Origin of the sequence: Umezawaea endophytica (assembly GCF_025061645.1) — a bacterium.
Taxonomy (GTDB): domain Bacteria; phylum Actinomycetota; class Actinomycetes; order Mycobacteriales; family Pseudonocardiaceae; genus Umezawaea; species Umezawaea endophytica.
On sequence record NZ_JANYMP010000029.1, the window covers coordinates 26654 to 70272 of the forward strand.

The following is a 43619-nucleotide window of genomic DNA, read 5'->3' on the forward strand; positions in this document are numbered from 1 at the left end:
GTGCCGGGTCGGGGCCCCCCCCCCCACCCCCCTTCCCGTCGTGTCAGCGGGCGCGGGCCGCCGCGCCGGTACCGATCCTCGTCAGCCAGTCCTCCATCACCCGCGCGGTGACCGAGGAGTCCTCCTGCGCCAGCGAGAAGTGGTTGGCGTCGATGGTGACGACGTCGTCCGCGGGCACCAGCTCCTCCTGCTGCTCGTGCGTCGACGCGGCGTCGGCGGAGTCGAACAGCGGTTTGCCGCACCGGACCAGCAGCTTGGGGGCCGTGGTCGGCTCGGCGTGCAAGCCGGACATCCGGTTGAGGTAGTGCGCCATCGCGGACAGCCTGGTGCTGTCCACGGTGGACGTGGACGCCGACTCGTCGCCGATGTAGGTCTTGGCCAGCATCCGGTAGTCGGTGCTCTCCTCACGGCCGTGCCGCACGCTCAGGGTGTCCAGCATGATGACGCCCTCGGCGCGCACCCCCCACATGCTCTCCAGCAGGCCCGCCGCCGCGAGCGCGATCGAGCCGCCCGAGGAGTGCCCGACCAGGACGAACGGTTCGCCGTCACTGGCGTGCAGCACGCTCTCGGCCACCACCCGCGCGATGGCCTGGGCCGACGCGGGCAGGCTCTCCCCGGCGCCGAACCCCGGCAGCGGCAGCGCCATGATCCGCCGGGTGCCGCCGAAGTGCGCCGCGATGCGCGCGTACTGGTGCACGCCACCGGTCATCACCGGCGCGCTGACGCAGATGAGCAGCGGCTCGGCGGCTCCCCTGGCGAGCGTCACGGGTGCGGGCAGCTCGTCGAGCTCGGCGGGCATGTCGAACATCGGCCGGACGCCCGCGAGCGCCTTGAGCAGGGTCCAGCCCTCCTCCAGCTTGCCGCCGTTGACGGCGTCGAAGAAGGTCTTGCCGATGGTGTCCTCCGGCGCGCCGGAGGAGGTCCCGACGGCCGAACCGCCGCTCGCGGCGAACTGCTCGCGCAGCCACCGGGCCAGCAGGCCGGGTGTCTTGTGGTCGAAGGCCACGGTGGCGGGCAACCGCATCCCGGTCGTGTCGGCGAGCTTGTTGCGCAGCTCCACCGAGATCAGCGAGTCGAAACCCGCCTCGAGGAAGTCCCGCTCCGGGTCGATCTCACTGGAGTCCGGGTGGCCGAGGACGACGGCCGAGTAGTCGACGACCAGGTCCAGGAACACCTGCTCCCGCTCGGTGGTGTCGAGGCCTCGCAGGCGGTCGCGGAGGGTGGCCGACGAGACCTCGCCCGCCGCGGCGGCAGCGCGTCGGGGAGCGCGCACCAGGTTGCGCAGCAACGGGTGTGGCGCCACCCCGCTGCGCGCGCCGGACTTCACCGCCAGTGGGATGAGCACCGGGTCAGGGCAGGCCGTCGCCTCGTCGAACAGCGCCATTCCCTGCGCGCCCGTCAACGGCACCGAGCCGGAGCTCGCCATGCGGCGGATGTCGGCCTCGCTCAACGACTCCGTCATCCCGCCGCCCTGCGCCCAGGCTCCCCAGGCCAGCGACAGCGCGGGCAGCCCCGCGGCCTGGCGGTGCACGGCCAGTGCGTCCAGTGCCGCGTTGGCCGCCGCGTAGTTGGCCTGCCCAGGGCTGCCCATCACACCGGAGAGCGAGGAGAACAGGACGAAGTCCGCGAGGTCGGCGTCCCGCGTGAGGTCGTGCAGGTGCCAAGCCGCGTCGACCTTCGGTCGCAGCACGGTGGCCAGCCTCTCGGGAGTGAGCGCGCCGATCACCCCGTCGTCCAGCACGCCCGCCGTGTGCACGACGGCGGTCAGCCGGTGCTCGGCGGGGACGGTCGCGAGCAGCTCGGCGACCGCGGCCCGGTCGGACACGTCGCAGGCCGCGATCGTGACGTCCGCCCCGTGCGCAATCAGCTCGGCCTGAAGCTCCAGGGCACCCGGCGCGTCCGGGCCGCGCGTGCCCACCAGGAGCAGCCGCCGCACGCCGCGCTCGGCGACCACGTGCCGGGCGAGCTGGGCGCCCAGCGCGCCGGTACCGCCGGTGATCAGCACGGTGCCGTCCGCCGCCCACTCGCGGGGCGTGACGTCCGGACCCGCGGAGAACCTGGCCAGCCGACCCGCGCGCACGTCGCCGCCGGTCACCACGACCTGGGTCTCGCCTGCGGCGAGCAGGGCGGGCGCGCTCGCCACCCGCGGCCTGGACGCACCGGCGTCGTCGATGTCCATGAGCAGCAGGCGACCGGGATTCTCCGACTGGGCCCCGCGCACCAGCCCCCACACGGCGGCCGCGGCCGGGTTGCCGCCATCGGTGGCGCCCCTGGTGAGCAGCACCAGCCGGGCGTCGGCGCAGTCCTCGCGGGTCAGCCAGTCCTGGAGGAGCGCCAGCACGGACGCGGTCGCGTCGTGGACGGACTCCGGGCCACCGCCGGGCGCACCGCTCACCGGGACCAGCACCAGCTCGGGGTCGTCGCCGCGGCCGAACACGTCACCCAGCGAGGTGCCGTAGCCGACCACCGCGCAGCCCGCCCGGACGAGGTCGGAGCTGACCCCGAACTCGTCGGTGCCCACCACGGCCCACCGGGTCTCCGGGACCACCGCCGCGTCGACCGGGGCCCATTCGAGCCGGAACAGCGACGCCTGCCCGCCACGGGGACCGGCCGCGGCACCGGCCGCCAGCGGGCGCAGGCCCAGTGCCTCGACCGAGACGACGGGCTGACCGGCGGAGTCCACGGCCGTGATCGACACGACGTCGCCGCCCGCGGAGGAGAGCCTGGCCCGCAGTGCCGCGGCACCACCCGCGTGCAGGCTCACCCCCTCCCACGAGAAGGGTGCGAGCGGCCGGTCCTGTTGGCTGGAGTCCAGGAACGCCACCGACTGCACCACGGCGTCCATCAGCGCCGGGTGCAGGCCGAACATGCCCGCGTCCCGGACGTCGCCGGGCAGCGCCACCTCGACGAACACCTCACCCGGCGCCCGCCACACGCGCCGCATCCCCTGGAACACGGGGCCGTACTCGGACCGCTCGTAGAAGCCGCCCAGCTCGGCCTCGACCGCGCCTTCCGGTGGCCACACGCCGATGTCGCGGCCCGCGGACGCCCCGACCGCGAGCACACCCGTCGCGAGACGGGTCCACTCGCCGTCCCCGTCCTGGGGCGTGGCCGAGATCCGGACCTGCCTGCGGCCGTCCTCGTCGCCGTCGACCTGGACCTGCACGCGCATCGCGCCCTGCCGCGGCAGCACGAGCGGCGCGGACAGGGTCAGCTCCTCGATCCGGTCGCACCCGACCTCGTCACCCGCCCGCAGGGCCAGCTCCATGAAGCCGGTGGCGGGCAGCGCCGCCTCCCCCATGATCGTGTGGTCGGCCAGCCACGGGTGGGTTTGCAGGGACAGGCTGCCGGTGAGCACCGTGCCCTCCCCCGCGGCCAGCGTCATGCTGGCGCCCAGCAGCGGGTGTCCCACCGACGCCAGGCCCGCGCCCGTCACGTCACCGGCGCCCGCGAGGCTCTGCGGCCAGTAGCGCTGGTGCTGGAAGGCGTAGGTCGGCAGGTCGACGAGCTCCGCGCCCGTGTCGGCGAAGAACCCCTCCCAGTCGACCCGCACCCCGCGGGTGTGCAGCGACGCCAACGCCGTCATGGCCGCCTGCTCCTCGTCCCGGTCCTTGCGCAGGATCGGCACCACGGCCAAACCGGGCACGACCTCGGCGACCATCGCCGAGAGGACACCGTCCGGCCCCAACTCCAGCACCACGTCCACGTCCATCGCCGCGACACCGTCGGCGAACCGCACCGGCTCACGCACGTGCTCAACCCAGTAGGCGGCCGTGCACAGCACCTCCGCCGTCGCGACCTCACCGGTCACGTTCGACACCACCGGGATCAACGGCTCGTGGAACGACAACGGCGCCAGAGCCGCCTCGAAATCGGCCAGCATCGGGTCCATCAACGGCGAGTGGAACGCGTGCGACACCGCCAACCGCCGGTGCTTCCAACCCCGATCCGCCACCTCGTCGGCGATTCGCTCCACCGCGGCGAGGGCCCCGGAGACCACCACCGACGACGGCCCGTTCACCGCGGCCACCGACACCTCGCCCTCGAACCCCACCAGCAACGGCAGCACGTCGTCCTCGGACGCCGCCACCGCCAGCATCGCCCCACCCGGCGGCAGGGCCTCCATCAACCGGGCGCGAGCCGACACCAGCGCGCACGCGTCCGTCAACGACAACACCCCAGCCACATGCGCGGCCGAGATCTCCCCCAGCGAATGCCCGGCCACCACCGTGGGACGCACACCCCACGACTCCACCAACCGGAACAACGCCACCTCGACCGCGAACAACGCGGGCTGAGCCCACCCGGTCCGGTTCAAGACCTCGGCGTCCTCACCCCACACCACGTCCCGCAGCCCATCGAACCCCTCCACCACCGCGTCGAAAGCGGCCGCGAACACCGGGAACCGGTCGTACAACCCACGACCCATCCCGAGCCGCTGAGACCCCTGACCGGAGAACACCACACCCACACGACCACGACCGACGACACCCTCGACCACCGCGTCACCCACCAGACCCGCACGGTGGTCGAAGTGCGACCGCGCCACGGCCAGCGACAGACCCACGTCCACCGCGCTCAGCCCAGGCCGTTCAGCGACCCACGACCGCAACCGCGTGACCTGCTCGCCGACCGCGGCGGCGGACTTGCCCGACACCATCCACGGCACCATGACGTCCGGGACCACCGCCCGGTCCCCGGACTCCACCACGGGAGCCTGCTCCAGGACCACGTGCGCGTTCGTGCCGCTCACGCCGAACGACGACACCGCCGAACGACGCGGACGGTCGACCTCCGGCCACCCGGTGCGCTCGGTCAGCAGCTCCGCGGCACCGGCCGTCCAGTCCACGTGGGACGACGGCTCGGTCACGTGCAACGTCTCCGGCAGCACACCGTGCCGCATCGCCATGACCATCTTGATCACACCGGCCGCTCCGGCCGCGGCCTGGGTGTGCCCGATGTTCGATTTGATCGATCCCAGGCGGATCGGGAGGTCGCGGTCCTGCCCGTAGGTCGCGAGCAGGCTCTGCGCCTCGATCGGGTCACCCAGCACCGTGCCGGTGCCGTGCGCCTCGACCACGTCGACGTCGGCGGCGGACAGGCCCGCGTTCGCCAGCGCCTGGCGGATGACCCGCTGCTGCGACGGGCCGTTCGGCGCGGTGAAGCCGTTCGACGCGCCGTCCTGGTTCACCGCGGACCCGCGGATCACCGCCCACACCGGGTGGCCGTTGCGCTGTGCGTCCGCCAGCCGCTCGACGACGAACATCCCGACGCCCTCGGACCAGCCCGTGCCGTCCGCGGAGTCGGAGAAGGCCTTGCAGCGCCCGTCCGACGCGAGCGCGCCCTGCCGGGTGAAGCCGGCGAACCGGAGCGACGTGGTCATCACCGTCACGCCACCGGCCAGCGCCAGCGAGCACTCGCCCGCCCGCAACGCCTGTCCCGCGAGGTGCAGCGACACCAAGGACGAGGAGCACGCGGTGTCCACGGTGACCGCGGGCCCTTCGAGCCCGAACGTGTAGGACAGCCTGCCCGCGATCGCGCTGGCCGCGATACCGGTGCCCGCGTGGCCCTCCACGTCCTCACCGGAGGTGAGCACCAGGTTGGCGTAGTCCTGGCCGTCGGTGCCCGCGAACACCGCGGTCCGGCTGCCTCGCAACCGGGTGGGGTCGATCCCGGCCCGTTCGAACGCCTCCCACGAGGTCTCCAGCAGGAGTCGCTGCTGCGGGTCCATCGCCATCGCCTCGCGGGGCGAGATCCCGAAGAACGCGGGGTCGAAGTTCGCGACGTCGCGCAGGAACCCGCCCTGGAGCGTCGCGCTGCGGCCCGGTCCTTCCCCGGCCAGCAGGGAGAAGTCCCAGCCGCGGTCGGTCGGGAACCCCGAGATCGCCTCACCGCCGGAGGCGACGAGTTCCCACAGTTCCTCCGGTGAGGCGACCCCGCCGGGGAACCGGCAGGCCATCCCCACGATGGCGACCGGCTCGTGCCTGCCGGACTCCAGTTCCTCCAGGCGACGGCGGGTCTGGTGCAGATCCGCGGTGACCCACTTCAGGTAGTCGACGAGCTTCTTGTCGTCCGGCATCGTGCGTACACCTTCCTTCTCAAGGGACAAGTCGCCGGGTCACCGCCGGCCGGAACGGCCTAGTTCGTTGTCGATGAAGGCGAAGATCTCGTCCTCGCTCGCCGAGGAGATCCGTTCGGAGACCTCCACCTCGCCGGGTTCGTCGCCCGGCCCGCTCCACTGGGCGAGCAGCCGCCGAAGCCTCGTGACCACGCCGGTCCTGGTGACGTCGTCGAGCGCGGCCACGGCCGTCGACCTCTCCAGCCGGTCGAGGTCCGCCAGCGGGTCGGGCTTGCCTCCACCATCCACATCGGACATCAGCTCGGCGAGCAGGTGCTCGGCCAGCGCCGTGGGGGTCGGGTAGTCGAACACGAGGGTGGCCGACATGCGCAGCCCGGTGGCGTCCGCGACGCGGTTGCGCAGCTCGACCGCGGTGAGCGAGTCGAAGCCCAGTTCCCGGAACTCCCGGTCCACGCCGATCGAGTCCGGTGACGGGTGCGCGAGGACCGCCGCGACCTCCGTGCGGACGAGGTCCACGAGCCGGGTGTGCCGCGCGTGCGCGTCCAGACCGGCCAACTGCGCGCTGATCGGGACGACCGGCACCACCGCGTCGGCGGCCGTGCGCCGGGCGCCGCGGACGAGGCCGCGCAGCACCGGGTGGGCGACGGCGCCGGTGCGCGCGCCGGACGTGTTGACGGCCAACGGGACCAGCACCGGTTCGGTCGACGACGTGGCCGCGTCGAACAGCGCCATGCCCTGGTCGACGGTCAGCGGAGCGGATCCGGACCGGCTCATCCGGCGGATGTCGGCGTCGCTGAGCGTGCCGGTCATCCCGCCCTCCTGCGCCCAGGCGCCCCAGGCCAGCGACAGCGCGGGCGTGCCCGACCGCCGCCGGTGCCGCGCCAGTGCGTCCATGGCGGAGTTGGCCGCGGCGTAGTTGCCCTGCCCGGCACTCCCGGTCAAACCGGCCGTGGAGGAGAACAGCACGAACGCGGCGAGGTCACCGGTCAGCTCGTGCAGGTGCCACGCGGCGTCGATCTTGGGGCGCAGCACGGCCGTCAGGCGGTCCGGTGTCAGCGAGTCGACGACACCGTCGTCGAGCACACCCGCGGTGTGGACGACCGCCGTCAACGGGTGCTCGGCCGGTACTCCGGCCAGCAGCCGGGCCACCGCGTCGCGGTCGGCGACGTCGCAGGCGGTGATGGTGACCTCAGCCCCGAGTGCGGTCAGCTCGGCCTTGAGCGCGGTCGCACCGGGCGCGTCGGGGCCCCGCCTGCTGACGAGCAGCAGGTTGCGCGCGCCGCGGTCGGCGACCAGGTGGCGGGCCAGGTGCGCGCCGAGGCCGCCGGTGCCGCCGGTGACGAGCACGGTGCCGTGCGGGTCCCACTCCGGTGCGGTCGTGGCGTCCGCGGTGAACCGCTCCAGCCTGCCGACCCGGATCGTCCCGTCGGTCACCAGTGCCTGGTTCTCCCCCGCCGCGAACAGCGCGGGCACGGCCGCCAGCGCGGCCTTCCAGTCGTCGGCGTCGTCCACGTCCAGCAGCAGGAACCGGCCGGGGTGCTCCACCTGGGCCGACCGCACCAGGCCCCACACGGCCGCGGCGGCCACGTCCTGCCCGCCCACCGCGCCACTGGTCACGAAGACCAGCCGCAGGTCCGTGCACGGCTCGGCGAGCGACTGCCGCAGCACGTCGAGTGCCCACGAGGTCTGCTCGTGCACCGCGCCCAGACCGGTCCGCTCAGCGGTCGGCAGGCAGACGAGCACCAGCTCCGGGTCGACCCTGGAGTCGACCACGCCCTCCAGCGTGTCGCCCTTGCCCACCAGCGAACGCAGGCTCCCGGTCAGGCCGAGGGCGTCCTCGCCGAGGACGGCCCAGCGGATCTCCGGCGTCGGGACGGGCGCGAACGGGGTCCAGTCCAGCCGGAAGAGCCAGTCCGACTCCCGGCCCGGCCGTGCCGCCCCCTCACCGGACGAGGCCCTGAGCACGAGGTTGTCCACCGACACCACCGGCTGACCCGCGCCGTCGACGGCCGTGATCGACACCGCGTCGGTGCCGGTCCGGGTGAGCCGGACCCGCAGCGCGGTGGCACCGGTCGCGTGCAGGGACACGCCTTCCCACACGAACGGCAGCACCCCGTGGCCCGGCTCGTCGGAGTCGAGGTAGCCGACCGAGTGCAGCACCGCGTCCAGCAGCGCCGGGTGCACGCCGAAGTGCTCCGCGTCGCGCGCCTGCGCGGGCAGGGCCACCTCGACGTGGATCCCGTCGTCGTCGCGCCACACGCCGTGCAGGCCCTGGAACAGCGGCCCGTAGTCGGAACGCCCGTAGAACCCGGCCACGTCCACCTCGGTGGCGTTCGCGGGCGGCCACGCGCCGGTGGGAGCGGCGACCGCGGCGGGGGCACCGGGAACGAGGTACCCGGACGCGTGGCGGGTCCACCGGTCGCCGACCCGTTCGGGATCGCCCGCGTAGACACCCAGCTCACGGCGTCCGGAGTCGTCCGGGACACCGACCCTGACCTGGACCACCACCGCGGCGCGGTCGGGCAGTTCCAGGGGCGCCGAGATGGTGAGCTCCTCCACCCGGTCGCAGCCGACCTCGTCGCCCGCGCGCAGGGCGAGCTCGACGAACCCGGTGCCGGGGAACAGCACGCGGCCGCCGACGGTGTGGTCGGCCAGCCAGGGGTGGGTCCGCAACGACCACCGGCCGGTCAGCACCGTCCCCTCGCCGTCGGCGAGCTCGACCGCCGCGCCCAGCAGCGGGTGGCGCACCGCCCCCAGCCCCGCGCCCGTGACGTCACCGGAGGCCGCGCCCGCGGCGTCCGGCCAGTACCGCTCGTGCTGGAACGCGTAGGTCGGCAGGTCGACCGTCCGGGCGCCGGTCCCGGCGTAGAAGCCCGCCCAGTCCAGCGGTACGCCCAGCGAGTGGAGCACGCCCAGCGCGGTGACCGCGGTGATGTGCTCCTCGCGCCCCTTGCGCAGCAACGGAACAGCGGTGACGGACTGGCCGCGGACCTCCTGCGCCATGGCGGACAGGACGCCGTCCGGCCCCAGTTCCAGCAGGACGTCCACGTCCATGGCGGCGACACCGTCGGCGAACCGCACGGGTCGGCGCACGTGCTCCACCCAGTACCCGGCGGAGAACGTGTCGGGTCCGGCGAGCGCGCCGGTCACGTTGGACACCACCGGGATCGCCGGGGCGTGCGAGGCGATCCCGGTGGTGGCCTCGGCGAGGCCCGCCAGCACGGGATCCATGAGGGGCGAGTGGAAGGCGTGCGACACGGGCAGTCGCTTGGTCCGCACGCCGCGGTCCGCCAGCCGACCGGCGATCCGCTCGACGACGTCCCGCACACCGGCGACCACGACCGCCGACGGGCCGTTCACCGCGGCGAGGGACACCTCGTCCTCGTGTCCTTCCAGCAGCGGCAGCACGTCAGACTCGGCCGCCGCGACGGCGAGCATCGCCCCTCCGGGCGGCAAGGCCTGCATCGACCGGGCGCGGATCGTCACCAGGGCGCACGCGTCCCGCAGCGACAGCACCCCGGCGACGTGGGCGGCGGTGATCTCGCCCAGCGAGTGCCCGGCCACCACCTCCGGGCGCACGCCCCAGGACTCCACCAACCGGTACATCGCGACCCCGACGGCGAACAGCGCGGGCTGGGCCCACCCGGTCCGGTCCAGTTCCTCGGCGTCCTCGCCCCACATCACGTCCAGCAGCGGGCTGTCCAGCCACCGGTCGAGCTCGGGGACGACCTCGTCGAGCGCTTTCGCGAACACCGGGAACCGGTCGTGCAGGTCCCGGCCCATCCCCAACCGCTGGGAACCCTGGCCGGTGAACACGACCCCGACCCGGCCGCGGCCCGCGACGCCCTCGACCACCGCGTCGCCGATCATCGCCAGGCGGTGCTCGAAGTGCGACCGCGTGGAGGCCAGGGACCACCCCACGTCCACGCGGTCCGCGTCCGGCCGCTCGTCGGCCCAGGACCGCAGCCGGTCGGCCTGGTCTCGAACCGCGGCGGCGGACCGGCCCGACAGCACCCACGGCACCGCGTGGCGGCACCCGTCCCCCGTCTCGGGCGCGGGGGCGTCCGGGGCCTGTTCGAGGATGACGTGGGCGTTCGTGCCGCTGATGCCGAACGACGACACGGCCGACCGGCGCGGCCGATCCACCTCGGGCCACGGCGCCTGCTCCGTCAGCAACTCCACCGCACCCGCCGACCAGTCCACATGAGACGACCGCTCGGTCACGTGCAACGTCCTGGGCACCACACCCCGACGCATCGCCATCACCATCTTGATCACACCCGCCACACCAGCCGCCGCCTGCGCATGACCGATGTTCGACTTCACCGACCCCAACAACACCGGACGCTCCCGACCCTGCCCATACGTCGCCAACAACGCCTGCGCCTCGATCGGATCACCCAGCCTCGTACCCGTGCCGTGCGCCTCCACGACGTCCACATCGGACGGTTCGAGACGGGCGTTGGCCAGTGCCTGGCGGATCACCCGCTGCTGCGACGGCCCGCTCGGCGCGGTGAAGCCGTTGGACGCGCCGTCCTGGTTCACCGCGGAGCCCCGCAGCACCCCGAGCACGCGGTGGCCGTTGCGCTCGGCGTCCGACAGTCGCTCCAGCAGCAGCATCCCGACGCCCTCGGACCAGCCCGTGCCGTCCGCGGTGTCGGAGAACGCCTTGCACCGGCCGTCCGGTGCGAGGCCGCCCTGGCGGGAGAACTCGACCAGCGCGCCGGGGGTGGACATCACGTTGACGCCGCCCACCAGCGCCAGCGAGCACTCGTCGGCCCGCAGCGCCTGCGCCGCGAGGTGCATCGACACCAACGACGACGAGCACGCGGTGTCCACGGTGACCGCCGGGCCTTCGAGCCCGAACGTGTAGGACAGCCTGCCGCTGGCCGCGCTGGCCGCGATGCCGGTGCCCACCTCGGCCGCGGCCTCGGAGGCCGCCTTGACCACCAGGTAGGCGTAGTCCTGGCCGTTGGTGCCGACGAACACACCGGTCCGGCTGCCCCGCAACGAGGCGGGGTCAACGCCCGCCCGCTCGAACGCCTCCCACGACACCTCCAGCAGCAGGCGCTGCTGGGGGTCCATGCCGACGGCCTCCCGCGGCGAGATGCCGAAGAAACCGGCGTCGAAGTGATCGGCGCCCGCCAGGAACCCACCGCGCAGCGTGGCACTGCTGCCGCCGCCGTCACCCGCGAGCGAGTCGATGTCCCAGCCGCGGTCGTCCGGGAAGGGCACGATGCCCTCCCCGCCCGCGGCGACCAGGTCCCACAGGTCCTCCGGTGAGGCGACCCCGCCGGGGAAGCGGCACGCCATGCCGATGATCGCGACCGGCTCGGTGGCGGCGGCCACGAGCCGACGGTTCTGCCGTCGCAGCCGGTCCGTCTCCTTCACGGCCGTGCGCAGTGCTTGGACAACCTGGTCGTCCGGCGTCGTCATGGTCTGCTCCATCAGTCGGACTGTCCGTTGAGAGCGGCTTTCACGAGGTCGGCGACGTCCATCGAGTCGATGGTCTCGCCCTCCTCGGCCCGCGGCGCTGCCGAGGCGCGGCCCGCGAGTTGCAGCAGTGGTTCGAGCACGCCGATCTCCCGCAGTTGGCCCAGCGACACCGAGACCAGCAGCTTGCGGACCGCGGCCTCCTCGCTGTCGTCGTCGCCCGCACCGCTGTCGGGCATCAGCCGGTCGAGCACGTGCGCGGCGAGCGCGGTGGGTGCCGGGTGGTCGAACACCAGCGTCGACGGCAGGGTGAGGCCCGTGGCCGCGTGCAGCGCGTTGCGCAGCTCCACTGCGGTCAGCGAGTCGAACCCGAGGTCGCGGAACGCCTTGTCCGGCGAGACGACATCCGGGTCCGGGAGTCCGAGCACCTCGGCCGCGAGGCCGCGCACGAGCTCCAGCACCGCCTCCGTGCGCTGGGCGGGCGACTTGCCCGCCAACCGGTCCCGCAGGGCGAGGCCCGCCGCCTCCTCGTCGATCGTGGCGGTGATCCTCGGGGCCTCCGCGTACCCCGGCAGGTCGCGGAGCAGGGCACCGGACCGGGCGGCCAGCGTGCCGCGGGCGAACCGGTCCGCGGACACGTCGACGACCACGGCGGTCGGCTCGCTCTCCATGACCAACTGGCGCAGCGCCAGGACGGCGAGGTCCGGGTCCATCGCGCCGATGCCCGCGCGCTGGGAGCTGTCGGACGCGGACGCCGTGCCCGCCATCCCCGCTCCCCGCCAAGCGCCCCAAGCGATGGCGGTGGCCGCCTTGCCGTTCGCGCGGCGCCGCTCGGCGAGGGCGTCGAGCATCGCGTTGGCTGCCGCGTAGTTGCCCTGGCCGGGGTTGCCCATCGTGCCGGAGGCCGAGGAGAACAGCACGAACGCCGACAGGTCGGCCTCCGCCGTCAGCTCGTCGAGCAGCAGCGCCGAGGTGACCTTCGACCGGAACACGGCGTCGAACCGGTCCGGCGTCATGCCTTCGAGGATCCCGTCGTCGAGCACACCGGCCGTGTGCACGACACCGGTGAGCGGCCTGGTCTCCGGGATGTCCGCGAGCAGGCCCGCCAGCGCGGCGCGGTCGGCCACGTCGCACGCGACCACCGTGACATCAGTGCCCAGACCCATGAGCTCGTCCCGCAGTTCGGCGGCTCCCGGCGCGTCGGCGCCGCTCCGGCTGGCCAGCACCAGGTGCTCGGCACCCTGCTGGGCCAGCCGCCGGGCGACGTGCGCGCCGAGCGCGCCCGTGCCGCCGGTGACCAGCACGGTCCCGCTCGGGGCCCAGAGCCGGTCCGGAGCCGGTGCGGGAGCGGGCGTCAGGCGCCTGCCGAACGTCGCGGCCGAGCGCACGGCCACCTCGTTCTCGCCGTTCGCGGCGGCCAGCACGCCGGGCAGCCGGGACGCGGAGTCCCCGTCCAACGTCCTGGGCAGGTCGACCAGGCCGCCCCAGCGGTCCGGGTACTCCGCCGCGGCCACCCGGCCGAGGCCCCAGACCGCCGCCTGCGCCGGGTCGGGCACGGTGTCGTCGGCGGCGCCGACGGTGACCGCCTCCCTGGTCACGCACCACAGCGGGGCACCGATCCCGGCGTCGCCCATCGCCTGGAGCAGCGCGACGGTGAGCAGGACGCCCGCCGGGGTGCCCGCCGACGCCGTGTCGTCCAGCGCGAGCAGCGAGACCACACCGCCGAAGCGGCCGTCCACCGAGCGCAGTCGGTCGGCGATGGCCTCCCGGTCCGGTCCGGAGACCTCGATCGGGACCACGTCGGCGCCGAGTGCGGCGAGCACGCCGGACACCCATCCGTCGGTCAGGCCGCCGCTCGGGACGACGGCCAGCCACGGACCGGACGGACCCGCCGCGGAACGACCCGCCAACGGCCGCCAGACGATCCGGTGGCGCCATCCGTCCACGACGGACCGGGAGTGGTGCGCGGCGCGCCAGTCGAGCAGCGCGGGCATGACCTCCGACAGCGCCTCGGGCCGGACGTCGAGGATGCTCCCGAGGGACTCGACGTCCTCGTCGCGCACCGCGGCCCAGAACCGCTCGTCCTCGGGCGCGGGGGTGCCGAGGACCGGCGTGGGTTCGGCCGAGGACCAGAACCTCTGGTGCTGGAACGGGTAGGTCGGCAGGTCGACCCGACGGGGTGCGGCGTCCGCGTGGAACGCGGACCAGTCCACGCCCACCCCCCGCACGTGGAGCCGGGCGACCGCGGCGACCAGCGTGGGCTCCTCGTCGCGGTCCCGGCGCAGCGCGGGGACGGCCAGTTGCGGTCGGGTCGACGGCGGGATGCTGTCGTGCGCCATCGCGGTCAGCACGCCGTCGGGACCGAGTTCGAGGAACTCGGTGACACCGAGGTCGAGCATCGTGCGCAGGGCGTCGCCGAAGCGCACCGCCTCCCGCACGTGCCGGACCCAGTAGTCCGCGGTGCCGATCTCGTCGGCCGTGACCAGCGCGCCGGTCAGGGTCGACACGATCCGGAAGGACGGGGCCTGGTAGGTCACCCGGCGGGCGACCTCGGCGAAGTCCGCCAGCATCGGGTCCATCAGCGGCGAGTGGAACGCGTGGCTGACCCGCAGCGTCCTCGTCCTGCGTCCCAGTGCCGCGAACCACTCCCGGACCTGCTCGACGGCGGTCGCCCCACCGGCGACCACGACGGCGTTCGGTCCGTTCACCGCGGCGATCGACACGCCCTCGCCGAGCCGCGGCACCACCTCGTCCTCCGCCGCCTCCAGCGAAGCCATCGCGCCACCGGCGGGCAGTGCCTGCATCAGCCTGCCGCGGGCGGCGACCAGCTCGCAGGCGTCGGCCAGCGAGAGGACGCCCGCGACGTGCGCCGCCGCCAGCTCGCCGATCGAGTGGCCCGCGAGGTAGTCCGGGCGCAGGCCCCACGACCGCACCAGCCGGAACAGCGCCACCTCGACGGCGAAGAGCGCGGGCTGGGTGTAGCCGGTCTGGTCCAGCCACTCCGCCTCCGGCGTGCCGGGCTCGGCGAAGACGACCTCCCGCAGCGGGCGGTCCAGCCGGGCGTCCAGCTCGGTGAGCACCGCGTCGAAGGCCTCCGCGAACACCGGGAAGCGCTCGTGCAACCGCTTGCCCATCCCGGCGCGCTGCGCGCCCTGTCCGGTGAACAGGAACGCCGTCTTCCCGCCGCCCACGACCCGGTCGGCCACCGCGAACGGACTCGGCCGCCCCTTGGCCACGGCGTCGAGCCCGGCCGCCAGGTCGTCGGGCCCGGTGACCAGGACGGCGGCGCGGTACTCGAACGCCGCGCGCGTCGTCGCCAGCGAGAACGCCAGGTCGGACGGGTCGACGCCGGTGTCGGCGGACTGCCGCAGCCGCACCGCCTGTGCGCGCAGCGCGGCGGGCGTCGCCCCGGACAACGGCACCAGCACCACTCCGGGCCGCCGTTCGGCGGTGGGAACGGTCTCCTCGGCCGGAGCCTGCTCGATGATCATGTGCGCGTTCGTGCCGCTCGCCCCGAACGCGGAGACCGCGGCCCGCCGCGGCCGTTCCACCTCGGGCCACGGCGTCTGCTCCGTCAGCAACTCCACCGCACCCGCCGACCAGTCCACATGAGACGACCGCTCGGTCACGTGCAACGTCCTGGGCACCACACCCCGACGCATCGCCATCACCATCTTGATCACACCCGCCACACCAGCCGCCGCCTGCGCGTGACCGATGTTCGACTTCACCGACCCCAACAACACCGGACGCTCCCGACCCTGCCCATACGTCGCCAGCAGCGCCTGCGCCTCGATCGGATCACCCAGCTTCGTACCCGTGCCGTGCGCCTCCACGACGTCCACATCGGACGCCGTCAGCCCGGACACGGCCAGCGCCTTGCGGATCACCCGCTGCTGCGACGGTCCGCTGGGCGCGGTGAGGCCGTTGGACGCGCCGTCCTGGTTGATCGCCGACCCGCGGATCACCGCGAGGACCTGGTGCCCTTCGCGGCGGGCGTCGGACAGCCGTTGCAGCACGACCACGCCGACGCCCTCGGACCAGCCCGTGCCGTCCGCGGTGTCGGAGAACGCCTTGCACCGGCCGTCAGCCGACAGCGCCCCCAGTTCGCCGAACTCGACGAAGTTGGTCGGCGAGGACATGACGGTCACGCCGCCCGCGACGGCCAGCCCGCACTCGCCGTTGCGCAGTGCCTGCGCGGCGAGGTGCATCGCGACCAGCGAGGACGAGCACGCGGTGTCGACGGTGACCGTCGGTCCCTCGATGCCGAACGTGTAGGCGAGCCGCCCGGACAGCAGGCTCGCCGACTGCACGTTCTGCCACTCGCCGCCGTCGGCGGCCGGGCGGTAGTCACCGCTGCCGCCGCCGACGAACACGCCCGCGTCGCTGCCGCGCAGCCCGACCGGGTCGATCCCGGCCCGTTCGAAGGCCTCCCACGTCGCTTCCAGCAGGATCCGCTGCTGCGGGTCCATGATCATGGCCTCGCGCGGCGAGATCCCGAAGAAGGCGGGGTCGAAGTCCGCGGCGCCGGAGAGGAAACCGCCCGAGCGGGCCACCGTGCGCGGGGTCGTGCCGGGCTCGGTACCCAGCAGGCCTGCCAGGTCCCAGCCCCGGTCGGCGGGTAGCTGGCCGACCAGGTCGACCTCACCGTCGACCACGTCCCAGAGGTCCTCCGGCGAGCCGATGCCGCCGGGGTAGCGGCAGCTCATGCCGACGATCACGATCGGGTCGTCGGTGTGCGCCACCACGTCCGCCCCGACGGCGGTGTCCGGCTGCTCGTCGAGCAGCTCGGCCAGCAGGTGCCGGGCGAGGACGGCGGGTGTCGGGTAGTCGAACACCAGCGTGGCGGGCAACGTGAGCCCGGTCGCGGTGACCAGTTCATTGCGCAGGTCCACGGCGGTCAGCGAGTCGAACCCGAGGTCCCGGAACGCCAGGTCGACGTCGACCGCGCCAGCACCCGCGTGGCCGAGCACGACGGCCACCCTCTCCCGCACCAGGTCGAGCACCTCCGCCGACCGCTCGTCCGCGGGCTTGCCGAGCAGCCTGAGCCGCAGCTCCTGCTCGCCCGGTCGTGCGGCTCCCCCGGTGGTGGGCGGCGCGACGGCCGCCTCCGGCAGCGCGGCCAGCAGCGGGCTCGGCCGTGCCTCGGTGAAGACGGGCGCGAACTGCTCCCACACCACGTCGACGACGGCAAGGTGCGTGCCCTCCGCGACCGCGCGGCTCAGCTCGCCGAGGGCGAGATCCGGTGCCATGGCGGGAAGTCCGGAGAGTCGCAGGTGCCGGACCAGGCTGCCGTCGTCCGGTGCGCCGAGGTCCAGCGCGCCCCACGAGATGGCCGTGGTCTTCCGCCGCCGGGTGGTCAGGGCGTCCAGGTAGGCGTCCGCCGCGGCCTGCACGCCGCGGCCTCGGAGGCCGAGGACGCCCGCCACCGACGTGAACAGCACGAGGGCGACGTCCGGCCGGTCGCGCAGCGCTTCCTCGAGGTGCGCCGCGTCGGCCACGGCCGCGGTCAGGTCGTCGGTGATCTCCTGCCCGGCAAGGGTTTCCGGACGCCCGCCGACCCGGTCGCCGAGGACGACGGCCGCGGTGAGCGGTGCGTCACCGCCGATCGTGTCCAGCACGGCGGCGAGCGCGTCTCCGTCGCGGAGACCGGTCGGGGCCACGGTCAGCTCCACGTCCAGCGCGGCCAGGTCGGCCCGCAGGGCGTCGACATCCGTCGTGCCGATCAGCACGAGGTGCTTCGCGCCCGCCTCGGCCAGCCTGCGAGCCACCAGGGCGCCACCGGATCCGGCGCCGTCGGCGATCAGCACGGTGCCCGACGGGCTCCACGGCGCGGTGTCCGCGTCCGGGACCGCGCGGACGAGCCGCCGCCCGGACAGGACCGCCCCGCGGATCGCCACCTGGTCCTCGACGGCCGTGCCGTGCGGCACACCGGCGAGCGCGGTGACGACCAGTCCGGCCACGCGCTCGTCGAAGTCCCCAGGGATGTCGACCAGACCACCCCACCGGGTGGGGTGCTCCAGCGCGACGACCCGGCCCATCCCCCAGACCGCTGCCTGGCGGGCGTCCGCGACGCGCTCGTCCGGTCCGACCGCCACGGCGCCCGCGGTGGCGCACCACAGCGGCGCGTGGATCCCCGCCCCGTCCAGCACGTCCAGCAGTGCGGACGGCCAGGCCGGAGCCGAGACCCCTCCGACGGACAAGGCGAGCAAGGACAGCACGCCGGCGATGTCCGCGTCCTCCGACGCCGCGGCGAGCCGCGCGCCGAGGTCCGGGCCTTCCTCCACGACGAGCGCGTCGGCGCCCATCGACTCGACCACGGAGGACAGTCGACGGTCGTCCCGCCAGCCTGCCGGGACGACGGCCAGCCAGGAACCGGGCAGCACCGCCGCGCCGCCGGACAGCGGCGTCCAGCTCACCCGGTAGCGCCAGCCGTCCGTGATCGCCTGGTCGTTGCGCTTGCGCCGCCACGCCGAGAGCGCGGGCAGCACCACGGCCAGCTCCTCGCCCGCCACGTCGAGGCTCGCGGCCAGCGAGTCGACGTCCGAGCTCTCCACGGACGCCCAGAACTCCGCTTCGAGCGGGTCCGGGGTGGTGTCGCGCGAGGCCGCGGGGAGGGCGGTGGGCCAGAAGCGCTCCCTTTGGAAGGCGTAGGTGGGGAGGTCGACCTGCCGCGCCCCGGTACCGGCGAAGTACGCCGCCCAGTCGACGGCGACACCGCCCGCGTGCAGCGCGGCGAGCGCGGCCGTGATCGCCCGTTCCTCTCCCCTGTCCTTGCGCAGGGCGGGGACCGCGGTCAGCGGGGCGTCGTCGTACTGGCGCACCATCGCCGACAGCACGCCGTCCGGGCCGATCTCGACGAACGCGCCCACCCCGGCGGTGCGCAACGCGCTCACGCCGTCCGCGAACCGAACCGCCTCGCGCACGTGGCGGACCCAGTACCCCGGTGTGGACAGGTCCTCCGCGAGCGCCCCGGCGACGTTGGCCACCACCGGGATGGCGGCCGGGGAGAAGGCGAGGCCGTTCACGACGTCGGCGAACCCGGCGAGCATGGGTTCCATCAGCGGCGAGTGGAAGGCGTGGCTCACCCGCAGCCGCCTGGCCTTGCGCCCGTCCGCCTCGAACCGATCGGCGATCCGGGTGACCTCGGACTCCTCGCCCGCGACCACGACGGCGTTCGGGCCGTTCACCGCGGCGATCGAAACGCCCTCGCCGAGCAGCGGGACGACCTCGTCCTCCGACGCCTCCAACGCGACCATCGCGCCGCCCGTCGGCAGCGCCTGCATCAGCCTGCCGCGGGCGGCGACCAGTGCGCAGGCGTCGGCCAGCGTCAGCACACCGGCCACGTGCGCGGCGGCGATCTCGCCGACCGAGTGCCCGATCAGGTGGTCGGGCCGCACGCCCCACGACTCGAAGAGCCGGTACAGGGCGACCTGGAAGGCGAACAGCGCGGGCTGCGCCCAGCCGGTCCGGTTCAGCTCCTCGGCGTCCTCACCCCACATCACCTCGCGCAGCGGGCGGTCCAGGTCCAGGTCCAGGTGCGCGAACGCGGAGTCGAGGGCGTCGGCGAACACGCCGAACCGCTCGTAGAGCTCACGCCCCATGCCCAGTCGCTGCGAACCCTGACCGGAGAACAGGAACGCGGTCGCACCGACGGAGCCGCGGACCGTGCCGCGCACGGTCTCCACGACGCCGTCCGGGGTGGCCAGCAGGACCGCCCGGTGCGGCAGGGCCGCGCGACCGACGGCCAGCGAGTAGCCGACGTCCACGAAGGACGGTTCGGGGTCCTGGCTCACGAACCGGTCGAGCCGCTCGGACTGCGCGTCGAGCGCCTCCCGCGTGCGACCGGACAGCAGCCACGGCACGACCGCGGGGACCACCGCGGCGACAGCGACGGGCGCTTCGACCGCAGGTGCCTCTTCCAGGATGACGTGGGCGTTGGTGCCGCTCACGCCGAACGCGGACACGCCCCCGCGCCGAGGCCGCCCCGTGGCGGGCCACTGCCGCGCCTCGTCGGCCAGCTCGATGGCGCCCGAGTCCCAGTCGACGTGCGACGAGGGCGTGCCGACGTGCAGCGTCCTGGGCAGCAGCCCGTGCCGCATCGCCATGACCAGCTTGATCACCCCGGCCACGCCCGCCGCGGCCTGCGTGTGCCCGATGTTGGACTTCACCGAGCCGAGCAGCAGCGGCTCCGTTCGGTCCTGGCCGTAGGTGGCGAGCAGGGCGTTGGCCTCGATCGGGTCGCCCAGCACGGTGCCGGTGCCGTGCGCCTCGAGGACGTCGACGTCCGAGGCCGACAAGCCCGCGTCGGCGAGGGCGTGCCGGATCACCCGCTGCTGGGCCGGGCCGTTGGGCGCGGTGAGCCCGTTGGACGCGCCGTCCTGGTTGATCGCCGTGCCCCGGAGGACACCCCAGACCTGGTGACCGTTGGCCCGCGCGTCGGACAGCCGTTCCAGCACGAGCATGCCGACGCCCTCGGCCCAGGAGGTCCCGTCCGCGTCGTCGGAGAAGGCCTTGCACCGGCCGTCGGGCGCCAGGCCCTGCTGGGCGCTGAACTCGGCGAAGGAGTCCGGCGTCGACATCACCGAGACGCCACCCGCGAGCACCATCGAGCACTCGCCGTCGCGCAGGGCCCTGACGGCCCAGTGCATCGCCACGAGCGAGGACGAGCACGCCGTGTCGACGGTGACCGCGGGGCCCTCCAGCCCGAGCGTGTAGGACAGCCTGCCGGACATGACGCTCGCGGTGTTGCCGGTCGCCATGTGGCCGCGCAGGTCCTCGACGTCGGCGTTGCGCAGCACGGTCGCGTAGTCCTGGCCGTTGGTGCCGACGAAGACGCCGGTGTCGGTCCCCCTCAGACGGGTGGGGTCGATGCCCGCGCGTTCCAGCGCCTCCCAGGTGGTCTCCAGCAGCAGCCGCTGCTGCGGGTCCATCGCCAACGCCTCGCGCGGCGAGATCCCGAAGAACCCGGCGTCGAACTCGGAGGCACCGGTGAGGAAACCGCCCTCGGCGGTGGCCGACGCTCCGGTGGCCCGTGCGCCGACGTCCCAGCCGCGGTCGGTCGGGAACCCGCTGATGGCGTCCCCACCGTCGGCGAGCAGCCGCCACAGGTCCTCCGGCGAGGACACGCCGCCGGGGAAGCGGCAGCCGAGGCCCACGATCGCGATCGGGTCGTCCGCGACCGGCCGCGTGGAGGCCTGCGGCGTGCCGGTGTCCGTGATCGAGCCCAGCATCTCGTCGAGCAGGAACCGGGACAGCCCCAGCGGGGTCGGGTGGTCGTAGACCAGCGACGCGGGCAGGGTCGTGCCGGTCGCCGCGGCCAGGGTGTTGCGCAGTTCCAAGGTGGTCAGCGAGTCGAAGCCCAGGTCCTGGAACGCCTGGCCCGGCTCGATCTCGGCGGTACCGGAGTACCCCAGGACGGCAGCCACCCTGGACAGCACCAGGTCGAGGACGACCCGGCCGCGCTCGGCCGCGGGCAGGCCCGCGAGCCGACCGCGCAGCTCCGGAAGGCCGGACCCGACCGCGGCGACCGCCGTGCTCTCGACGGCGTCGAGCGCGCGCACCTCGGGGAGGTCGGCGATCAGCGGCATCCGGCGGGTGACCATGACCGCGGGCGCGAACCGGGCCCAGTCGACGTCCGCGGCGGTGACCGCGGTGTCGTCGGACTCGATCGCCTGGCGCAGCGCGGAGATCGCGATGTCGGTGGGCAGCGGTTCGAACCCGCCGCGCCGCATCCGCGCCGCGGCGGCGACCGCGTCGGCGACCATGCCGGACTCCGCCCACGGGCCCCAGGCGACCGACGTCGCCGTCAGCCCCAGGCCCCGGCGGTACTCGGCGAACGCGTCCAGCCAGGCGTTGGCGGCGGCGTAGTTGCCCTGGCCCGCGGCGCCGATGACGCCGGAGGTCGAGGAGAACAGCACGAACGCCGAGAGGGCCGTTCCCGCGGTGGCCTCGTGCAGGGTGCGCGTCGCGCCGACCTTGGCGCGCAGCACGGTCGCGAACATCTCGGGCGTGAGGGCGTCCAGCACGCCGTCGTCCACGACGCCCGCCGTGTGGATCACGGCGCTGAGCGGGAGGTCGGCGGGCACGGTGGCGAGCGCCGCGTCCAGCTCCGCCCGGTCCGCGACGTCGCAGGCCGCGACGGTCACGCGGGCACCGAGCCCGGTGAGGTCGCGCACCAGCTCCGCGGCACCCGGCGCTTCGGAACCCCGCCTGCTCACCAGGAGCAGGTGCTCCGCACCGCGCCCCGCCAGCCAGCGGGCGACGTGCCCGCCGAGACCGCCCGTCCCGCCGGTCACCAGGACGGTCCCGGTGGGAACGAACTCCGGTGCCGCCGAGTCGGCGGGCACCGGGCTGTGCACGAGCCTGCGGGCGAAGACGCCCGACGCCCGGACGGCGACCTGGTCCTCGCCGGGACCGCCGGCGAGGACACCGCGCAGCCGACGGCCGCACGTGCCGTCGAAGTGGGCGGGCAGGTCCACGAGTCCGCCCCACGTCTCGGGGCGTTCGAGCGCGGCGACCCGGCCGAGCCCCCACACCATGGCCTGCGCGGGGTCGAGCAGCTCCTCCGAGCGCCCGATCGACACCGCGCCGCGGGTGGCGCACCACAGCGGGGCCGTCAGTCCGATGTCGCCGAGTGCCTGGATGGCCGCCGTGGTGAGCGCGAGTCCAGCGGGGACGCCGTCGGTGTCGGCGGAGTCGTCCAGTGCCAGCAGCGAGAACACACCGGCGACCTCGCCGTCCGCGCACCGCTCGCGCAGGATCGCGCCGATGTCCGCCCGGTCGGGCGTGGTCAGCTCGACCTGGACGGTGGGGACGCCGAGGCCGTCGACCACGGCTCCGGTCCAGTCCTGGTCGCCGGTGCCCGCCGCGGTCAGCACGAGCCACCGCCCGGTGGGCGCGGCCTCGGCCCCGCCGGTCACGGGCTGCCAGGCGATCCGGTAACGCAGCGCGTCCACAGTGGACGATTCGGTCTTGCGGCGCCGCCAGGAGGACAGCGCGGGCACCATCGCGGCGACCGTGTCGTCGTCGAGGTCGAGCGCGTCGGCCAGCGACCGCAGGTCGGCCCGCTCCACCGCCATCCAGAACTCGCCGTCCAGCGACCCGCCCACGTCGACGTGACCATCCACAGTGGATTCGGGCCAGTAGCGACCGCGTTGGAAGGCGTAGGTCGGCAGGTCGACCGTCCGCGCACCGCCGCCCGCGAAGTACCCCCGCCAGTCCACCGGGACCCCGTGGACGTGCAGCCCGGCCACGGCCGCGACGATCGCGGGCACCTCCGCGCGGTCCTTGCGCAGGGCGGGCAGCAGAACGGCGTCCGAGTCGGCGGGCAGGCTGTCCTTGGCCATCCCGCACAGCACGCCGTCCGGGCCGAGTTCCAGGAACGCCCCCACGCCCTGACCGGTCAACGACGTCATCCCGTCGGCGAAGCGGACCGCCTCCCGCACGTGCCGCACCCAGTACTCAGGGGTGCACACCTGCTCGGGGGTGGCGAGCACGCCGGTCACGTTGGACACGAACGGGAGCCGCGGCCGCTGGTAGTCGACCTGCCCGGCGACCTCCGCGAAGTCCGCGAGCACGGCGTCCATCCGCGGCGAGTGGAAGGCATGGCTCACCCTCAGCCGCTTGGTGCGGTGCCCCTCGGCCTCGAACCTGGCAGCCAGCTCCAGCACGACGTCCTCGTCGCCCGCGACGACCACCGACGCCGGGCCGTTGACGGCCGCGACCGACACCCGGTCCTCGTGGCCCGCGAGCACCGCGAGGACCACGTCCTCGGTCGCCCTCACGGAGAGCATCGCGCCTCCGGCGGGCAGTGCCTGCATCAGCCTGCCGCGAGCCGCGATCAGGCGGCACGCGTCCTCCAGCGAGAACACGCCCGCGACCTGCGCGGCGGCGATCTCGCCGACGGAGTGCCCGGCGAGGTAGTCCGGCGTGACACCCCAGGACTCGACGAGCCGGTACAGCGCGACCTCGATCGCGAACAGCGCGGGCTGGGTGTAGCCGGTCTGGTCCAGCAGCTCGGCCTCCGGCGTGCCCGGTTCCGCGAACACCAGTTCGCGGAGCGGGCGGTCCAGCTCGCGGTCCAGGTGCAGCAGCACCTCGTCGAACGCGTCGGCGAACACGCCGAACCGCTCGTAGAGCTCACGCCCCATGCCCGGCCGCTGGCTCCCCTGGCCGGTGAACAGCACCGCGAGGCGGGTGCGGTCGGCGCTTCCGGTGACCACGCCCGAGGCGGGCGAACCGTCGCGCAGCGCGGTCAGGCCGAGGACCAGCTCGTCCCGGTCCGCCGCCACGACGGCCGCCCGCCGCTCGAACGCCGACCGGGACGTGGCCAGCGAGTAGGCGAGGTCGGCGGGGTGCAGGTCGGGGTGCTCGCGCAGCAGGTCGAGGACCCGCCCGGCCTGCGCCCGCAGCGCCTTGTCGCCGCGGGCGGACACCAGCACCGGCACCACGCCGTCCACCGGCTCACCGGACCGCTCGTCGGCCGGGGGCGCCTGTTCGAGGATGACGTGCGCGTTGGTGCCGCCCAGTCCGAACGACGACACGCCCGCACGGCGCGGCCTGCCCGTCGACGGCCAGTCGACCTGCTCGTCGAGGAGCTCGATCGCCCCGGCGGTCCAGTCCACGTGGGACGACGGCACCTCGGCGTGCAGCGTGCGCGGCACCACGCCGTGCTCCATCGCCTTGACCAGCTTGATCACGCTGGCGACGCCCGAGGCCATCTGCGTGTGCCCGATGTTCGACTTGATCGACCCGAGCAGCAGCGGCCGTTCCCGGTCCTGGCCGTAGGTCGCGAGCAGCGCCTGCGCCTCGATCGGGTCGCCAAGAGCGGTACCCGTGCCGTGCCCTTCCAGGACGTCGACGTCGGCGGCGGACAGGCCTGCGCCGGTGAGCGCTTGGCGGATCACCCGCTGCTGCGACGGGCCGTTGGGGGCGGTGAGCCCGTTCGACGCGCCGTCCTGGTTGACCGCCGAACCCCGGACGACCGCGAGGATCCGGTGACCGTTGCGCTCGGCGTCGGACAGGCGTTCCAGCAGCACGACACCGACGCCCTCGGCGAGGGTCATGCCGTCGGCGGAGTCCGCGTAGGCCTTGCACCGCCCGTCCTCGGCCAGCACCCGCTGCCTGCTGAACCCGATGAACGCGCCGGGGCTGGACATGATGCTGACGCCACCGGCCAGTGCCAGCGAGCTGTCGCCGGTGCGCAGCGACTGCACGGCCAGGTGCAGGGCGACCAGCGACGACGAGCACGCCGTGTCGAGGGTGACCGCCGGGCCCTCCAGCCCGAGCAGGTAGGCCACCCGGCCGGACAGGATGCTGCCGAGCGAGCCGGTGATCATGTGACCCTCGGCGCCCTCGGAGGTGTGCGCGACGGCGGTGGTGTAGTCCTGGTAGCTCGCGCCGATGAACGTGCCCGTCATGCTGCCGCGCAACGCGTGCGGGTCGAGCCCGGCGCGTTCGAACGACTCCCAGACCGCTTCCAGCAGCAGCCGCTGCTGGGGATCCATCGACAGCGCCTCGCGCGGCGAGATCCCGAAGAACCCGGCGTCGAACTCGGCCGCCTCGTGCAGGAACCCGCCCTGCACGGAGTAGGTGTGCCCGGCCCGGTCGGGGTCAGGGTCGTACAGGTCCTCGATCCGCCACCCGCGGTCGGCCGGGAACTCCGAGATCGCGTCCACGCCGTCGGCGACGAGGTCCCACAGCAGTTCCGGGGTGTCGGCCCCGCCGGGGTAGCGGCAGCTCATGCCGATGATGGCGATGGCCTCGTCCGCGTCGGCCCGCGACCCCGCGGAGGCGGGCCCGCCCGCCTCCGCACCGGTGAGCTCGGAGAGCAGGAACGCCGTGAGCGCGGCGGAGTTCGGGTAGTCGAAGACCAGCGTGCTCGGCAGCGTCAACGCGGTCACGCGGGCGACGCGGTTGCGCAGCTCGATGGCGGTGATGGAGTCGAACCCGATGTCGCGGAACGCGCGCCGCTCGTCCAGCGCCTGCGCGGAGGGCAGGTTCAGGACGGTCGCGGCCTCCTCGCGCACGAGGTCGAGCACGAACCGGTGGCGTTCGGCGGAGGGCAGGGCGAGGACCTTCGAGGCGAACTCGCCGCCGGAGACCCGATCCGCGGACTGCGCTTCGGCCGCGGCCAGCCGCCGCACCTCGGGGATCTCGTCGAACAGCGCGGTGGCGCGGGACGAGGTGTAGACGGTGTGGTAGCGATCCCAGTCGATGTCGGCGATGGCGATCGCGGTGTCGTCCTCGTCGAGCGCCCGCCGCAGGCCCGCCAGCGCGAGCTGCGGCTCCATGAAGACCAGGCCGCTGCGCTTGATCTGCTCGGGGTCGACGCGGCCGGAGCGCATGTCGTCGTTCCAGATGCCCCACGACAACGAGGTCGCGGGCAGACCGCGCTCGCGGCGCCGGGTCGCCAGGGCGTGCAGGTAGGCGTTGCCCGCGACGTAGGCCGCGTGCTCGCCGGTACCCCACATGCCCGCGGTCGAGGAGTAGAGCACGAAAGCGTCCAGCTCACCCTCGTCCAGGACCTCTCCGAGCAGCTCGTCCAGGTTCCGGGCGCCGGTCACCTTGGCGTCCAGCACCCTGGCGAAGGACTCCAGGTCGGTCTCGGCGATCGAGTGCAGCTCGATGACCGCGGCGGTGTGCACCACCGTGCGCAGGGTGTGCCCGGCGGCCTTCAGCCCGGTGAGCAGCCCGGCCACGGCGTCGCGGTCGGTGATGTCGCACGCGACGACCTCGACCCGAGCGCCCAGCGCGGTCAGGTCGGCGTGCAGCTCGGCCGCGCCGGGTGCCTCCGGCCCCCGACGGCTGACCAGCACGATGTCCTCGGCGCCCTGCCCGACGAGCCAGCGCGCGAGGTGCGGTGCCAGCGTGCCGGTGCCGCCGGTGATCAGGGTGGTGCCCCGCGGCGTCCACGTGCCCGTCCGGGCGTCGGACGCGGCGGGGGCCCGCACGATCCGACGCGCGAGCGTGCCGGACGCGCGGATGGCGAGCTGGTCCTCGGCCGTGCCGCCGGAGAGCACGGCGACCAGCCGTTCCGCGGCGCGCCGGTCCAGCTCGACCGGCAGGTCCACGACACCGCCCCAGCGCTTCGGGTGCTCCAGCGCGGCCGTCCAGCCGAGCCCGAGCACCTGGGCCTGCACCGGGTTGGCCACCTGGTCCGAGCGGCCGGTCGACACCGCACCCTTGGTCAGGCACCACAGCGGCGCGTCGATCCCGCGGTCGCCGAGTGCCTGCACGAGCGCGACCGTCAGGCCGAGGCCGTTGGCGACGGCGGGGAAGCCCGTGCTGGGCCGCTCGTCGGCCGCGAGCACGGACACGACACCGGCGAACTGCTCCGCCGACAGCTCGCCCAGGCGGGCGGCGATGACCTGCCGGTCGAGGCAGTCGCCGTCGAGGACGAGGCGCAGCACCTCCGCGCCGTGCCCGGTGAGCGCGGCCGTGACGTCGGTGTCGTCGATCCCCTCGGCGGTGACGAGCAGCCAGGTGCCCTGGAGGGTGGCCTGGGCGAGGGCCTTGACCGGCGACCAGGTCACCCGGTAGCGCCACGAGTCCGCTGTGGACTGTTCACGTCGCTGCCGACGCCACGAGGACAGCGCGGGCAGCACGGCCGCGAGCGAGTTCTCGTCCACGTGCAGGCCGGACGTGAGCGCGGCGAGGTCGCCGTGCTCCACCGCGGCCCAGAACTCGGCGTCCACCGGGTCCCCGGTCGACGCCTGGCCCGCCGCCGCGGCCGGGATCCACAGGTGCTCCTGCTGGAAGGCGTAGGTCGGCAGGTCGACCCGCCGGGCACCGGTGAGGTCGCGCGTCCAGTCGACGTGCACACCGCGGACGAACGCGGCGGCCAACGAGGCCTCGACCCGGTCGGCACCACCGTGGCCGCGGCGCAGGGTGCCGGTCACCAGTGCCACCTCGCCCGCGTCGTCGACGGTCTCCTGGACGCCCACCGTCAGCACGGGGTGGGGGCTGATCTCGATGAAGGCCTTGTGGTCCTGGGCGAGCAGGGACCGGATGGCCGGTTCGAAGCCGACGGTCAGGCGCAGGTTCCTCAGCCAGTACCCCGCGTCCATGGCGGTGGTGTCCAGCCAGTCGCCGGTGACCGTGGAGAAGAACGGCGTGGTGGCGGGACGCGGCGCGATCGGCGCGAGCACGTCCAGCAGCTCGTCGCGCAGGGCGTCCACCTGGGCGGAGTGCGAGGCGTAGTCCACCTGGATGCGCTTGACCCGGACGCCGTCGGCGGCGAGCCGTTCCTGGATGGTGTCCAGCGCTGCAGGGACGCCGGACACCACCACGGACCGCGGCCCGTTGACCGCGGCGATCGAGAGGCTGCCGTCGGTGGGCAGCAGAGCGGCGAGGTCGTCGGCGGGCATCGCGACGGACATCATCCCGCCCGCACCCGCCAGGCTCTGGGCAATCGCCTTGCTGCGCAACGCGACCACGCGCACACCGTCCTCAAGGGACAGTGCGCCCGCGACGACGGAGGCGGCGATCTCGCCCTGGGAGTGGCCGACCACCGCGTCCGGGATCACGCCGCGTGAGCGCCACAGCTCCGCCAGCGCCACCATGACCGCGAACGAGACGGGCTGGACGACGTCGACCCGGTCCAGACCGGGGGCTCCGTCGGCCTGGCGCAGCACGTCGGTCAGAGACCAGTCGACGAAGGAGCTCAGGGCCATGGCGCACTCGGCGATCCGCTCGGCGAAGACCGGCGATTCCTCCAGCAGCCGGGCTCCCATGCCCTCCCACTGCGCCCCTTGGCCGGGGAAGACGAACACCGTCTTGCCGTCGACGTCCGCGACGCCCTCCACCACCGCCGCCGATGAACCCCCGGTGGCCAGGGCCGCCAGGGCGGCCGGGTGGTCGGGGCCGAGCACCACGGCCCGGTGCTCGAACAGCGACCGCGACGTGACCAGCGAGTGCGCCACGTCGGCGACGTCGAGGTCGGGGCGGGTGTCCAGGTGCGCCCGCAGGGTGGCCGCCTGGGCGCGCAGCGCGGGCTCGCTCCGGGCGGAGAGCACCCACGGCACGCCCGGTGCCGGAACGCGTTCGGGGGTCTCCTCGGCCGGTTCCGGGGGTGCCTCCTCCAGCACGGTGTGCGCGTTGGTGCCGCTGATCCCGAACGAGGAGACGGCGAACCGGCGCGGGCGCTCGCCCGCGGGCCAGTCGACCGCTTCGGTCAGCAGGGACAGCGTCCCCGGCGACCAGTCGATGTGGGTGGACGGCTTCTCCGCGTACAACGTGCTGGGCAGCACGTCGTTGCGCAGGGCCATGACCATCTTGATCACGGCGGCGACCCCGGCCGCCGACTGGGTGTGGCCGATGTTCGACTTGACCGAGCCCAGCAGCAGCGGGCGCTCCGGGTCGCGGTCGCGACCGTAGGTCGCCTGGAGGGCCTGCGCCTCGATCGGGTCGCCCAGCGCGGTGCCGGTGCCGTGCGCCTCGACGACGTCGATGTCCGAAGGGGACAGTCGGGAGTTGGCCAGCGCCTGGCGGATCACCCGCTGCTGCGCGGGGCCGTTGGGCGCGGTGAGCCCGTTGGACGCCCCGTCCTGGTTCACCGCCGAGCCGCGGACCACGGCGAGCACCGGGTGCCCGTTGGCGCGGGCGTCCGACAGCTTCTCCACCAGCAGGATGCCGATGCCCTCGGCCAGGGTCATGCCGTCGGCGCCCTCGCCGAAGGCCTTGGAGCGCCCGTCCACGGCCAGCGCGCGCTGGCGGCTGAACGCCGCGAACGGCGTGGTGTTGGGCATGACCGTCGCGCCGCCGACGATGGCGAGGCTCGTCTCCCCCTGGCGCAGCGACTGGCAGGCCAGGTGCAGGGCCACGAGCGAGGACGAGCAGGCGGTGTCGACCGTGACGGCCGGTCCTTCCAGCCCGAAGACGTAGGCCAACCGTCCGGAAAGGACGCTCGGGATGGCGCTGGTGACGACGCGGGTGTCGACCTCGGCGCCCGCCCCGTACTCCTGGAAGCTGGAGCCGATGAACGTGCCGGTCGCGCTGCCGCGCAGCGTCGCCGGGTCGATGCCCGCGCGTTCGAACGCCTCCCACGAGGTCGTCAGCAGCAGCCGCTGCTGCGGGTCCATCGCCAACGCCTCGCGCGGGGAGATGCCGAAGAAGCCGGGGTCGAAGTCGCCCGCCGACTGGAGGAAGCCGCCGCGCGTCGTGTAGGTCGTGCCGGGCTTGTCCGGGTCGGGGTCGTACTGGATCGTCCCCTCCCAGCCGCGGTCACCGGGGAAGTCCGACACGGCGTCCACGCCCGCGGCGATGAGGTCCCAGAACTGCTCGGGCGTGGTGACGCCGCCGGGGAAGCGGCAGCTCATGGCGACGATCGCGATCGGCTCGTCCGGTGCCGCGGCGGAGGCCGCGACCACCTCGCCCGCGCCCGTCCCCGAGCCGACGACCTCCGTGCGGAGGAACTGGGCCAGCGCGGCCGGGCTCGGGTAGTCGAAGACCAGGGTGCTGGGCAGGGTCGTGTCCAGCAGGTCGCCGAGCCGCTTGCGCAGCTCGACCGCGGTCAGCGAGTCGAACCCGATCTCCTGGAACGCGCGCCGTTCCGGCACGAGCTCCGCCGAGGGGTGCCCGAGCACCGCCGCGGCCTCGGTGCGGACCATCTCGACGAGCCTGCGGGTCTGGTCGGCCTCGGACAGCCCGGCCAGCCGCCGGAGGACCTCGGGCCGGTCGGTGACCGGTCCGGCCGCCTTCCGGGTGGCCAGTGCCCTGACCTCGGGCAGGTCGCCGAGCAGGGCGCTGGGCCGCATCGCGGTGAAGATCGGCGCGTACCGCGACCAGTCGACGTCGGCGACCACGGCGGTCACGTCGCCGCGCAGCACCGCGCCGCGCAGCTCCGCCATCGCCAGGCGCGGTGGGAGGAAGACGAGCCCCCGGCGCTGGAAGGTCTCGGTGGCCTCGGGGTTGGCCGCCATGCCGGAGTCCGCCCACGGGCCCCACGCCAGCGACGTGGCCGCGAGACCCCTGGCGTGCCGGTGCTCGGCCAGCGCGTCGAGGTAGGCGTTGCCCGCGCCGTACGCGCCCTGTTGTCCGGCGCCGATGGTGCCCGCGATGGACCCGAACAGCACGAACAGGTCCAGCTCGCGGTCGCCGAGCAGGGCGTCCAGGTTGACCGCGCCCGCCACCTTGGCCGCCACGGCCTCGGCGAAGCCCTCCAGGTCGGTGTCGGTCAGCGGCACCTGCGTGCCGGTTCCGGCGGTGTGCACGACTCCGGTGAGCGGGTACCGCGCCGGGACGGCGTCGAGCACCGCGGCCAGCGCGGCGCGGTCGGCGACGTCGCAAGCCACGATCTCCACCCGTGCGCCCAGCGCTTCAAGTTCGGCGCGCAGCTCGTCGGCACCCGGCGCGGCCGGGCCTCGACGACTGGTCAGCACCAGGTTCTCCGCGCCGCTGCCCGCGAGCCAGCGGGCGACCTCGCCTCCCAGACCGCCGGTGCCGCCGGTGACGAGCACCGTTCCGCTCGCGGTGAACTCACCGGGTGCGGCGGGCGCGGGACGGCGTTCCAGCCGCCTGCCGAGCAGGCCGGTCCCCCGGATCGCGACCTGGTCCTCGTCGCGCGGGTCGGCCAGCAGGGCCATCAGCGACTCGGTGGCGCCGACGTCCAGCGTGCGCGGCAGGTCGACCAGACCGCCCCACAGCCGGGGGTGTTCGAGTGCCGCGGCGCGGCCGAGGCCCCACACCGCGGACTGCGCGGGGTTCGTCAGCGGGTCGGTCTCCCCCGTGCCCACCGCACCCGAGGTGAGGGTCCACAGTGGACTTTCGAGGCCCAGGTCGGCCATGGCCTGCACCAGCAGGACGGTCAGTGCCAGTCCGGTCGTGAGCCCCGGCCGCGCCGGGAACGGCCGCTCGTCCGAAGCCAGCACCGACACGGCACCGGCGAGGTCGCCCGCGGACGCCTCCGCCGTGATGAGCGCCGCCAGCGCGGTGCGGTCGGTGGTGGTCTCGTCGAGCACGATCCGCCGCACCTGCGCGCCCCACGCGCTCAGCGCGTCGCGGACCTCGGTGTCGTCGACCTCCGGGGTCGTGACCACCAGCCAGGTGCCGGACAGCTCGGCGGGCACGGCTCGCCGCAACGGCGTCCACCCGACGCCGTAGCGCCAGGAGTCCAGCGCGGTCCGGTCGACGCGGTCGCGCCGCCAGGACGACAGGGCGGGCAGCAGCGACGCCAGCGACGGCCGCTGCTCCTGCTCCAGCCCGAGGATCGTGGCGAGCTCACCGGCGTCGCCACGCTCGACGGCCGCCCACAGCCGGTCGTCCGCCGGGTCGGCGGCCGCGACGGGCGCGGCCTGCCGGGGCCACAAGAACTCGCGTTGGAAGGCGTAGGTCGGCAGGTCCACCCGCCGGGCCCCGCCGCCCGCGAAGAACGCGGGCCAGTCGACGCGGACGCCTGCGACGTCCAGCCTCGCCAGGGCCGTGACGACGCCGCGCTCCTCCGGTCGGGACGCGCGCAGAACGGGCACGAGCTCCACGTCCGCCTCGTCACCGAGGGTGTCCTGGACCATCGCCGACAGCACGCCGTCCGGGCCCAGTTCGAGGAAGGTGCGCACCCCGCGCGCGGCGAGTTCGCGCACGCCCGCCTCGAAGCGGACCGTCGCGCGCACGTGCTCGACCCAGTACTCCGGGGAGCGGAGCTGTTCGGCGGTGGCGGGCCCACCGGAGACGTTGGAGATCACCGGGATGGTCGGGTCCGCGTAGACGAGGCTCTCCGCCACCTCGCGGAACCGCTCCAGCATCGGGTCCATCCGCGGCGAGTGGAACGCGTGCGACACGCGCAGCCGCTTGGTCTTGCGGCCCTGCGCGGCGAACCTCGCGGCGAGCTCGTCGACCGCGTCCTGGTCACCGGAGACCACCACGGCGGCCGGTCCGTTGACCGCGGCGACCGCGACCCGGTCGGCCAGACCCGTGAGCTCGGATCGCACCTCGGCCTCGGTGGCCTGGACGGCGAGCATCGCGCCGCCCTCGGGCAGCTCCTGCATCAGCCGGGCGCGGGCGACGACGAGCCGGCAGGCGTCGGGGAGGGACAGCACGCCGGAGACGTGCGCCGCGGTCAGCTCGCCGATGGAGTGCCCGGTCAGGTAGTCCGGCCGCACGCCCCACGACTCGACCAGCCGGAACAGCGCCACCTCGATCGCGAACAGGGCGGGCTGGGTCCAGCCGGTCAGGTCGAGCAGGTCGGCGTCCTCGCCCCACACCACTTCCCGCAGCGGGCGGTCCAGGAGCGGGTCCAGCTCCGCGATCACCTCGTCCAGCGCCCGCGCGAAGGCGGGGAACCGGCCGTGCAGCTCGCGGCCCATGCCGAGGCGCTGGCTGCCCTGGCCGGTGAACAGCACCGCCGTCCGACCGGGCGAGGACTCGCCCTCGACCACGGCGGGGTCGGGTCGACCGGCCGCCAGCGCGGACAGCGCCCGCACCAGGGTGTCGCGGTCGTCGGCGACGACCGCGGCTCCCAGCTCGAACCGGGACCGGGTGGTCGCGGCCGAGAACGCGATGTCGGCGGCACTCGCCTCAGGCGTGGCCTCCACGGTGGACAGCAGGCGACCGGCCTGCGCCCGCAGCGCGGCCCGGCCGCGGGCGGACAGCAGCACCGGCACCGTCCGCTCGACCGGCGCGGCGGTGGGCTCCGCCACGACCGGCGCCTGTTCGAGGATGGTGTGCACGTTCGTGCCGCTGAAGCCGAACGAGGACACGGCCGCGCGGCGCGGGCGACCCACCTCCGGCCACGGGGTGGACTCGGTCAGCAGCCGCACCGCCCCGGCGGTCCAGTCGACCTGGTTGGACGGCGCGTCGACGTGCAGCGTCCTGGGCAGGACGCCGTGCCGCATCGCCAGCACCATCTTGATCACACCGGCGACACCGGCGGCGGCCTGGGTGTGCCCGATGTTCGACTTCACCGAGCCGAGCAGCAGCGCTTCGTCGCGGCCCTGCCCGTAGGTCGCCAGGATGGCTTGGGCCTCGATCGGGTCGCCGAGCGCGGTGCCCGTGCCGTGCCCTTCGACCACGTCCACGTCAGCGGTCGTCAGGCCCGCGCTCGCCAGCGCCTGGCGGATCACCCGCTGCTGCGACGGGCCGTTGGGGGCCGTCAGGCCGTTGGACGCGCCGTCCTGGTTGACCGCGGAACCCTTGACCACGGCCAGGATCTCGTGCCCGTTGCGCCGGGCGTCCGACATCCGTTCGAGCACCAGGATGCCGACGCCCTCGGCCCACGCGACGCCGTCCGCGGCGTCGGCGTAGGCCTTGCAGCGCCCGTCCGGCGACAGCCCGCGCTGGCGGGAGAACTCCAGGAAGGGCGTCGGCGTCGACATGACGGTGGCGCCGCCCGCCAGCGCGAGCGTGCACTCACCGGCGCGCAGGGCCTGCATCGCCCAGTGCATGGCCACCAGCGACGACGAGCACGCCGTGTCGACGGTGACCGCGGGCCCTTCCAGGCCCAGCGTGTAGGAGACACGGCCCGAGGCGATGCTGGGCGCGGTGCCGGTGCCCTGGTAGCCCTCGAACTCACCACCGCCCAGGACGGTGGCGTAGTCGCTGTACATGAGGCCGGTGAACACCCCGGTCTGGCTGCCGCGCAGGGAGGCGGGCGGGATCCCGGCCCGTTCGACGGCCTCCCAGGCCACCTCCAGCAGCAGGCGCTGCTGGGCGTCGGTGGCCAGCGCCTCGCGCGGGCTCATGCCGAAGAAGGCGGCGTCGAAGTCCCCGGCGTCGTGCAGGAAGCCGCCGGAGCGCGCGTAGGAGGTGCCCGTGTGGTCGGGATCGGGGTGGTAGAGCCGTTCAACGTCCCAGCCCCGGTTGGCCGGGAACCCGGAGATGGCGTCGGTCCCCTCGGTCACCAGCCGCCACAGGTCCTCCGGCGAGGACACCCCACCGGGGTACCGGCAGCCCATGCCGACGATGACGATCGGGTCGTCGTCGGCGGCCGCGAGTGCCGGGGGCAGGGCGTCGGCGGGGGTCGCCGACCCCATCAGCTCGTCGAGCAGGTGCGCGGCGAGGGCGGCCACGGTCGGGTAGTCGAAGACCAGCGTGGCCGACATCCGCAGACCGGTCACGGTCCCGAGCTGGTTGCGCAGTTCGACAGCGGTCAGCGAGTCGAAACCCAGGTCCTGGAACGAGCGGGCCGGGTCGACCGGGTCGGTGGTGTCGTGCCCGAGGACAGCCGCGACCTGGCCGCGGACCAGCTCGGTCACCAGGTCCGCGCGCTCGGCGTCGCCGAGCCTGCCGAGCCGCTGCGCGATGCCCGCGGACGTGCCGGACACCGCGGAGGCCGTGCGGCGGGTGGTGGAGCGGACCAGACCTCGCAGCACGGCCGTCACGTCGCCGCGCGCCCGCAGGGCGGGCAGGTCGAGGCGGACCGGAACGAGCGACGGCTCGCCGCTGGTCAGCGCCGCGTCGAACAGGCCGAGGCCGTGCTCTTCCGACAGCGGCAGGGTGCCGGTGCGGGCGAGGCGCTGCCTGCTCGCCTGGCCGAGTGCGCCGGTCATGCCCGCGTCGGGCGTCCACGGCCCCCAGGCCAGGGACAGGCCCGGCAGGCCGGCGGCGGTGCGGGTGACCGCCAGCGCGTCCAGGAACGCGTTGCCCGCGGCGTAGCCGGACTGGCCCGCCGCGCCGAGGACACCGGCGGCCGAGGAGAACAGCACGAACGTCGTCAGGTCGAGGCCGAGGGTCAGCTCGTGCAGGTGCCACGCGGCGTCCACCTTGGGGCGCAGCACCGCGTCCAGCCGGTCGACGGTGAGGGCGTCGAGCACGCCGTCGTCCAGCACGCCCGCCGCGTGGACCACGCCGGTCAGCGGGTGGCTGTCGGGCACGGCCGCGAGGACGTGCTCCAGCGCGGCCCGGTCGGTGACGTCGCAGGCGCTGATCGTCACCTCGGCGCCCAGGCCGGTCAGCTCGGCGGCCAGGTCCGCGGCGCCGGTCGCATCGGAGCCCTGGCGGCTGAGCAGCAGCAGGTGCCGCGCGCTGTGCTCGGCCACGAGGTGGCGGGCCAGCAGCGCGCCGAGGCCGCCGGTGCCGCCGGTGATCAGGACGGTGCCCTGGGGGTCGAGGCCGTTCCGGGTCGCGGGCGGGGAGTACCGCGCGAGGCGCGCGGCCCACGCGACACCGTCGCGGACGGCCAACTGCGGCTCCCCGGCGGTGAGGGCGGCCGCCACGACGGTGGCGTCGGACGTGCGGTCGAGGTCCAGGAGACCGAACCGGTCGGGGTGCTCGATCTGGGCGGACCGCACGAGCCCCCACGCGGCGGCCGTGACCGGGTCCGGCGACTCGGCACCGGTGACCGCGACCGCTCCGCCGGTGACGAACACCAGGGTCGACCCGGCGAACCGGTCGTCGGCCACCCACGCCTGCGCGTCGGCGAGGACCCGAGCGGTCACGTCGTGCGCGGCCGTGACCGGGTCGTCGTGCCCGCCGCCGTCCACGGCCAGGAGCACCACCGGCGGCACCGGGGCACCCGCCAGTGCGTCCAGGTCGGCGACCACGTCGGCGGACAGCGGGCCTGCCAGACCGAAGACGTCCGAGCCCAGCACCGCGATCCGCTCCGGTCCGGTGCCGGTGGCCGCCGGGACCCAGTCGAGCCGGAACAGCGAGTCCCGCACGACCGGCGAACCCGGCCGGTCGTCGCCGAACGGGCGCAGCCCGAGAAAGCCGACTGACGCGACCGGGGCGCCCCCGGCGTCCGCGACCTCCACGGACACGGCCGACCCGCCCGCGGGCGACAGCCGCACGCGCACCGAGGACGCGCCGGTCGCGTGCAGGCGGACGCCCTCCCACGAGAACGGCAGCAGGCCGGACCCGGCCGCGCCGAGGTCGAGGAACCCGGTGGCGTGCAGGGTCGCGTCGAGCAGCGCGGGGTGCACGCCGAACGCGCCCGCGTCCGGGCCCGCCACCTCCGGGAGGACGACCTCGGCGAACACGTCGGACCCTCGGCGCCACGCCGCCCGCAGCCCGCGGAAGGCGGGACCGTAGCCGAAGCCCTGTTCCCCCAGGGCTTCGTAGAACCCGTCCACGGATACCGCCTGGGCGCCTGCCGGGGGCCAGTCGACCAGCTCGGGCACCGGGTCGTGGTCCGCTGCCCGGTCGGCGCGGGCGAGCACACCGCCCGCGTGCCTGGTCCACGGGTGGTCGTCGACGCCCTCGGCGCCGTCGGGCCGGGAGTAGACGCCGAACGTCCGCCGCCCGGCGTCGTCGGGACCGCCGATGGATAGCTGTACCTGGACGCCGCCCTGCTCGCCGAGGACGAGCGGCGCGGCCATGGTCAGCTCCTCGACCAGGTCGCAGCCGACCTCGTCCCCGGCGCGCAGCGCGAGTTCGAGGAAGGCCGTGCCGGGCAGCAGCACCGCGCCGCGGATCGCGTGGCCCGCCAGCCAGGGGTGCGACTGCAACGAGAGCCTGCCGGTGAGCAGGACGCTGTCCGCCTCGGCCAGTGACACGGTGGCCGTCAGCAGCGGGTGCTGCGCGGCACCGAGACCGGCCGAGCGCAGGTCACCGGGCGCGCCGTGCCCGTCGCGCGGCCAGAACCGCCTGCGCTGGAAGGGGTAGGTGGGCAGGTCCATCCGCTTCGCGGTCGTGCCCGCGAAGAAGGCGTCCCAGCCGATCCGCACGCCGTGGGCGTGCAGGCTCGCCGCCGCGGCGGTGATCGTCCGGACCTCGTCGCGGCCGGAGCGCAGGGCCGCGACCGTCCCGACGGTGTCGGCGTCCACACCTTCGAGGCAGGTGCGGGTCATCGCGGTCAGCACGCTGTCCGGGCCGAGCTCGACGAACTGGGTGACGCCGTGGTCGCGCAGCCAGTCGATCCCGGCGGCGAACCGCACCGGCAGCCGGACGTGGTCGGCCCAGTACTCCACCGACGTCAACTGCTGAACGGTCGCCTGCTCGCCGGTTACGTTGGACACCAACGGGACCAGCGGCTCCTGGGGCGACAGGCCCGCCAGCACGGCGCGGAACCCGTCGAGCATCGGTGCCATCAGCGGGGAGTGGAACGCGTGCGAGACCCGCAGCCTCTTCGTCTTGCGCCCCAACGCCTCGAAGTGGCCCGCGACCGCGATCACCGCGTCCTCGTCACCCGAGATCACGACGGCGGACGGGCCGTTGAGCGCGGCCAGGGACACGCTGTCGGCCTTGCCCTCCAGCAGCGGCAGCACCTCGGACTCCTGCGCCTGCAAGGAGAACATGGCACCGCCTGCGGACAGCCGCTGCATCAACCTGCCGCGGGCGGTGACCAGCGCCGCGGCGTCGGCCAGACCGAAGACGCCCGCCACGTGCGCGGCGGCGACCTCGCCGATGGAGTGGCCCGCCAGGTAGTCCGGCGTGACACCCCAGGACTCGGCCAGCCGGTAGAGCGCGACCTCCACGGCGAACAGCGCGGGCTGGGCCCACTCGGTGCGCTCCAGCAGCTCGGTGTCCTCACCCCACATCACGTCCCGCAGGGGGCGGTCCAGGTGCTCGTCCAGTGCCTCGCACACCGCGTCCAGCGCGGTGGCGAACGCCGGGAACCGGGCGTGGAGTTGCCTCCCCATGCCGATGCGCTGCGCGCCCTGGCCGGTGAACAGCACCGCGACCTTCCGCTTGCCGCGCACCACTCCGCGCTCGCCGCCGACCGGCTGTCCGCCGCCCGCCAGCTCGGCCAGCGCCGCCCGCGCGCCGTCGAGGTCCTGCGCGACGAACGCGGCACGGCACTCGAAAGCGGACCGCGTGGTCGCGAGCGAGTACGCGAGGTCCTCGACCGACGACGCACCATCCACCGCGGGCAACAGGTTCGCGGCCTGCGCGTGGACGGCGTCCCAGCTCTTGCCGGACAACAGCACCGGGACGGGCCCGGCGGCCACGCCAGGTTCCCGCTCCACCGCGGGCTCGTCCGGAGCCTGCTCGATGATCGCGTGCGCGTTCGTGCCGCTGAGCCCGAAGGAGGACACACCCGCCCGACGAGGGCGGTCGTTGTCGGGCCACTCCACCGAGTCGGTGAGCAGCCGCACGGCGCCCTCGGTCCAGTCCACCTTGGACGAAGGCTCGTCGACGTGCAGCGTCTTGGGCAGCACACCGTGCCGCATGGCCATCACCATCTTGATGACGCCCGCGACACCGGCGGCGGCCTGGGTGTGGCTGATGTTCGACTTCACCGATCCGAGCAGGAGCGGCTTGTCCGCGTCCCGGTTGCGCCCGTAGGTGGCCAGCAGCGCGTGCGCCTCGACCGGGTCGCCCAGCGTGGTGCCCGTCCCGTGCGCCTCGACCGCGTCGACGTCCGAGGGGGACAGCCGCGCGTTGGCCAGTGCCTCCTGGATCACCCGCCGCTGCGAGGGGCCGTTCGGCGCGGTGAGGCCGTTGGACGCGCCGTCCTGGTTCACCGCGGAACCCCGGACCACGGCGAGGATCCGGTGCCCGTTGCGCTGGGCGTCGGAGAGCCGTTCGAGCACGAGCACGCCCGCGCCCTCGGCCCAGCCGGTGCCGTTGGCCGAGTCGGCGAACGAACGGCAGTGGCCGTCCGAGGCGAGTCCGCCCTGGAGGCTGAACTCGACGAAGGTGACCGGGCTCGGCATCACGGTGACACCACCGGCCAGCGCCAGCGAGCACTCACCGGACCGCAGTGCGTGGCTGGCCAGGTGCAGGGCGACCAGGGAGGAGGAGCACGCGGTGTCGACGGTGAGGGCGGGGCCGATGACCCCGAGGAAGTACGACAGGCGGCCGGAGATGACGCTCGTCGTGCTGCCGGTGAGCCGGAAGCCGTCGACGTTGTCCGAGGGGCCAACCCGGTAGTCCTGCGGCATCGCGCCGACGAAGACGCCGGTCCGACTGCCCTTGATCGTGGTGGGGTCGATCCCGGCGCCTTCCAGCGCCTCCCACGAGGTCTCCAGCAGGACGCGCTGCTGCGGATCCATCGCCAGCGCCTCGCGCGGCGAGATGCCGAAGAAGTCGGCGTCGAACGCCGGGGCGTCGTGCAGGAAGCCGCCGGACAGCGTCGAGGAGGAGCCGAGCGCCTCGACGTCCCAGCCGCGGTCGGTCGGGAAGTCGGTGATGCCGTGCTCGCCGTTGCTCACCATGCGCCACAGGTCGTCGGGGCTCGCCACGCCACCGGGGTAGCGACAGCCCATGCCCACGATCGCGATGGGTTCCTGCGTCGCCTGCTCCAGCTCGCTCACCCGGTTGCGGGTGGTGCGGAGGTCGGCGGTCGCACGCTTGAGGTAGTCCCTGAGCCTCTGCTCGTTGTCCATAGCTCTGTTCAACCCATCTCGACAGGCGGGGCGCGAAACATCCGGAACACCGCCGGAAACCTGGCGGACGCCAACGGGAAGTGTCATCGGGCCCCGCCCGGTAAATCCCTAGTCTTCGCCCCGGCACCCGCCCGGCACCCCGGAAGACTAGGGATTTACCGGTCGACGGCCGACTTGACTGGGCCGGACCCGTACCGGAAGGTGTCCTTTGCTCAGCCGAATACTGGGAACTTACCTCCGTCCCCACCGCGCCTCGATCGCGTTGCTGATCCTGTTGCAGATGGTGCAGACGGTCACTTTCCTGCTGCTGCCCACGATGAACGCTCAGCTCATCGACCGAGGCCTGCTCCGCGGGTCCATTGTGGACATCCTGTGGATCGGCGCCGTGATGGTGGGCGTGGCCGCGGTGCAGGTGGCGGCCAGGATGGGCGCGCAGTACTTCGGCACCGGCGTGGCGACCGCACTGGGGGCCGCGCTGCGGTCCGCGATCTTCCGCCGGGTGCAGGACTTCTCGGTCCACGAGGTCGAGCGGTTCGGCGCCGCGTCGCTCACCACCCGCACCGTCAACGACGTCCAGCAGATCCAGTTGGTCACCGTCGACGGTTTCGGCAGCATCGTGTCCGCTCCGATCATGTGCGTGGCCAGCATCGTGCTGGCGTTGCAGCAGGACGTGCCGCTGACCCTCGTGCTGCTGGTCTTCATCCCGCTGGCCACGATCACGGTCCTGGTCGTGATGGCCAGGATGAGCCCCCTGTACAGCCTGATCCAGCACAGCGTCGACCGGATGAACCGGCTGCTGCGCGAGCAGATCACCGGTGTCCGGGTGATCAGGGCGTTCGTCCGCGAGGACCACGAGCGGCGGCGCTTCGGCGACGCGAACGAGGAGCTGTTCCAGCTCACCATGCGCGCCCGGCGACAGGCGGCGATGATGTTCCCGATCGTGTGGTTGCTGGGCAACGTGTTCACCGTCGTCGTCGTGTGGGTCGGCGGCAGCCGGATCGGCTCCGGCGACCTCACGATCGGCGCGCTGAGCGCCTTCACCGGCTACGTGATCCTGATCCTGACCTCCATGCTGATCGCGATGTACGTGTTCCTGACCGTGCCGCGCGCGCAGGTGGCGGCACGCCGCGTCTGCGAGGTCCTCGACACCCCCGCTTCGCCGTCCGTGGACGGGGCCGGGGACGGGGGCACCGGCGCCCTCCCCGGTCACGTCGACCTGCGCGGCGCCGGGTTCCGCTACCCAGGCGCGGAAGAGCCGTCCCTGCGGGACATCACCCTCTCGGTGCGGCCGGGCGAGACGCTGGCGCTCATCGGCAGCACCGGGAGCGGCAAGACCACGCTGCTCAACCTGGTGCTGCGGCTGTACGAGACGACCACCGGGTCGGTCCTCGTCAACGGGACCGACGTGCGGGAGGTGGACCGCGACGCGCTGTCGGCGACCGTGGGCCTGGTGTCGCAGAAGCCCTACTTGTTCGCGGGGACCATCGCCACGAACCTGCGCTACGGCAGGCCGGAGGCCACCGACGACGAGCTGTGGCACGCGCTCGACGTCGCGCAGGTCCGGGACTTCGTGGCCGGGCTGCCCGACGGGCTCGACTCGGCGGTCGTGCAGGGCGGCGGCAACTTCTCGGGCGGACAGCGACAGCGGCTGTCCATCGCGCGGACCCTCGTGCGGCGCCCGGACGTCTACCTGTTCGACGACTGCTTCTCCGGCCTGGACTACGCCACGGAGGCCGCGTTGCGCGCGGCCCTCGCGCCGGACATCGCCGGGGCGACCGTCATCGTGGTCGCCCAGCGGATCAGCACCATCCGGGACGCGGACCGCATCGCCGTCCTGGACGAAGGCCGGGTCGTGGGACTCGGCACGCACGACGAACTGATCGCGGGCAACGACGTCTACCGCGCCATCGCCCAGTCCCAGCTCACCGCCCAGGAGGCGTTGTGACCACCCCGGCAGCGGCAGCGGAGCCCGAGACCGGCGGCGAGAGCCCCGCGGACAAGCCGCAGGACACCCGCCGCACGGTGCGCAGGCTCGTCGCCCTGCTGGGGCCCTACCGGCTGCCGACCATCGCCGCGATGGGGTGCTGCGTCATCGGTGTCGCCGCGAACACGATCGGACCGCTGCTGCTCGGCAAGGCGACCGACCTGATCTTCGCCGGGTTCGCGGGCGCGAACCTGCCCGCGGGCCTGACCAAGGCGGAGGCCATCGACCGGCTGCGCGCGGAGGGCAACACCACCCTCGCCGAGGTGTACGGCACCGTCGACCTGGTGCCCGGCAGCGGTGTCGCCTTCGGTCGGGTGGCCGTGCTGCTGGCCATCGCGCTGGCGCTCTACCTGGTCGCGTCCTCGTTCATGTACCTCCAGGAGCGGATCGCCGCGAAGGTGGTGCAGAAGGTGGCGTTCGACGTGCGGGAGCGGGTGGAGGCCAAGCTGCCGAGGCTCCCGCTGAGCTACTTCGACCGCCGTCCGGTCGGAGAGCTGCTCAGCCGGGTCACCAACGACGTCGACAACCTCCAGACCGTCATGCAGCAGACCTTCAGCAAGCTCGCGTCGGTCGTGCTCGCCCTGCTGACCGTGCTGGTGATGATGCTGGTGATCTCGCCGCTGCTCACCGTCCTGATGCTGTTGAGCATCCCGCTGTCGGGGTACATCGTCGCCCGCGTCAGCAAGCGCACCAAGCCGCACTTCGTCGAGCTGTGGGCGGACACCGGCGCGCTCAACTCCCACGTGGAGCAGATGTACACCGGGCACGCCCTGGTCCGGGTGTTCGGGCAGCGCGAGACCGCGCTGCGCGAGTTCGACGAGTGCAACGACGCGATGCGCGGGTCCGGACGGCGGGCGCACTTCTTCGCCGAGGCCATCGAGCCCGCGCTGCTGTTCGTGGCCAACCTCAACTACGTCATGGTCGCCGTCGTCGGGGCGCTGCGGGTGGCGAGCGGGGCGCTGTCGCTCGGCAGCGTGCAGGCGTTCATGTTGTACACCACCCAGTTCAACAACCAGGCGGGCGAGATCGGCGGCGTGATCGGCAAGCTCCAGTCCGGCTTCGCCTCGGCCGAACGGGTTTTCGAACTGCTCGACGCGGAGGAGCAGCGGCCGGACCCGCCGGACGCCGACCGCGCGGAGCACGTGCGGGGCAGCGTCGAGTTCGACCGCGTGAGCTTCCGCTACACCGCCGACCGCCCGCTGATCGAGGACCTCTCGCTGACCGTGCGGCCCGGCCAGGTGGTCGCGATCGTCGGCCCCACCGGGGCGGGCAAGACCACGCTGGGCAACCTGCTGATGCGCTTCCACGAGGTGGACGGCGGCCGGATCCTGTTGGACGGCCGGGACATCGCGACGATGACCCGGCAGGACGTGCGGTCCAGGACCGGGCTCGTGCTCCAGGACACCTGGCTGTTCGAGGGGACCATCGCCGACAACATCGCCTACGGACTGCCCGGCGCCACGCGGGAGCAGGTCGTCGCCGCCGCGCGGGCCGTGCGGGTCGACCACTTCGTCCGCACGATGCCCGACGGCTACGACACCGTGTTCACCGAGACGGCCGCGGTCAGCGCGGGCGAGAAGCAGCTCGTCACGGTGGCGCGGGCGTTCCTGGCCGACCCGGCGATCCTGATCCTCGACGAGGCCACCAGTTCCGTGGACACCCGCAGCGAGGTGCTCATCCAGAAGGCGATGACGTCGTTGCGCGCGGGCCGCACCTGCTTCGTGATCGCGCACCGGCTCTCCACGATCCAGGACGCGGACGTGATCCTCGTGATGGAGGACGGGAAGATCGTCGAACGCGGCGCGCACGGGGAGTTGTTGCGCGCCAAGGGTGCCTACGCGCGTCTGTTCGCCGCGCAGTTCGCGCGCACCGCCGAGGACGAAGAGGAGCGGCCCGACCGGTGAGGCCGGTCGGGCCGCTC

The 43619-nt window shown here is 73.9% G+C and carries 4 protein-coding genes and 1 pseudogene; 2 read left to right on the forward strand and 3 right to left on the reverse strand.

Annotated elements, in window-relative coordinates:
* Positions 1-43 precede the first annotated feature (43 nt).
* From NZH93_RS40280 to NZH93_RS40290, 3 genes and pseudogenes are all read right to left on the reverse strand, one after another.
* Positions 44-6079: pseudogene (locus tag NZH93_RS40280) on the reverse strand (SDR family NAD(P)-dependent oxidoreductase); the annotation flags it as partial.
* A gap of 39 nt (positions 6080-6118) precedes the next feature.
* Entirely contained in the window at positions 6119-11527 is a 5409-nt protein-coding gene (locus tag NZH93_RS40285; protein WP_259628582.1) for a type I polyketide synthase, read from the reverse strand.
* Positions 11527-39714 carry a type I polyketide synthase gene (locus NZH93_RS40290; protein WP_259628583.1) on the reverse strand — a complete coding sequence of 9396 codons (28188 nt, stop codon included), beginning with the start codon at positions 39712-39714 and terminating at the stop codon, positions 11527-11529. The genes NZH93_RS40285 and NZH93_RS40290 overlap by 1 nt, the downstream gene beginning before the upstream one ends.
* Before the next feature lie 208 nt (positions 39715-39922).
* Here NZH93_RS40290 and NZH93_RS40295 point away from each other — a divergent pair, with 208 nt between their 5' ends.
* Complete coding sequence (locus NZH93_RS40295; RefSeq protein WP_259628584.1) at positions 39923-41659, forward strand: ABC transporter ATP-binding protein; 1737 nt, start codon at positions 39923-39925, stop codon at positions 41657-41659.
* Entirely contained in the window at positions 41656-43602 is a 1947-nt protein-coding gene (locus tag NZH93_RS40300) for an ABC transporter ATP-binding protein (protein ID WP_259628585.1), read from the forward strand. Before NZH93_RS40295 ends, NZH93_RS40300 begins: the two co-directional genes overlap by 4 nt.
* Positions 43603-43619 lie beyond the last annotated feature (17 nt).

Excerpts from the sequence above, each read along its gene's own strand:
- NZH93_RS40285 (WP_259628582.1), bottom strand. The coding sequence starts at position 11,527 with ATGGAGCAGACCATGACGACGCCGGACGACCAGGTTGTCCAAGCACTG.
- NZH93_RS40290 (WP_259628583.1), bottom strand. The coding sequence starts at position 39,714 with ATGGACAACGAGCAGAGGCTCAGGGACTACCTCAAGCGTGCGACCGCC.